Annotated in this window: 50 protein-coding genes (1 of these 50 only partly in view); 18 read left to right on the forward strand and 32 right to left on the reverse strand. The window is 72.0% G+C overall.

What is annotated here, in order from left to right; genetic code table 11:
• Positions 1-113: 113 nt before the first annotated feature.
• The 3 genes from ACIQZO_RS24590 to ACIQZO_RS24600 form a co-directional block, all read right to left on the reverse strand.
• Positions 114-758 carry a hypothetical protein gene (locus tag ACIQZO_RS24590; RefSeq protein WP_403629656.1) on the reverse strand — a complete coding sequence of 215 codons (645 nt, stop codon included), beginning with the start codon at positions 756-758 and terminating at the stop codon, positions 114-116.
• A 59-nt stretch (positions 759-817) separates the two neighbouring features.
• Positions 818-1,528 carry a ribonuclease HII gene (locus ACIQZO_RS24595; RefSeq protein WP_403629659.1) on the reverse strand — a complete coding sequence of 237 codons (711 nt, stop codon included), beginning with the start codon at positions 1,526-1,528 and terminating at the stop codon, positions 818-820.
• 115 nt (positions 1,529-1,643) lie between these two features.
• Positions 1,644-2,246 (reverse strand): TetR/AcrR family transcriptional regulator, encoded by a 603-nt coding sequence (locus tag ACIQZO_RS24600; protein ID WP_403629662.1) that lies wholly within the window; start codon positions 2,244-2,246, stop codon positions 1,644-1,646.
• Between the two features lie 140 nt (positions 2,247-2,386).
• Between ACIQZO_RS24600 and ACIQZO_RS24605 the strand changes: the two genes are divergently transcribed.
• Positions 2,387-3,940, forward strand: a complete 1,554-nt coding sequence (locus ACIQZO_RS24605; protein WP_403629663.1) for an MFS transporter — start codon at positions 2,387-2,389, stop codon at positions 3,938-3,940.
• A 76-nt stretch (positions 3,941-4,016) separates the two neighbouring features.
• Here ACIQZO_RS24605 and ACIQZO_RS24610 read toward each other — a convergent pair whose 3' ends face one another.
• The 5 genes from ACIQZO_RS24610 to ACIQZO_RS24630 all read right to left on the reverse strand — a co-directional run bounded on the left by ACIQZO_RS24610 (position 4,017) and on the right by ACIQZO_RS24630 (position 9,034).
• The gene (locus ACIQZO_RS24610) at positions 4,017-5,687 is read right to left on the reverse strand and encodes a DUF4153 domain-containing protein (RefSeq protein ID WP_403629666.1); all 1,671 of its coding nucleotides are present in this window, start codon (positions 5,685-5,687) and stop codon (positions 4,017-4,019) included.
• A 199-nt stretch (positions 5,688-5,886) separates the two neighbouring features.
• Entirely contained in the window at positions 5,887-6,804 is a 918-nt protein-coding gene (locus ACIQZO_RS24615; RefSeq protein ID WP_403629669.1) for an ADP-ribosylglycohydrolase family protein, read from the reverse strand.
• Between the two features lie 11 nt (positions 6,805-6,815).
• Positions 6,816-7,475 (reverse strand): histidine phosphatase family protein, encoded by a 660-nt coding sequence (locus ACIQZO_RS24620; RefSeq protein ID WP_403629671.1) that lies wholly within the window; start codon positions 7,473-7,475, stop codon positions 6,816-6,818.
• Positions 7,476-7,547: 72 nt separating this feature from the next.
• Positions 7,548-8,153 carry a YdbC family protein gene (locus tag ACIQZO_RS24625; protein WP_030008846.1) on the reverse strand — a complete coding sequence of 202 codons (606 nt, stop codon included), beginning with the start codon at positions 8,151-8,153 and terminating at the stop codon, positions 7,548-7,550.
• Positions 8,154-8,185: 32 nt separating this feature from the next.
• Entirely contained in the window at positions 8,186-9,034 is an 849-nt protein-coding gene (locus ACIQZO_RS24630; RefSeq protein WP_403629674.1) for an arylamine N-acetyltransferase, read from the reverse strand.
• Between the two features lie 96 nt (positions 9,035-9,130).
• Between ACIQZO_RS24630 and ACIQZO_RS24635 the strand changes: the two genes are divergently transcribed.
• On the forward strand, positions 9,131-10,090 hold the full coding sequence (locus tag ACIQZO_RS24635) for a DUF1152 domain-containing protein (RefSeq protein ID WP_403629676.1): 960 nt from the start codon (positions 9,131-9,133) through the stop codon (positions 10,088-10,090).
• 200 nt (positions 10,091-10,290) lie between these two features.
• Here the strand turns inward: ACIQZO_RS24635 and ACIQZO_RS24640 are convergent, their stop codons facing one another.
• The gene (locus tag ACIQZO_RS24640) at positions 10,291-13,179 is read right to left on the reverse strand and encodes a vitamin B12-dependent ribonucleotide reductase (protein WP_403629679.1); all 2,889 of its coding nucleotides are present in this window, start codon (positions 13,177-13,179) and stop codon (positions 10,291-10,293) included.
• 144 nt (positions 13,180-13,323) lie between these two features.
• Complete coding sequence (gene nrdR, locus ACIQZO_RS24645; protein WP_403629682.1) at positions 13,324-13,836, reverse strand: transcriptional regulator NrdR; 513 nt, start codon at positions 13,834-13,836, stop codon at positions 13,324-13,326.
• 468 nt (positions 13,837-14,304) lie between these two features.
• Between nrdR and lexA the strand changes: the two genes are divergently transcribed.
• Entirely contained in the window at positions 14,305-15,099 is a 795-nt protein-coding gene (gene lexA / locus ACIQZO_RS24650) for a transcriptional repressor LexA (RefSeq protein ID WP_403629684.1), read from the forward strand.
• A gap of 111 nt (positions 15,100-15,210) precedes the next feature.
• On the opposite strand, the gene ACIQZO_RS24655 is transcribed toward lexA, so the two are convergent.
• The 5 genes from ACIQZO_RS24655 to ACIQZO_RS24675 all read right to left on the reverse strand — a co-directional run bounded on the left by ACIQZO_RS24655 (position 15,211) and on the right by ACIQZO_RS24675 (position 23,752).
• The gene (locus ACIQZO_RS24655; protein ID WP_403629687.1) at positions 15,211-17,181 is read right to left on the reverse strand and encodes an ATP-dependent DNA helicase; all 1,971 of its coding nucleotides are present in this window, start codon (positions 17,179-17,181) and stop codon (positions 15,211-15,213) included.
• A 52-nt stretch (positions 17,182-17,233) separates the two neighbouring features.
• Positions 17,234-19,192 (reverse strand): IucA/IucC family protein, encoded by a 1,959-nt coding sequence (locus tag ACIQZO_RS24660; RefSeq protein ID WP_403629690.1) that lies wholly within the window; start codon positions 19,190-19,192, stop codon positions 17,234-17,236.
• Positions 19,193-19,291: 99 nt separating this feature from the next.
• Positions 19,292-20,017, reverse strand: a complete 726-nt coding sequence (locus ACIQZO_RS24665; RefSeq protein WP_403629692.1) for a GNAT family N-acetyltransferase — start codon at positions 20,015-20,017, stop codon at positions 19,292-19,294.
• Positions 20,018-20,049: 32 nt separating this feature from the next.
• On the reverse strand, positions 20,050-22,032 hold the full coding sequence (locus tag ACIQZO_RS24670) for an IucA/IucC family protein (RefSeq protein WP_403629834.1): 1,983 nt from the start codon (positions 22,030-22,032) through the stop codon (positions 20,050-20,052).
• Between the two features lie 313 nt (positions 22,033-22,345).
• Complete coding sequence (locus tag ACIQZO_RS24675) at positions 22,346-23,752, reverse strand: diaminobutyrate--2-oxoglutarate transaminase family protein (protein WP_403629695.1); 1,407 nt, start codon at positions 23,750-23,752, stop codon at positions 22,346-22,348.
• Between the two features lie 238 nt (positions 23,753-23,990).
• Between ACIQZO_RS24675 and ACIQZO_RS24680 the strand changes: the two genes are divergently transcribed.
• Positions 23,991-25,160, forward strand: a complete 1,170-nt coding sequence (locus ACIQZO_RS24680) for a trypsin-like serine peptidase (RefSeq protein WP_403629698.1) — start codon at positions 23,991-23,993, stop codon at positions 25,158-25,160.
• Between the two features lie 125 nt (positions 25,161-25,285).
• On the opposite strand, the gene hflX is transcribed toward ACIQZO_RS24680, so the two are convergent.
• From hflX to miaA, 6 genes are all read right to left on the reverse strand, one after another.
• Positions 25,286-26,791, reverse strand: a complete 1,506-nt coding sequence (gene hflX, locus ACIQZO_RS24685) for a GTPase HflX (RefSeq protein ID WP_403629701.1) — start codon at positions 26,789-26,791, stop codon at positions 25,286-25,288.
• Positions 26,792-26,919: 128 nt separating this feature from the next.
• Entirely contained in the window at positions 26,920-28,413 is a 1,494-nt protein-coding gene (locus ACIQZO_RS24690; RefSeq protein WP_403629837.1) for a M1 family metallopeptidase, read from the reverse strand.
• Between the two features lie 121 nt (positions 28,414-28,534).
• On the reverse strand, positions 28,535-30,643 hold the full coding sequence (locus ACIQZO_RS24695; protein ID WP_403629704.1) for a RelA/SpoT family protein: 2,109 nt from the start codon (positions 30,641-30,643) through the stop codon (positions 28,535-28,537).
• A 140-nt stretch (positions 30,644-30,783) separates the two neighbouring features.
• Positions 30,784-31,659 carry a diaminopimelate epimerase gene (dapF, locus tag ACIQZO_RS24700; protein WP_403629706.1) on the reverse strand — a complete coding sequence of 292 codons (876 nt, stop codon included), beginning with the start codon at positions 31,657-31,659 and terminating at the stop codon, positions 30,784-30,786.
• A gap of 53 nt (positions 31,660-31,712) precedes the next feature.
• Positions 31,713-32,231, reverse strand: a complete 519-nt coding sequence (locus ACIQZO_RS24705) for a hypothetical protein (RefSeq protein WP_403629709.1) — start codon at positions 32,229-32,231, stop codon at positions 31,713-31,715.
• A 127-nt stretch (positions 32,232-32,358) separates the two neighbouring features.
• Positions 32,359-33,297, reverse strand: coding sequence for a tRNA (adenosine(37)-N6)-dimethylallyltransferase MiaA (gene miaA, locus ACIQZO_RS24710; protein WP_403629711.1), 939 nt, complete (start codon positions 33,295-33,297; stop codon positions 32,359-32,361).
• A gap of 217 nt (positions 33,298-33,514) precedes the next feature.
• Here miaA and ACIQZO_RS24715 point away from each other — a divergent pair, with 217 nt between their 5' ends.
• A complete protein-coding gene (locus ACIQZO_RS24715) occupies positions 33,515-33,682 on the forward strand; it encodes a gliding motility protein (protein ID WP_403629714.1) in 168 nt (55 codons plus the stop codon).
• A gap of 23 nt (positions 33,683-33,705) precedes the next feature.
• A complete protein-coding gene (locus ACIQZO_RS24720) occupies positions 33,706-33,951 on the forward strand; it encodes an antitoxin (RefSeq protein WP_403629717.1) in 246 nt (81 codons plus the stop codon).
• A gap of 148 nt (positions 33,952-34,099) precedes the next feature.
• Here ACIQZO_RS24720 and ACIQZO_RS24725 read toward each other — a convergent pair whose 3' ends face one another.
• Genes ACIQZO_RS24725 through ACIQZO_RS24735 form a run of 3 tightly spaced genes read right to left on the reverse strand, consistent with a single transcriptional unit; the run spans position 34,100 to position 37,016 of the window.
• Positions 34,100-34,822 carry a hypothetical protein gene (locus ACIQZO_RS24725; RefSeq protein WP_403629720.1) on the reverse strand — a complete coding sequence of 241 codons (723 nt, stop codon included), beginning with the start codon at positions 34,820-34,822 and terminating at the stop codon, positions 34,100-34,102.
• A 35-nt stretch (positions 34,823-34,857) separates the two neighbouring features.
• Positions 34,858-36,381: a tRNA (N6-isopentenyl adenosine(37)-C2)-methylthiotransferase MiaB gene (gene miaB / locus ACIQZO_RS24730; protein WP_403629722.1), complete on the reverse strand. Its 1,524-nt coding sequence runs from the start codon at positions 36,379-36,381 to the stop codon at positions 34,858-34,860.
• Positions 36,378-37,016, reverse strand: a complete 639-nt coding sequence (locus ACIQZO_RS24735; protein WP_403629725.1) for a maleylpyruvate isomerase family mycothiol-dependent enzyme — start codon at positions 37,014-37,016, stop codon at positions 36,378-36,380. Before ACIQZO_RS24735 ends, miaB begins: the two co-directional genes overlap by 4 nt.
• Positions 37,017-37,156: 140 nt before the next feature.
• Here ACIQZO_RS24735 and ACIQZO_RS24740 point away from each other — a divergent pair, with 140 nt between their 5' ends.
• Together ACIQZO_RS24740 and ACIQZO_RS24745 are read left to right on the forward strand one after the other, a co-directional pair.
• Positions 37,157-38,143 carry a LysR family transcriptional regulator gene (locus ACIQZO_RS24740; RefSeq protein WP_403629728.1) on the forward strand — a complete coding sequence of 329 codons (987 nt, stop codon included), beginning with the start codon at positions 37,157-37,159 and terminating at the stop codon, positions 38,141-38,143.
• 32 nt (positions 38,144-38,175) lie between these two features.
• Positions 38,176-39,171 carry a TAXI family TRAP transporter solute-binding subunit gene (locus ACIQZO_RS24745; RefSeq protein ID WP_403629731.1) on the forward strand — a complete coding sequence of 332 codons (996 nt, stop codon included), beginning with the start codon at positions 38,176-38,178 and terminating at the stop codon, positions 39,169-39,171.
• A gap of 67 nt (positions 39,172-39,238) precedes the next feature.
• On the opposite strand, the gene ACIQZO_RS24750 is transcribed toward ACIQZO_RS24745, so the two are convergent.
• Both ACIQZO_RS24750 and ACIQZO_RS24755 read right to left on the reverse strand, forming a co-directional pair.
• Positions 39,239-40,327 carry an ROK family protein gene (locus ACIQZO_RS24750; protein WP_403629840.1) on the reverse strand — a complete coding sequence of 363 codons (1,089 nt, stop codon included), beginning with the start codon at positions 40,325-40,327 and terminating at the stop codon, positions 39,239-39,241.
• Positions 40,328-40,354: 27 nt separating this feature from the next.
• On the reverse strand, positions 40,355-41,440 hold the full coding sequence (locus ACIQZO_RS24755) for a LacI family DNA-binding transcriptional regulator (protein ID WP_403629734.1): 1,086 nt from the start codon (positions 41,438-41,440) through the stop codon (positions 40,355-40,357).
• A gap of 395 nt (positions 41,441-41,835) precedes the next feature.
• On the opposite strand from ACIQZO_RS24755, the gene ACIQZO_RS24760 reads away from it, so the two are divergent.
• Positions 41,836-43,143 (forward strand): glycosyl hydrolase, encoded by a 1,308-nt coding sequence (locus ACIQZO_RS24760; protein ID WP_403629737.1) that lies wholly within the window; start codon positions 41,836-41,838, stop codon positions 43,141-43,143.
• Between the two features lie 31 nt (positions 43,144-43,174).
• Positions 43,175-45,346, forward strand: coding sequence for an endo-beta-N-acetylglucosaminidase (locus ACIQZO_RS24765; RefSeq protein ID WP_403629740.1), 2,172 nt, complete (start codon positions 43,175-43,177; stop codon positions 45,344-45,346).
• Positions 45,347-45,356: 10 nt separating this feature from the next.
• On the opposite strand, the gene ACIQZO_RS24770 is transcribed toward ACIQZO_RS24765, so the two are convergent.
• Together ACIQZO_RS24770 and ACIQZO_RS24775 are read right to left on the reverse strand one after the other, a co-directional pair.
• Positions 45,357-46,769: an ATP-binding protein gene (locus ACIQZO_RS24770; protein ID WP_403629743.1), complete on the reverse strand. Its 1,413-nt coding sequence runs from the start codon at positions 46,767-46,769 to the stop codon at positions 45,357-45,359.
• A gap of 12 nt (positions 46,770-46,781) precedes the next feature.
• Positions 46,782-47,504: a response regulator transcription factor gene (locus ACIQZO_RS24775; protein ID WP_403629746.1), complete on the reverse strand. Its 723-nt coding sequence runs from the start codon at positions 47,502-47,504 to the stop codon at positions 46,782-46,784.
• Positions 47,505-47,792: 288 nt separating this feature from the next.
• Here ACIQZO_RS24775 and ACIQZO_RS24780 point away from each other — a divergent pair, with 288 nt between their 5' ends.
• From ACIQZO_RS24780 to ACIQZO_RS24815, 8 genes are all read left to right on the forward strand, one after another.
• On the forward strand, positions 47,793-48,578 hold the full coding sequence (locus ACIQZO_RS24780; protein ID WP_323185359.1) for an amino acid ABC transporter ATP-binding protein: 786 nt from the start codon (positions 47,793-47,795) through the stop codon (positions 48,576-48,578).
• A 118-nt stretch (positions 48,579-48,696) separates the two neighbouring features.
• The gene (locus tag ACIQZO_RS24785; protein ID WP_403629749.1) at positions 48,697-49,548 is read left to right on the forward strand and encodes a glutamate ABC transporter substrate-binding protein; all 852 of its coding nucleotides are present in this window, start codon (positions 48,697-48,699) and stop codon (positions 49,546-49,548) included.
• An 83-nt stretch (positions 49,549-49,631) separates the two neighbouring features.
• On the forward strand, positions 49,632-50,306 hold the full coding sequence (locus tag ACIQZO_RS24790) for an amino acid ABC transporter permease (protein ID WP_403629752.1): 675 nt from the start codon (positions 49,632-49,634) through the stop codon (positions 50,304-50,306).
• On the forward strand, positions 50,303-51,193 hold the full coding sequence (locus ACIQZO_RS24795; RefSeq protein WP_403629754.1) for an amino acid ABC transporter permease: 891 nt from the start codon (positions 50,303-50,305) through the stop codon (positions 51,191-51,193). The genes ACIQZO_RS24790 and ACIQZO_RS24795 overlap by 4 nt, the downstream gene beginning before the upstream one ends.
• Positions 51,194-51,384: 191 nt before the next feature.
• Positions 51,385-53,007 (forward strand): FAD-dependent monooxygenase, encoded by a 1,623-nt coding sequence (locus tag ACIQZO_RS24800; protein WP_403629756.1) that lies wholly within the window; start codon positions 51,385-51,387, stop codon positions 53,005-53,007.
• Positions 53,008-53,039: 32 nt separating this feature from the next.
• Positions 53,040-53,126 (forward strand): putative leader peptide, encoded by an 87-nt coding sequence (locus ACIQZO_RS24805; protein ID WP_311318651.1) that lies wholly within the window; start codon positions 53,040-53,042, stop codon positions 53,124-53,126.
• A gap of 79 nt (positions 53,127-53,205) precedes the next feature.
• A complete protein-coding gene (locus ACIQZO_RS24810) occupies positions 53,206-53,751 on the forward strand; it encodes a cysteine dioxygenase (RefSeq protein WP_403629759.1) in 546 nt (181 codons plus the stop codon).
• Positions 53,748-54,155, forward strand: coding sequence for a rhodanese-like domain-containing protein (locus tag ACIQZO_RS24815; RefSeq protein WP_403629761.1), 408 nt, complete (start codon positions 53,748-53,750; stop codon positions 54,153-54,155). Before ACIQZO_RS24810 ends, ACIQZO_RS24815 begins: the two co-directional genes overlap by 4 nt.
• 60 nt (positions 54,156-54,215) lie before the next feature.
• Here ACIQZO_RS24815 and recX read toward each other — a convergent pair whose 3' ends face one another.
• The 4 genes from recX to ACIQZO_RS24835 form a co-directional block, all read right to left on the reverse strand.
• Positions 54,216-54,782: a recombination regulator RecX gene (gene recX, locus ACIQZO_RS24820; protein WP_403629764.1), complete on the reverse strand. Its 567-nt coding sequence runs from the start codon at positions 54,780-54,782 to the stop codon at positions 54,216-54,218.
• Positions 54,783-54,785: 3 nt separating this feature from the next.
• Complete coding sequence (gene recA / locus ACIQZO_RS24825) at positions 54,786-55,898, reverse strand: recombinase RecA (RefSeq protein ID WP_403629767.1); 1,113 nt, start codon at positions 55,896-55,898, stop codon at positions 54,786-54,788.
• 166 nt (positions 55,899-56,064) lie between these two features.
• Entirely contained in the window at positions 56,065-56,493 is a 429-nt protein-coding gene (locus ACIQZO_RS24830) for a hypothetical protein (RefSeq protein WP_403629770.1), read from the reverse strand.
• Between the two features lie 93 nt (positions 56,494-56,586).
• Positions 56,587-56,864, reverse strand: the 3' end of a protein-coding gene (locus ACIQZO_RS24835) for a class I SAM-dependent methyltransferase (protein WP_403629773.1). The gene runs 343 nt beyond the window's last position; 278 of the gene's 621 nt are visible here — the last part of the coding sequence; its start codon lies off the right edge, out of view; its stop codon occupies positions 56,587-56,589.

A 56,864-nucleotide genomic window follows, 5' to 3' on the forward strand; every position in this document is an offset into this window, starting at 1 on the left:
TTTCGGGCGTACGGCGGATCAGGCCTCAGGCTCCGTACCGGAGCCCGGTGCGGGCTTCAGCGGGGCCGGCCGAGGGCCCGCCCCGCCCCTCGCCCGTGCCGGGGTACAGGGCGTCAGACGCCCGCACCCAGCACGGAGTTGATCTGCTGCGGGTCGCCGCACACGATCAGCAGCGCACCCGCCCGGGTGAGCGCGACCGGCAGGGTGCCCGCGATGCTGTCGACCGATCCGCCGTTGGCCGCGAAGACCACGACGGGACGGCCGGCGGCGCGCTGGACCTGCGCCGCGTCCGCGTAGAAGACGTCGTCCCCGGCGTCGTGCAGGGCCCAGTACGCGGCCTCGCCGAAGGACAGCTCGTGCGCGGCCCACGGGTGCGGGTCGCCACTGGTGAGCAGCAGGATCTCACCGGGCGCGCGCCCGGTGTCGAGCAGCAGGTCGACGGCCTCTTCGGCCGCGTCCAGCGCGCCCTCGGCGGAGGCCGGGATCAGCTGGATCTGCGGCACCGCCGCGGAGACGGACGGTGCGGTGGGAGCAACGGAAGGGGCTGCGGGAACGGGTCCGGGGGTGGCCTGCGGCGCACGCTGCGCGGGCGGTGCGGGCCGGGCGGGACCGGGGCGGCCGGGCCGCGGGACGGCGGCGGGACGCGGACCAGGTACGGGGCGGGGGGTCTGCGCGGTGCGGCTCGCGGCCGGCGTGACGCGGGGACCCTGGGCACTCTCGTGAATCTGAGGCTCCTCGATGGCGGGGGTGAGAGGCATGAGTTGATGTCTATCAAACACCGGTACGAAACGTACCGGCCGGTGGCACGTGCGTGCGATCAGAAATCGAAGCCGAGTTGGCCTCCGTTTTCCAGCTCCATCGACTCCTCGCTGCGGCGCACCTTCTTGAGGTGGCGCCACCGGGGCAGCGCGTCGAGGTACGACCAGGAGAGCCGGTGGTAGGGGGTCGGCCCCAGCTCCTCCAGAGCCGCCCGGTGCACGGGCGAGGGGTATCCGGCGTTGGCACCGAAGGCGAAGTCCTCGATCCCACCGCCCTGTCCCCCGAGTTCGGCCATCATGCGGTCGCGGCGGACCTTGGCGATGACCGAGGCCGCGGCGACGGCGATGCAGGACCGATCGCCCTTGATCACCGTACGAACCCGCCAGGGCGGGCCGAGATAGTCGTGCTTGCCGTCGAGTATCACCGCGTCGGGTCGCACCGGCAGGGCGACCAGCGCCCGCTCCGCCGCGAGCCGGAGGGCGGCCGTCATCCCCAGCTCGTCGATCTCCTCGGGCGAGGAGTGCCCGAGTGCGTAGGCGGTGACCCAGCCCTCCAGGACATCGAGCAGGGCGTCGCGGCGCTTGGGGGTGAGCAGTTTGGAGTCGGTGAGCCCGGCGGGCGGCCGGCGCAGGCCGGTGATCGCCGCACACACGGTGACGGGTCCGGCCCAGGCCCCTCGTCCGACTTCGTCGACCCCGGCGATGACCTTGGCGCCGGTGGTTGCACGGAGGGAGCGTTCTACGGTGTGAGTGGGTGCTTCGTACGGCATGGCGCCAGCAAGGTTACGCCGCCCCGAGCCCACTGCACACCCCCGCCCGGGTCGAACCGGCCCGAGATCGGAGGTGAACCGGGCTCCGCGCGCCCCACGCCACCCCCGCCGCGTCTCACACCCTGAGCAGCGGCACCATCACCTCGTCGATCAACGCCGCGATGTCCGCATCCTTCCATTCGCTTCCGCACACCTTGGCGCGGTACATCAGCATGGCCGGAATGACATCCACGACAAACGGACCAGTCGCGTCCGGCCGCACGTCACCCCGGTTGATTCCGCGCCCGACAAGCTCCCTGATCAGATGCTGGGCCGGCTCGTGCAGACCGGACCAGATGACTCCTTGGAACCGGCCCGCATGCATGTGATCGCATTCGTGAAGCACTGACCGAAGAGCTTGCCCGGCCCGCGAGTGCATGACGTCCCGCATGCGCACACACAGCACATAGAGGTCCTCGCGCATCGATCCGCAGTCGGGAATGTCACCGATCCGCGGCAGCCCGGTCCGCAGCGCATCGGCCACCAGGTCCGCCTTCGACGGCCAGCGGCGGTAGAGCGCCGCCTTGCCGGTGTGCGCGCCGGCGGCGACACCTTCCATGGTGAGCGCGTTCCAGCCGATCGTGCTCAGCTGCTCCAACGTGGCGTCGAGAATCGCCCGTTCGAGCTCCGGACCCCGCCTGCGCCCCGGCGATGCCGCTGACCAGCGCGAACCCACCATCTTCCCACCTCCGACCGGCTTGCCCGTTCGACGCACGCATTTTCCGCCTTAGTGAACGCTTGCGTTCACTAAGGCGGGACTCCTACCGTGGACCCGCAGTGAACGGATGCGTTCACTATTTCACTTTGGGGGGATCCTCAGTGACAAGCTCTCAACTCGCCACACCCCGGATACCGGGCGCGGCACGCCGGGAGGGGCGCCCCGGAGTGGCGCTCGCCGTCATCGCCGCATGCCAACTCATGGTCGTCCTCGACGCGACGATCGTGAACATCGCGCTCCCGCACATCCAGAGCGCCCTCGACTTCACCACCACCGAACTGTCGTGGGTGCTCAGCGCCTACACCCTCACCTTCGGCGGCCTGCTCCTGCTGGGCGGGCGGGCGGGCGACATCCTGGGCCGGCGCAGGGTGTTCCTGACCGGCATCCTGCTCTTCACCCTGGCGTCCCTCCTCGGCGGCTTCGCCCAGGAGCCCTGGCACCTGCTCGCGGCCCGCGCCCTGCAGGGGGTCGGCGGCGCGATCGCCTCGCCCACCTCGCTCGCCCTGATCACGACAACCTTCCCCGAAGGCCCTGAACGGAACCGGGCGTTCGGGGTGTTCGCCGCCGTCTCCGCGGGCGGCGGCGCGATCGGTCTGCTGACCGGCGGCATGCTGACCGAGTGGCTCGACTGGCGCTGGGTCCTCTTCGTCAACGTGCCGATCGGCGTGCTGATCGCGGTGCTCACCCCGCCCTTCATCAGCGAGTCCGAGCGCCACCCCGGCCGCTTCGACATCGCCGGAGCCCTCACGTCCACCGGCGGTATGGCCTCGCTCGTCTACGGATTCATCCGCGCCTCGGAGGAGGGCTGGCGCGACGGACTCACCCTCGGCTCGTTCGCGGCGGCCCTGCTCCTGCTCGCCCTGTTCGTCGTCATCGAGTCGCGTGCACGCGAGCCGATCATCCCGCTGCGCATGTTCGCCGACCGCAACCGCACCGGCACGTACGTGATCATGCTCGGCCTCGCCGCCGCGATGTTCGGCATGTTCTTCTTCATCGTCCAGTTCGTGCAGAACGTGCTGGGCTTCTCCCCGATCCAGTCCGGACTCGGCTTCCTGCCGGTGACGGTCGCCATCGTCACCGCCGCCGGCCTCTCGCAGCGCTTCCTGCCGCGCTTCGGCCCCAAGCCCTTCATGGTCCTCGGCTCCGCGCTCACCGGAACCGGGCTGGCCTGGCTGACCTTCATCCGGACCGACAGCTCCTACCTCTCCGGAGTGCTCGGGCCGATGCTGCTGTTCGGCTTCGGTATGGGCCTCAACTTCGTGACCCTCACCCTCACCGCCGTCTCCGGGGTGGAGCCGAAGGAGGCGGGCGCCGCCTCCGGGCTGCTCAACGCCAGCCAGCAGGTCGGCGGCTCGCTCGGCCTGTCCATCCTGGTCACCGTCTTCGGCACGGCCAGCCGCGACGAGGCCACCCAGCAGGTCCCGGCCTTCATGGCGCAGGCGGATCCCGAGCAGATCGCCGCCTTCAAGGAGACCGGATTCCTCCCCGACCCCTGGGGGGACCTGGTGCTCGCCCACGGCATCTCCACGGCGTTCTACGCCGCCGTCGCCATGGCGGGCCTGGCCCTGGCCACCGCCCTGCTGGTGATCCGGGTGCGCAAGAGCGACCTGGAGGCCCTGGCCGGCGCCGCCGCGAAGGCCGGTCCTGCCGCCTGAACCCGGCTCGTCGTACGGGGCCGGGCGCGGGGAACACTCCCCGCGCCCGGCCCCGTACGCGCTTCCCGCGCGGCCGCTAGTACTCGACGCGGGACCCGAAGGCGCCCATCCGCGAGCAGACCTCGTACGACGCGGTCACCGGACGCTCGCTCAGGATCTGCCGGGCCCGGTGCTCGCCCAGGCTCATCGCGTACCAGGGAACGTCTCCCGCCCGGGACAGCTCGTCGTTGATCCCGCGCAGGGCGCAGGACCGCTGGGGCTCGGGCAGCCGGTCCAGGGCGGGGACCGCGTCCGCCGACAAGGACTGGAAGTAGGCCAGGTCGATCTTCGCGTCCGCCTCGAAGCGGGCCACGTTGCGCTCCGCGACCATCCCGTCCGGGGACAGCAGACCGAAGGCGAGGACGGCCGCGCCGACACTGCCCGCGACCGCGCGCGCCAGCCAGCGCCCGCCGAACAGCCCGGCCGCCATGATCAGCACGATGACCAGCCCGAGCCACAGCTCCATCGCGGCGACGGACACCCGCAGCCTGGTCAGCCCGTACGCGTCCACGTAGAGGTCCATCCGGCGCAGCGCGGCCGCGACGACGGCCAGGGTCAGCGCGCACAGCAGTCCGAGGACGACCCGGACCAGGCGACGGTCGCCCGCTCCGGAGCGCGGGGCCCAGCGCAGGGCCAGCGCGATCACGGCCAGGGTGAGCAGGGTGGCCCACAGGAGCTGCCAGAAGCCCTGGCGGGCGTACTCGGCGTAGGTGAGGCCGGTGCTCCGCAGGACCTTGTCGTAGCCGCCGAACAGGACCGCCAGCTGGACGGCGTTGAAGCCGGCGAACAGCAGGTTCATGACGATGAGCGGAAGGGCCCATTCGACGCGGGAGCGCGGCTTGCCCGGGGCCACCTTGATCCGGTCCCAGCGCAGCGGGGCGGCGGCGGTGCGGGCGGCGGCGAGGGCGAGGACCGCGCCGAGCACGAAGAGCATGAAGCGGACGGGCCCGTCCTCGAACGAGGCGTCGGGCATCAGGTCGCCCAGCAGATCGGCGAAGGCCGCGTCGGCGGAGGCGAACAGCGCGCCGAACAGGAGCAGCAGTACGGCGGCCACACCGGTCGCCTTGGCGACGGGCAGCCAGCGCTCCTTGCTGACACCGCTGCGCGAGCGCAGCCCGGTCAGCAGCCAGCCGCCCCCTGAGACGGCGGCGTCGAGGAAGCCGAGCGGGCCGAGCAGGACGCCGGGCCAGGTGCGGCTGCCGTGGAGGGCCAGCGCGCCCAGCAGGACGGCTGAAAGGATCGCCAGAGTGGCGGGCCAGGCGGAGTCGCGCAGGGCGGGTATCGCGAGGAGGGCGAGGCAGCCTGTCGCCCAGGCCAGGGTCCAGGGGCGGGCGGTACGGCCGGCCGTGCGGGCGGCGAGGTACGCGGCGGCGACGGCGGGTACCACCGCGACCAGCAGGCCGGGGCCCATACCGTCGCCGAGCAGCATCGCGGCGGCCAGGCCGGATACGAGGACCGCGACAAGGACCGCGGTCCGGATGGGGGCGGCCTCTGCCGGGCGCACCAGCGTCGCCCAGGAGGGCGCGGCGGCGCGCGGCGGCACCTGCCGGGGGTTGGCGGGCGCCCCCGGTGGCCACCCGGCCGCACCGGTGTGTCTGCCGTCGGCCGGGATCGGCTTCGCGGGCGGATCGCCGACCGTGGCCCCTGCCCCTGGGTCCGCCACTTCCTCGGACCTGGCTCCGTCGGCTCCGCCGGTGATCTCTGACATGCAATTCCCTCCCCTGTCGGCCGCCCCGCAGTTCAGGGTGGGGCGGCGATGCGGACAGGGTAGGCCGATCCCTCGCGGTTTTGAACAGGATCAAAAGACCGCTGTGGCAGGACCGTGACAATCGGAACGCGACTTTTCACCTCGCGTCACCGCACCTCGGACACCGCCAACTCCCCGGAATCCAACGGCCGCGCGGGCATCAGCCCGCCGCGACCTCCGGCAGCCAGGCCGGCAGGGCCTCCGTACGCGCCAGCCACGCGGCCGGCAGCACGTCGTCCCCGCGCGCGCCCAGCACCCCGCCGACGATCGCGCAGGTCGTGTCGACGTCCCCGCCCACCTGCGCGGTGGTCCAGAACGCCCCTTCGTAGTCGTCCAGCGCCCGCGCCGCCGACCACAGGGCGAACGGCACGGTGTCGTGCGCGCTCGTGCGCCGCCCGCAGCCCAGAACCGCCGCGACCGTGGTGGCGTCGCCGTAGTCCAGCATGTCGCGCGCGCGCCGCAGCCCGGCGCCCACGGCGCTGCGCGGCACCAGTGCGATCACCCCGTCCAGCAGGTCGGAGGCCTTCGGCGGGCCGTCCGTACGCGCGGCCAGCGCGGCGGCCGCGGCGACCGCCATCGCCCCGCACACGGCCTCGCGGTGCTGGTGGGTGGTGTAGGCGGAGATCTCCGCCTGGTGCGTGGCCTGCTCCGGGTCGTCGGCGTACCAGGCGCCCAGCGGCGCGATGCGCATGGCGGCGCCGTTGCCCCACGAGCCCTGCCCGTTGAAGAGTTCGGCGGCCAGCGTGCGCCAGTCCTGGCCCTCCCGCACCAGACGCAGCATCCGGTTCACCGCGGGTCCGTAGCCGCGGTCGAAGTCGTGGTGGTGGGCGAAGGAGAGGGCGAGCGCGTCCTGGTCAATGCGCCCGTGCCCGGCGAGCACGGCCACCACCGAGCAGGCCATCTCGGTGTCGTCGGTCCACTGCCACGCAGCGGGGCCGGCGGGCAGCTCGCGCCGCTTGAGCAGCGGGTAGTTGACGGGGACGAAGTACTGGGAGCCCAGGGCGTCACCCAGCGCCAGCCCTCGCAGGCTGGCCATGGCGCGCGCGTAGCGCCGTTCGGGAGTGGAATCAGGCGTCATCGCGGGCAACTCTAGCCGTCCAGGTCATAAGGCTCGGGTGTGGTCCACCGCTCAAACGGGCGGTCCATCCGGTACCGGCCGTCCGGGCCGAGCAGGAGGACGCGGTACTCGCCGTTGCCCGGATTGGACAGGGCTTCGAATTCGGACACGGACCAGTGGAACCAGCGCATGCAGAACAGCCGCATCGTCAGCCCGTGGGTCACGAGCAGCACGTTCTCGGGATGGTCCGGGGCCTCGAAGCTGCGGTAGAGACTCTCCAGGAAGGACCCGACCCTGTCGTACACGTCGGCGCCCGACTCGCCCTGGGCGAAGCGGTAGAAGAAGTGCCCGTACGCGTCCCGGTACGCCTTCTGCAGCCGTACGTCGGCCCGGTCCTGCCAGTTACCCCAGTCCTGCTCGCGCAGGCGCGGCTCCTCGCGCATCCGCACCCGCGTGGGGTCCAGGCGCAGCTCCCGGAAGGTCTGAAGGGTCCGGCGGTACGGGGAGACGTACGCGCTGATCGTCTCGTCGCCGAAGAGCTCGCGCAGCCGATCGCCGGCCTCCGACGCCTGCTCGCGCCCGTTGCGGGTCAGCCGCAGGGCGTGGTCGGGCTCCCTCTCGTACACCGTGTCGTCGGCGTTCCCTTCCGATTCCCCGTGCCGGACAAGGACGATGCGCCGTGGTCGAACCATCCCACGACCCTATTCGGCCATCGGACAGCCCGCCGACCGGGCTCGCCGATCGGAGTGGCGGTCGTCGTACGGTCATACCGTCCAGGAGGGTTCGAGGTCGACGACGTCACCGGTGAGGGCCTCGACATCGGCCTGGATCTGGGCGCGCAGCGAGAGCCGCTCGACCCGCTCCTGCCGGTACTTGCCGTGCTCGGCGGCGGCGTGCCACATCGACAGCACCAGGAACTCCCGGCCCGGGGCCTCCCCGAAGAGGCCGCGCACCATCCCGGGCGAGCCCGCCATGGCCGGGTTCCACACCTTCTCCTGCATCAGGGCGAAGTGGTCGACCCGGCCCTCCCGGACCCGCGTGTGAGCGACCCGTACGACATCGGCGTCGGTGAAGCGCGGCTCGAAGCCGGTCTTCACGTCGAAGCGGTGATCGAAGAGGGTCACCCGCAGGTCGGTGTAGGTGCCGTTCTGGGAGGCGGCCAGCCGGTCGTGCGAGCGCGCCATGAAGGAGTCGTAGAAGGACCGGCTCTCCCAGAACGCGAAGACATGCGCGACCCCCTGCCGGCCCCGGCTCCAGCCGCCGCCCTGCCCCCGGAATCCCGGCTCGCCCGGCAGCCCCGCCCATTTTCGCTGCCCGCGCTCGAACCCGCGTCGGTCCGTCACCGTGCAGCGAATCCACTTGACCAGCACTGCGCCATCGTACGGGCCGGGCGGGGCCCCGGTCAGTCCTCGGCGCGATGGATCCGCACCAGTTCCGCCGCGTCCCGATCGGGCAGCCGAAGGCCGAACTCCCGGTCGAGCACGGCGAGCAGTTCGTCCGCACCGACGATCTCCCGATCGGCCCTCCCGTCGGGGTGCAGCCGGGTCAGTTCCCGTCCGACGAGCGCCCTGCGGACGCGGTCGGACGGGTGGTGGACGACGAGCCGCCCGATGAAGGAGGAGGCGGGATGGCTGGAGCTGTAGTGGTTGAGCACGATGTAGTCGACGGGGTGGTAGTGCTGCGGGGAGAAGGCGTAAAGGTCGCGCCAGACGCCCGCGCGCAGCAGGCACAGCACGAGGACGCCGCCGTCCTCCTCGCGGACGCGGTAGGTCCACTCCCCCTGCCGCACCTCGGCCCCCGGCCGCCCCAGCGGGAGCGGCTCGCGAGGGCCGAGGTAGCCGAATCCGGCGTCGCACAGCCACGGTTCACCCTCGACGGTGACGACGAGGACGGCGTGCGTCACGGCCGGCAGGCAATGCCCGCGGGAGCGGTTGCGGGCACCGCGCCCGGAGACCTCGAAGCCGATCCGCTCCAGGGCAGCGGCCAGCAGCGAATTCTGCTCGTAGCAGTAGCCGCCGCGGCGGTCGTGCACGAGTTTGGCCTCGATCGACTTGAGGTCCAGCGCGACGGGGCGGCCGAGCAGGACGTCCAGGCTCTCGAAGACGATGGCGGCGGTGTGGGCCCGGTGCACTGCGTACAACGTGGCGAGTTCCGGCCGGAGTTCCCCGGACTCCCCGGCGATCCCCGAATCCCCCGGACATCCGATCCGTGCCAGATAGGCGTCCAGGTCCAGCTCGTCACCGCTCCACATGGCCGACCATCTCCCCGTGCTCCCCGTGTGGTCCGCCCAAGTACGGCCCGGAAATCCCGAAGCGCGCCGGTACGGCCACCCCGCACAATGATCGCCATGACCGCCCTGCACACCAACCCGCTTTTCGACCGCCTCGCCGACGCCGAAAGCATCCTGATCGCCGGCGCGGGCGGCGGCTTCGACATCTACGCAGGCCTCCCCGTGGCCCTCTCCCTCATGCACCAGGGCAAGCGCGTCCACCTGGCGAACCTCTCCTTCAGCTCGCTCGCCGGACTGCCCACCGAGGAGTGGGCGGCCCCGGACCTCGCCGCCGTCACCCCGAACTCCGCGCCCCACCTGTCCTACTTCCCCGAGCGGACCCTCGCCCGGTGGCTGGAGGTGCACGGCTACCCGGCCACCGTGTACGCCTTCCCCCAGACCGGCGTGCAGCCGCTGCGCGCCGCCTACCGCGAGCTGGTCGACCTCCACGGCATCGACGCGATCGTGTTGGTCGACGGCGGCACGGACATCCTGATGCGGGGTGACGAATCGGGCCTCGGCACCCCCGAGGAGGACCTGACCAGCGTCGCGGCACTGGCCGCACTGGACGACGTACGGGAGCGCCTGGTCGTGTCGGTGGGCTTCGGCGTGGACGCCTACCACGGGGTCAGTCACGCACTGGTGCTGGAGAACATCGCGGCGCTGGAGCGCGCGGGCGCGTACCTCGGCGCGTTCTCCATACCGCGCGCCACCAGGGAGGGCGCGCTCTTCCTGGACGCGGTCGCCCATGCCCAGGAGCAGACCCCGGACCGGCCCAGCATTGTGAACGGCTCCATCGCCGCGGCCGTCCGCGGTTCCTTCGGCGACGTGCAGTTCACCACCCGCACGCGTGGCAGCGAGCTCTTCGTGAACCCGCTGATGTCGCTGTGCTTCGCCTTCGACCTGCCGGGGCTGGCCGCGCGCTGCCTCTACCTGGACCGCATCGAGGACACCCGGCTGATGCGCCAGGTCCATTCCCGGATCGCCGAATTCCGCGAGGAGCTCGTCACCCGCCCACCCCGCCGCATCCCCCACTGAGCCGCGCCGACCGGGGGCCGGCATCACGTGACAGTGAGGGGCCGTCCGGCGCCGAGAGCTGCTCGGGAGCTCCGCCCGAACCCTCCGTGCACGGGACGACGAAGGGGACCGACCCGAGGTCGGTCCCCTTCGATGAGCTGCTGGTCAGCTACGCGTGCGGGCTACACCGGTGCTGGCGCCCCATGCGAGCCCGTCCGGTGTCAACTGCAGCCGCTGGTGGAGCCGCAGCCCTCGCAGATGTAGCAGGAGCCGGCGCGCTGCATCTTCGTACCGCAGGAGAAGCAGAGCGGGGCGTCGGCGGAGACGCCGAGCTGCATCTCGACCAGTTCGGCGTTGCTGTGCGCCGTCTTGGGCGACGGGACGGACACGGCCGCGATCGGCTTGGGGGCCGACGGCACCGCGGCCAGCGGGGCCGTCTGCGCCAGGGACTCGATGTCCAGCTCGTCCTGGAGGGGCTCGTAGGAACCGGTGTCCAGGTGGCGCTGGCGCTCCTCGGCGGAGTGGATGCCGAGGGCCGAGCGGGTCTCGAAGGGCAGGAAGTCGAGCGCCACGCGGCGGAAGATGTAGTCGACGATCGACTGCGCCATCCGCACGTCCGGGTCGTCCGTCATACCGGCCGGCTCGAAGCGCATGTTCGTGAACTTCGAGACGTAGGTCTCGAGCGGGACGCCGTACTGCAGGCCGACCGAGACGGCGATCGAGAAGGCGTCCATCATGCCCGCGAGGGTCGAGCCCTGCTTGGACATCTTCAGGAAGACCTCACCGAGACCGTCGTCCGGGTAGGAGTTCGCGGTCATGTAGCCCTCGGCGCCACCGACCGTGAAGGAGGTGGTGATGCCCGGGCGGCCCTTGGGGAGGCGCTTGCGGACGGGACGGTACTCGATGACCTTCTCGACGACGGCGCGGATGGTCTCCTCCGCCTTCGCGGTGACTACCTCCTTCTCCTCCTCCTTCTTCTTGGCGGAGAGGGGCTGGCCGACCTTGCAGTTGTCGCGGTAGATGGCGAGCGCCTTGACGCCCAGCTTCCACGCCTCGAAGTAGATCTCCTCGATCTCCTCGACGGTCGCCGTCTCCGGCATGTTGACCGTCTTCGAGATCGCGCCGGAGATCCAGGGCTGGATCGCGGCCATCATGCGGACGTGGCCCATCGCGGAGATGGAACGCTCGCCCATGGCGCAGTCGAACACCGAGTAGTGCTCGGTCTTCAGGTGCGGGGCGTCGACGACCACACCGTGCTCGGCGATGTGGGAGACGATCTCCCCGATCTGCTCCTCCTGGTAACCCAGGCGGCGCAGGGCCTGCGGGACCGTGCCGTTGACGATCTGCATCGAGCCGCCGCCGACGAGCTTCTTGAACTTGACCAGGGCCAGGTCCGGCTCGACGCCCGTGGTGTCGCAGGACATCGCGAGACCGATGGTGCCGGTCGGCGCGAGGACGGATGCCTGGGCGTTGCGGAAGCCGTTCTTCTCGCCGAGGCGCAGGACGTCCTGCCAGGCCTCGGTGGCCGCGGCCCAGATGCTGTTGTCCAGGTCCTCGGTGCGCGGCGCGACGGCGTTGGCGTCGGCGTGCTGCTTCATGACGCGCTTGTGCGAGTCGGCGTTGCGGGCGTAGCCGTCGTACGGGCCGACGATCGCGGCCAGCTCGGCGGAGCGCTTGTACGCGGTGCCGGTCATCAGCGAGGTGATCGACGCGGCGAGGGTGCGGCCGCCGTCCGAGTCGTACGCGTGGCCGGTCGCCATCAGCAGGGCGCCGAGGTTGGCGTAGCCGATGCCCAGCTGGCGGAAGGCGCGGGTGTTGTCGCCGATCTTCTGCGTCGGGAAGTCCGCGAAGCAGATGGAGATGTCCATCGCGGTGATGACGAGCTCGGCGACCTTGGCGAAACGCTCGGCGTCGAAGGACTGGTTGCCCTTGCCGTCGTCGTTCAGGAACTTCATCAGGTTGAGCGAGGCGAGGTTGCAGGACGTGTTGTCCAGGTGCATGTACTCGCTGCACGGGTTCGACGCGGTGATCCGGCCGGACTCGGGGCAGGTGTGCCAGTTGTTGATCACACCGTCGTACTGGATGCCCGGGTCGGCGCAGGCCCACGCGGCCTCGGCGAGCTTGCGGAAGAGCGCCTTTGCGTCGACCTTCTCGATGACCTCGCCGGTCATACGGGCCCGCAGACCGAACTCGGTGCCGTTCTCGACGGCCGTCATGAACTCGTCGTTCACGCGGACGGAGTTGTTGGCGTTCTGGTACTGGACGGACGTGATGTCGTCGCCGCCCAGGTCCATGTCGAAGCCCGCGTCGCGCAGGGCGCGGATCTTCTCCTCTTCCTTCACCTTGGTCTCGATGAAGGCCTCGACGTCCGGGTGGTCCACGTCCAGGACGACCATCTTGGCCGCGCGGCGGGTGGCGCCGCCCGACTTGATCGTTCCCGCGGACGCGTCGGCGCCGCGCATGAAGGAGACCGGACCGGAGGCGTTGCCGCCGGAGGAGAGGAGCTCCTTGGAGGAGCGGATGCGGGAGAGGTTCAGGCCGGCGCCGGAGCCGCCCTTGAAGATCATGCCCTCTTCCTTGTACCAGTCGAGGATCGACTCCATGGAGTCGTCGACGGCCAGGATGAAGCAGGCGGAGACCTGCTGCGGCTGGGGCGTACCGACGTTGAACCACACCGGGGAGTTGAAGCTGAAGATCTGGTGCAGGAGGGCGTAGGTCAGCTCGTGCTCGAAGATCTCCGCGTCGGCGGGCGACGAGAAGTAGTCGAAGTCCTCGCCGGCCTTCGTGTACGTCTTCACGATCCGGTCGATCAGCTGCTTCAGACCGGTCTCGCGCTGCGCGGTGCCGACCGCGCCGCGGAAGTACTTGCTGGTGACGATGTTGACCGCGTTCACCGACCAGAAGTCGGGGAACTCGACGCCACGCTGCTCGAAGTTGATCGAGCCGTCGCGCCAGTTGGTCATGACGACGTCACGGCGTTCCCAGCTCACCTCGTCGTAGGGGTGTACGCCCGGGGTGGTGTGGATGCGCTCGATACGCAGGCCGCCCTTGGCAGCCTTGGTCCCCTTGGCGCGGGAACCACGTGCCGAGCCGCTCGCCGTCTCTGTCATGCCGCTTCCTCCCATATGCGGGCAAAAACGCCCTAAAGTGCCATCGATATTCCGCGGCACTGTGCTGTGTCTTGTATCTACGTCTCTTCGCCCGGCCGACCGGCCGCGTCACGGCGCGTGAGCGCCGCGGCACGGATGGTCCGGTCAGTCGGCGGCGGAGGCGGGCACGGGGACCTGGGCGGTCCCACTGGGCTCGCACTCCTCGGGATGAGACCGCGACCCGCGGAGTTCCGCGATGGCGGTCTCGAAGTCTTCAAGGGTGTCGAAAGCTTTGTAAACGGAAGCGAACCGCAGGTACGCGACCAGGTCGAGCTCCTGCAACGGGCCGAGGATGGCCAGACCCACGTCGTGGGTGGTCAGCTCGGCACTCCCGGTGGCGCGCACCGCTTCCTCGACCCGCTGGCCGAGCTTGGCGAGGGCGTCCTCGGTGACCGGCCGCCCCTGGCACGCCTTGCGCACGCCGGAGATGACCTTGGTACGACTGAAGGGTTCGGTCACCCCGCTGCGCTTGATCACCATCAGCGAGGCCGTCTCCACCGTCGTGAAGCGACGGGAGCAGTCGGGGCACTGACGGCGCCGGCGGATCGACGTGCCGTCGTCGGTGGTGCGGCTGTCGACGACGCGGCTGTCGGGGTGCCTGCAGAAGGGGCAGTGCATGGTTCCCTCACCCTCCCTCTTGGCACGACTGAATCACCCCACGGAGCCCCTGAACGACGGAGACCAACTCCGCCGGGGGCTCGTGAAGCACCACCAGCATATGCGATCCCAGGAGCCTCAGGAGACCCGAGGACCACAACTTCTGGGCGGCAGCGCTCATCCAACCACTAGATCTTGGGTTGTGGCGGATTTTCACGACTCCGCGTGTCGCGGCGTCCGATGAGCGGACGCGAGGCCTCCCGGTGCCACACTGGGCACAGACCCGCAAGGTGGCCGTCCGACCGGGAAGGGTACCGTAAGCGGCGGACGCAGAGCCGAACCCGCGTTCGGCGAACCGATCGTCCATACACCCCTTGATATGTCCACACGGGGCGATCTGCGATTTTTCACTCGAACGTGTGTTTGGCGCAACCTTTCGAAAGCAACTACCGTTGTCCAGCTAGGGAGAACATTTCGAGAGGGGCCGACGTGACCACCACCGCAGACAGTGCCGCCATCACTGCCCAGAACCGCTCCCAGAGCCGACTCGAGCCGGTGCATGCCATGAACGACGCAAACCTGAACCCGGATGCGGAGCCCGTAGTACGCCCGGCACGCTCGCTGCCAGGTCGACCTCCAGGCATCCGCGCCGACAGCTCCGGACTCACGGACCGGCAGCGGAGGGTCATCGAGGTCATTCGCGACTCCGTGCAGCGGCGGGGTTACCCGCCGTCGATGCGGGAGATCGGTCAGGCCGTCGGCCTGTCCAGCACGTCATCCGTCGCCCACCAGCTGATGGCCCTGGAGCGCAAGGGCTTCCTGCGCCGCGACCCGCACCGCCCCCGTGCCTACGAGGTGCGTGGCTCGGACCAGCCCAGCTCGCTGCCCACGGACACTGCCGGAAAGCCCGCCGCCTCCTACGTTCCCCTGGTCGGCCGGATCGCCGCCGGCGGCCCGATCCTCGCCGAGGAGTCGGTCGAGGACGTGTTCCCGCTCCCCCGCCAGCTCGTCGGCGACGGCGAGCTCTTCGTCCTCAAGGTCGTGGGCGACTCGATGATCGAGGCCGCCATCTGTGACGGCGACTGGGTCACGGTCCGTCGCCAGCCGGTCGCGGAGAACGGCGACATCGTCGCCGCCATGCTCGACGGCGAGGCCACGGTCAAGCGCTTCAAGCGAGAGGACGGCCACGTCTGGCTCCTCCCGCACAACGCCGCCTACCAGCCGATCCCCGGCGACGAGGCGACCATCCTCGGCAAGGTCGTCGCGGTACTGCGTCGGATCTGACCCCGCCGCCCCATACAGCCCCCGGGATCCACTGCGCCGGTCCTGGGGGTTGTTCCATGCCCCGGAAGCAGTGGGCCGGGCAGGCGCCGCGGCCCCTCGTACTACTTTCCGCTACGTCCCGTCAGCCTTGGCCGTCGCGTCGATCGCCGCCAGCGAGCGGCGGACCTGGTTGCGGTCCGTGGTGTACCAGAAGTCCGGCAGCGTGGCCCGCAGGAAACTTCCGTATCGGGCAGTGGCCAGCCGGGGATCCAGGACCGCGACGACACCCCGGTCGTCCGAGGCTCGTACGAGACGACCCGCGCCCTGGGCCATCAGCAGGGCGGCATGCGTGGCCGCCACAGCCATGAAGCCGTTGCCGCCGTGCTCCTCGACCGACTTCTGCCGGGCGCTCATCAGCGGGTCGTCGGGGCGCGGGAAGGGGATGCGGTCCATGACCACGAGCTGGCAGCTGGGGCCCGGCACATCCACGCCCTGCCAGAGCGACAGGGTTCCGAACAGGCAGGTCTTCGGGTCGGCCGCGAAGGACTTGATCAGCTCGCCGAGGGTTTCCTCGCCCTGGAGCAGGATCGGGTTGTCGAGCCGGCCGCGCAGCTCCTCGGCGGCGGCCTTGGCGCCGCGCATGGAGGAGAAGAGACCGAGCGTGCGACCGCCGGCCGCCTCGATCAGCTCCGCGAGCTCGTCCATCATGTCGCCGCGGGTCCCCTCGCGGCCCGGCGTGGCCAAGTGCTTGGCGACGTAGAGGATGCCCTGCTTGGGGTAGTCGAAGGGAGAGCCGACGTCGAGGCCCCGCCAGACGGGCACGTCGTCCCCCTCGACGCCCTCGGGGGACAGCCCCAGGGAGGCCGCGACCCCGTTGAAGTCGCCGCCCAGCTTGAGGGTGGCGGAGGTCAGGACCACGGAGCGGTCCTCGAACAGCTTCTCGCGCAGCAGGCCGGACACAGAGAGCGGGGCGACCCGGAGGGTGGCGCCGAAGCGGTCGTGCCGCTCGTACCAGACGACGTCGTACTCGGAGCCGTTGGCGATCCGCTCCGCCACCCCGTGGATGCTCTCGACAGCGGCGAGCGCCTGCTTGCGCACCGCATCCTCGTCCTGGACGGATTTGTCCCGGGTCGATCCGATCGCCGAGATGACATTGCGTGCGGCGTCCCGCAGGGACATCAGCGCGTAGCCGAGGTCCTCGGGGATCTGCTCCAGCCGGCCCGGGAGCGCCAGCTCCATGACCCGCTCGAAGGTTTCGGAGGCGGTCTGCAGGGAATCCGCGGTCTTCTCGTCGACCAGCTTGGCGGCACGCTTCACGGCCCGGTTGACCTGCCCCGGGGTGAGCTCGCCGGTGGCGACCCCGGTCACCCGGGAGACCAGCTCGTGGGCCTCGTCCACGATCAGCACCTCGTGCTGCGGCAGCACCGGGGCGCCCTCGATGGCGTCGATGGCGAGCAGCGCGTGGTTGGTGACAACCACGTCCGCGAGTTTGGCCCGCTCACGGGCGGCTTCCGCGAAGCATTCGGCGCCGTACGCGCACTTCGTTGCGCCCAGGCACTCGCGGGAGGAGACGGAGATCTGGGACCAGGCCTTGTCCGAGACGCCCGGGGTCAGGTCGTCGCGGTCGCCGGTCTCGGTCTCGTCCGCCCAGTCGCGCATGCGCAGCAGGTCCTGGCCGAGCTTGCTGGTGGGGGCGGCCGCCTCGAACTGGTCGAAGAGGCCGTCCTCCTCGTCCTGCGGAGCGCCCTCGCGCAGACGGTGCAGGCACAGGTAGTTGGACCGGCCCTTGAGCATGGCGAACTGCGGGCGGCGGCGCAGCTGCGGATGCAGTGCGTCCACCGTCCGGGGCAGATCGCGCTCGACGAGCTGCCGCTGGAGGGCGAGCGTCGCCGTGGCGACCACAACGCGCTCGCCGTGGGCGAGGGCCGGCACCAGGTAGCCGAGGGACTTGCCGGTGCCGGTACCGGCCTGGATGAGCCGGTGGGAGTTGTCGTCGATCGCTTCGGCGACGGCTTCGGCCATGGCCACCTGGCCGGGGCGCTCCGTGCCGCCGACGGCGGAGACGGCGGCGTGCAGCAGGTCGGGGAGGGAGGGCTTCGTCATAGCACTGCCAACCCTACGGGGCCGCGCTGACAGTGAACGCACCGGCGAGGAATCATGGCCGGTACAAGGGGTTGGGGACGGTGCCGTACTGCACGGCGTGCGGCCGGTCGGGGCGGTCACGGTAGCCGTCCTCGTAGAGCCGGTTCCGGTTCAGGCAGAGCCGGCCGATGCGCTCCCCGAGCAGGTCGAAGAGCTCGTAGCGGTCCTTGAGCTCAGGGAAGCGGGCTTGGTGGCGCAGGATCTCCGCCCGTACGAGGGACCAGAAATCGCTCTCCGGAACGCCGAGGCGGTCCTCGCACAGGGCCGAGAGGTAGCGGAAGACACCGACGAAGAGCCCGGAGTGGATGAACTGGGGCAGGTAGTCCGCGGGCTCGGTGAGCAGGACCGCTCGGACCTCGTCGGGCAGGGACGCCAGCTCGGGCAGGGGCTCGTCGCTGATGTTGACGTCGTCCACGAAGTCCTTGACCGCGAGCCGGACCGGCACGTCGTGCTCGTCGAAGATCACGACGGTGTTCTCGCCGTGCGGGGAGAAGACGGTGCCGTAGCGGTAGAGGAAGTGCAGGAGCGGGGGCAGGAGGGCGGCGAAGAGGCGTTGCAGCCACACGGTGGGGGCCAGCCCGGACCGGGCGACGAGCTCGGCGGTGAAGGAGCGGCCGCGCGGGTCGGTGTGGAGGAGGGAGGCGAGGGTCCGGGCACGCTCGCCGGGTGCCAGCAGGCCGGAGAGGGGCTCGCGCCAGATCGCGCCGAGCAGCTCCTTGTACTGGTACGGGACCTCGGGCAGCGCGTCGTAGACGGGGTGGCGGACGGTGACGGAGGCGACCTCGCCGAGCAGGACGACCCGGCACTCGTCACGCAGAAAGGGGTCTCCGTCGCGCAGGGAGTGGATCCAGGCCGTGACGGCGGGGGCGGCGAGCGCGAGGTCACTGGGCAGTCCGCGCCAGACCATGGTGTTGAAGACGGAGAGCGGGAGTTTGACGCTGTGCCGGTCGGGGCGGCTGAGGTTGAGGAACGTACGGACCGACTGCTGCGGCAGCCGTACGTCGGGGTCGGCGGGAAGCGGCACCAGGGCGCCGGAGGCGAGCGCCGGGGCGAAGAGGGGGAGGACGACCTCGTCCCACTGCCAGGGATGGACCGGGAGGTAGAGGTAGTGGAGCGGGTCGAGGCCTCGGTCACGCAGGGTCCGGTCGAAGGCGGCGCGGGTGACGGGGTCGAGCTCGGCGGTGTAGAGGAGGGCGGGGTCCTGCAGACCGGCGGTGCCCCGGTAGGTGGCGAGCGAGGTGTGGGCGGCGAGCCAGGGCAGCCGCTGGCGGGTGCGGGCCTCGGGGGCCCAGGCGGCGGTGTCGGCGGCGGAGAGTCCGATGCGGCCCTTGTTGGGGACGAGCCAGGGGTGGCCGGTCTGATGGCCCTCGAGGGCGGCGTAGTCCAGGTCGGCCAGGACGTCGGCGGTGAGCGCGGTGTGGTCGAGCCGGGCGTCGGCGGCGAGCGTGGCGCTGAGCTCGCGGACCAGGTGGCCGAGGGTGGGGCCGTCGAGGCCGAGCAGGGTGCGGGCCCGGATGAGGAAGGCGTACGGGTCCCCGAAGGCGGTCGGGGTCCCGGGGTCGCCCGGCCCGCCCGGCGCTCCGGGCGCTCCCGGCCCGACCGGCTCGCTGGGCACGCTCGGTGACTGAGGCGCCGGCGGTGAGGTGGCTTCGGGCGGTCCGGGCGCGGGTGGGGTGAGCGTGATGGTGTCCGGGGTGACGTGCCAGCTGCCGTACGAGCGGCGGCGGGCGCGGAAGCCGAGGCTGCTGCCGTCATCGAGGGTCAGGGTCCAGGCGTCGTCGTCGGCGGCGGCCGGCGTGGGCACGGGGCGGATGATCTCCTCGTAGGCGAACTCGCCCAGCATTTTGGCGAGCAGCCGGCGCGCGGCGAAGTCCCAGGTTGCGCGGTTGAGTTCGGGTGGGGTGCAGGGGTGCTGGGGGGACGGGGTCACGGCGGGTTCGGCGGCGTCGGGGGCTGCGGGAAGGTTCGGCACGGGACTCCTCGAAGATCGGGAACTTTGCTTCGTCACGCAGAGTTATCGAAGGGAGAGGTGCGAAGCTGCCGACGGCGGTCGGGGCTTGCGGGGCGGCACTCAGAGGAGATTGCGCAGCACCCGCTCCCGGACCATCAGGGCGGCCCGCTTCTCGGCAAGGTCGATTTCCGCGGAGCAGCGGAAGCCGGAGCTCAGGAAGGCTGATACGGAGGGGGTGTTGCGGATGTCCGGTTCCGCGACGACGCGTGTGCAGCGGGGGCGGTTGCCCAGGACCAGGTCGGCGACGGCGCGCAGCAGAGCCGTGCCCAGTCCGCGGCCGCGGTTCGTGCCGTCACCGATGAGCAGGTGGATACCCGTGTCGTGGGGGCGCGCCGGGTAGTACCCGGAGAGCGTGTCGAGGTCGGCCCGGTAGATCTCCCAGTAACTCATCGGTGTGCCGTCGAGCAGGCCGAGGCAGGGAATGCTGCGGCCGTCGCCGTCGAGCTGCTCCCACAGGTGGTCCGCCGTGACCGCGGCGGGGCCTGCGAGCTCCCAATGGGCGGCCACCTCGGGGTCGTTCATCCAGCCGGTGAGGAGCTCCAGGTCGCGTCCCGGACGTACGGGTTCGAGGCGGAAGGCTCCGGCGGGTGTGGTGACGCTGCCCCAGGTGGCCGGGGAATCGAGCAGGTCGGCTTCGGCGAGCAGGGGCAACAGATCGGCGTTGAGGCGTGGTTCGCGCCTGCCGTGGAGGTGTTCCACGACGCCGGTGGCGGCGCGGGGTGCGTAGACGGTGCGGGCGGTGTGGGTGAATCCGGCGACGGGGGCCGGGGTGTCGGTGGAGCGCATCGGGGGCTCTTCTCCGCGTCGGAGCCGACGCGTCAATCGTGGAGGGGGTTGGTGATGGTGACGTAGACGGACTGGGTGTCGACCGGGCCGACCAGCTCGTCGAGACCGCCCAGGCGGGTGAGCAGGTTCGCCTTGCAGCGCAGGGTGGGCGAGTCGAGCAGCCGCGTGGGGAGCGGGCCGAGGCCCGCGGCCTTGGCGAGGAAGCGTCGGAAGGCGGCGAGCAGGACACGTTCGTCCGCGAGCCGCTGGGATCCGAAGGCGCCGATGAGGCCGAGCACGTTGTTGATGCCGAGGTAGTAGGCGAAGCGTTCGTCGGTGACCGCGTCGGAGACGAAGGTGTCGCTGACGCTTCCGATGCCGGGGAGCCGGTGCTCCAGTTCCGCGCGGCGGGATTCGCGGAAGTAGTAGCCCTGGTTGTCGCGGTAGCGGCCGCCGATCGGCCAGCCGGCCGGGTCGAGGAGGACCAGGGTGTTCTGCTGGTGCGCCTCGAGGGCGATTCCGGCGAGCGAGTCGAAGGCGAGGACCGGCAGGACCACGTGGTCGAGGTAGCGCAGGAACCACTCGGCGGCGACGGCGGACGTGGTGTGTCCGGTCGCGTCGGCGAGCCCGGTGACGAGCTCGGCGAGGCGCGAGCTCATGGTGGTCCGGCCGGGCCAGGGGCGGGGAGCGGTGAGTGCGGCGATGCAGACGGGGTCGTCGCCCGAGCGGAAGGGGTTGTGGCGCAGCAGGGCGTCCAGTCCGGGGACGGGGGTGCCGTCCGGGGCGTCCACGGCGACCCAGGCGGGGTCGCGGACGATGTCGAAGCCGGGGTGGGAAGCCTGCCACTGTTCGGCGAGGCCGGTGCGGAGCAGCCGGTGCACCTCGACTCCGCGGTGGAGTTCCTTGCGGAGGTTCTCGCGGCGGGAGTTGGTGATGCGCAGGCCCAGGGAGAGCTTGAGCATCGCGGGGGCGCCCGGGCGGTGGACGGTGCGTACGGAGGAGGTGGGGTACCAGGGTTCGCCGTGCGGGCCCAGGTCGTGCAGGAGTCCCGCGTCGCGGAGGGCGGCGACGGCAGGGCGCTGGAGCAGCTCGCGGGCCTGCCAGGGGTGCAGGGGAAGCGGGGTGGCGCCGGGGGGCAGGGGGATCCCGGGGGCGAGTCGGCCGAGGAGCTGGGGTGCGGAGACGGGGCGGCCGCTCTCGGTCCACGCCGATTCGCTCGCGAGGGCGGCGGGTTCGACCGCGAACCAGTGCAGGGGGAAGGAGCCGTGGAGTTCGGGTGAGTAGCGGCGGGCTTCGGCCTCGGAGAGTCCTTCGCGGCTCTTGGGGTCCGGCTGGAGGGGGTGGCCGAGGAGGAGTGACTGCTCGGCGGTGAGGAAGCGGTCCCCGCACACGGGGGCCGGGGCGGTGGGGCGTTCTCGCCGGTCGGCGATGAACTCGGCGGTGCGGCGGACCGAGTCGGCGACCCGGCCGACGAGGTCGGCGGCGCCGCGGCCACCGCTCGCGCCCTCGCGGGAGATGAGCGCGGCGACGGTGACGGCGTCGAGGGAGGGCGCGGCGGCGGTCGTGCCTTCGAGCCGGGCCGGGCCGAAGCGGTGCCAGCCGGTGTGGGACCAGTGGCGGACGGGGACGAGCAGCGCGGTGCCCGAGGCGGGGAGGGGGATGCGCAGAGGAGTCCCGGCAGAGCTGTCGGGGCGGCCGAGCCCCGATTCGCGGACCCAGCAGCGGAGCAGGTTCTCCACCGCCGCGGTCTCGGCGGCGACGGCCGGGTCGGGGTGGTTCAGCAGGTCGGGCAGTGTGGTCGGCTCCAGCCGGAGGGGGCTCGTCCACACGGACCGGAGTCGGGGTGTGCCGTCCTTCTGCCGCGGGACGGTGGCAGCCGCCTCGGTGGGGGCCATGGCCGCGGAGGGCTGTTCCGCCGGTGCGTGGGGTCCGCCGACCGGTCCCGGCGGCGGGTACTGCGCGGTGGCGGCCTCGGCGTGAGGCGATGCTCCGGCCGGGGGCGGGGCCGGCGCGTCCTCGGCCGGTGCGGGGCCCATCGACAGGCCGGCCACGGGACGCGGCCCCGAGCCCGGCGCCTCGGTCAGGTCCGGCCGCGGCGTCAGGTCCGGCCGCGGCGTCGGGTCCGGCGCCTCGGTCAGGTCACGCCGGGGCGTCGGGAACGCCGGCGCGGCGGGCGCCCGTACGTCGGCCGAGGGGCTCGGCGCGGTGGACCCGGCGTCCGGGAGCGGCTCCGGCCCGGCCGCTGCCGGCCGGTCGGGAAGCGGCCCCGCGGGCGACCGGTCGGGCTGGGTCTCGGCGATGGGGGTGGTTTGGTGCGGCTCTGTCATCGCGGGTCCTCGGAATTACGGGTCAGTGGGTCCGGCGGGCGGCGGCCGGGATGGCGTCGGCCAAGCGGTCGAGGACCGCTGCCGCCTGCTCGTCGGTCAGGGTCAGCGGGGGCAGCAGGCGAACCACGGTGCCGTGGCGGCCGCCGAGTTCGACGATCAGCCCGCGGTCCAGGCACTCCTGGCGGACGGCGGCGGCGAGGGCCGGTGCGGCGGCCCCGGTGTCGGGGTCGACGAGTTCGACGCCGATCATCAGTCCCCGGCCCCGTACCTCCCCGATGCAGGGATGGCCGCCCGCCAGGCCCCGCAGGGCGGCCAGCATCCGCTCCCCCAGAGCGGCGGCGCGCTCGGCGAGCCGGTTCTCGCGGACGAAGGCGAGCGTGGCGGTACCGGCAGCCATGGCCAGCTGGTTGCCGCGGAAGGTGCCCGCATGCGCCCCGGGGGCCCAGACGTCCAGGTCGGCCCGGTACACGATCACCGCGAGCGGCAGGCTGCCACCGATCGCCTTCGAGAGGACCATCACGTCGGGCACCACCCCGGCGTGGTCGACCCCCCAGAAGGCGCCGGTCCGGCCGACCCCCGTCTGCACCTCGTCGGCGATCAGCGGGATCCCCCGCGCCGCGGTGATCTCCCGCATCCTGCGCAGCCAGCCGTCCGGGGCGGGGATCACCCCGCCCTCGCCCTGCACGGGTTCCACGATCATGCCCGCGGGGGCGGGCACCCCGCCCTTCGGGTCGTCGAGCAGGTTCTGCGTCCAGCGCGCGGAGAGCTCGGCGCCCTCGGGACCGCCGACGCCGAACGGGCAGCGGAGGTCCTGCGGGTACGGCAGCCGGGTCACCCGAACCCCGGGGGCGCCTCCCGACGCGTCCAGGGCTCCTGCGGTCATGCCGTGGTAGGCCCCGGTGAAGGCGAGGAGCCCGGAACGTCCGGTCGCGGTGCGCACCAGTTTGAGGGCGGCCTCCACGGCGTCCGTACCGGCCGGCCCGCAGAACTGGATGCGCGCGTCGGCGGCGAGCGCGGGCGGCAGGTTGGCGAACAGCTCCGTGGTGAAGGCGTCCTTGACCGGGGTCGCGAGGTCCAGCACGTGGAGCGGGGCACCCGAGTCGAGAACGCCCCGGATGGCTTCGAGCACCACCGGGTGGTTGTGCCCGAGGGCGAGGGTGCCGGCGCCGGAGAGGCAGTCGAGGTACCGCCGCCCGTCGGCGCCTTCGATGGTCAGCCCGCGGGCCCGTACCGGGACGATGGGCAGCGAGCGCGCGTACGTCCGCGCCGCGGACTCCCGCTGCGCCTGCCTGCGCAGGATCCCCTCGGGGACGACCGAGCCGCCCGGCCCGCCCGCGCCCGGGACCCGGCTTGCCAGCGGCGGCACTTGGGGCGGTACCTGAGGCGGGATCTCTGTCGCGGCCGCCGCGGCCGGCTCGGTGACAGCCACGAGTGTCGGTCCTCCCGCACTGATTGCTCTTCCGGATTGCGTCTCGAACATGAACGCTGCTCCCCCATCCCCCGTACGTACTAACGACGGTGACCGCGAGGGATCACGGGTTGACTCAAGATCCTTGTCCCGCAAGGGCGAGCGCCAGGAACCGCGGCCCCGGGCTGTGTCGTCCTGGGCGGCAGCGGCATAGTGGGGGACGCACTCCACGCCTCGAACTCCCAGGGGGACGAAAGACATGCGACCGAACCGACCGGTCACCGCGATCCTGTGCGCGGCCACGCTCGCGCTGACCGCGGCTGCCTGCGGCCCCGGCGACGGGGAGGCCGGCGGCGACGCCAAGCCGACCGTGGCGGTGAGCCTGCCGAGCACGGACGGGATCAAGATCCCGGAGCAGCTCAAGGACAAGCTCAAGGAACACGGCATCGACCTGGAGAAGTGGAAGGGCGGTGAGTGGAAGAACTGGAAGAGGGAGGACTGGCTCCGCGAGGCGGGCGACTACATCAACCCGATCATCGAGGACCTGTGGGACCCGGACCGCATGCGTGACGCCGAGCAGCCGCAGCGCCCGGCCGTCGACCCGGACGCGGGCAAGGACCAGGGCGTCACCGACCCGACCCCGGCGGCGGTGCCGGCCAAGCAGGCCAACCCGCCCTACCACCAGAGCGTTCCCGAGTCCGGCAAGGTGTTCTTCGACGGTCCCGAGGGCTCGATGGTCTGCTCGGCGACCGTGGTCAAGGACCCGGCCCACCCCGGCAAGTCCAACATGGTCTGGACGGCGGGCCACTGCGTGCACGCGGGCAAGGCCGGCGGCTGGTACCGCAACATCGCCTTCGTCCCGTCCTACAACAACGCGGGCAAGACGGCGGCGCAGCTCAAGGGCGCGCCCCGCGACCAGGTGGCCCCGTACGGCGTCTGGTGGAGCGACTGGGCGCAGACCTCCGACCAGTGGATCGCGACCGGCGGTCCGACCGGCGGCGCGGGTGCTCCGTACGACTTCGCCGTGCTGCACGTGACGCCCGAGAAGGGCGGCGGCAAGTCCCTGGAGGAGACGGTCGGTTCGGCGCTCCCGGTGGAGTTCAACGCCCAGCCCGTGCCGAAGGTCGCGGGCATCACGGCGACGGGCTACCCGGCGGCGGCTCCGTTCGACGGGCAGCGCGCCTTCCAGTGCACGGACAAGCCGGGCCGGCTGTCCCTGAACGCGAGCGACCCGGTGATGTACCGCATCGGCTGCACCATGACCGGCGGTTCCTCCGGTGGGGGCTGGGTCGCGGCGGGCGCCGACGGCAAGCCGGCGCTGGTGTCGAACACCTCGATCGGCCCGGCCAAGGCGGGCTGGCTGGCCGGACCCCGGCTGGGCCCGGAGGCGAAGGGCATCTTCGACGCCGTCAGCCGCAAGTTCAAGTAGTCCCCGCTCCTGCGAAGCGTGACCGAACGGCCGAGGCCCCCCTGTGGTGCAGGGGGGCCTCAGCCGTCACATCGTCACATCGTCAAGGCGCTACACCATCAAGGCGTCATGCCCGTCGGAGGCGGTCAGCGCTTCGCGAGCGCGTACGGCGCCAGGTCGGCCGCCAGTTCCTGGTGGACCCGCGCCTTGAGCAGGGTGCCGTCCGGGGTGTGCTCCTCGGAGATGACCTCGCCCTCGGCGTGCGCCTTGGCGACCAGCGAGCCGCGCGTGTACGGCACCATGGCCTCCACCTCGACCTCGGGCCGCGGCAGCTCGGAGTCGATGAGCGCCAGGAGTTCCTCGATGCCCATGCCCGTGCGCGCCGAGACGGCGATGGAGTGCCGCTCGATCCGCAGCAGCCGCTGCAGGACGAGCGGGTCCGCGGCGTCCGCCTTGTTGATCACGACGATCTCGGGCACGTTCACCGCGCCGACCTCGCGGATCACCTCGCGCACCGCCGCCAGCTGCTCCTCCGGCGCCGGGTGCGAACCGTCCACGATGTGCAGGATCAGGTCGGAGTCCCCGACCTCCTCCATCGTGGAGCGGAAGGCCTCGACGAGATGGTGCGGCAGGTGCCGGACGAAGCCGACCGTGTCGGCCAGGGTGTAGACCCGGCCGCTCGGCGTCTCGGCCCGGCGCACGGTCGGGTCGAGGGTGGCGAACAGTGAGTTCTCCACCAGCACGCCCGCACCCGTGAGGCGGTTGAGCAGCGAGGACTTACCCGCATTGGTGTAGCCGGCGATGGCGACCGAGGGCACCTTGTTGCGGCGCCGTTCCTGCCGCTTGATGTCACGGCCGGTCTTCATCTCCGCGATCTCCCGGCGCATCTTCGCCATCTTCTCGCGGATCCGGCGCCGGTCGGTCTCGATCTTGGTCTCACCGGGGCCGCGGGTGGCCATGCCGCCACCGCCGCCGCCACCCATCTGCCGGGACAGCGAGGCACCCCAGCCGCGCAGTCGCGGCAGCATGTACTGCATCTGCGCGAGCGCGACCTGTGCCTTGCCCTCTCGGGACTTGGCGTGCTGGGCGAAGATGTCGAGGATCAGGGCGGTCCGGTCGACCACCTTCACCTTGACGACGTCCTCCAGCGCGATGAGCTGGCCGGGGCTGAGCTCGCCGTCGCAGACGACGGTGTCGGCGCCGCTCTCCATGACGACGTCGCGCAGCTCGCGCGCCTTGCCCGAGCCGATGAAGGTGGCCGGGTCCGGCTTGTCACGGCGCTGGATCACACCGTCGAGTACGAGAGCACCCGCCGTCTCGGCGAGGGCGGCGAGCTCCGCAAGGGAGTTCTCCGCGTCGTTCACCGTGCCGGAGGTCCAGACACCGACGAGCACGACGCGCTCCAGGCGCAGCTGCCGGTACTCGACCTCGGTGACGTCTTCGAGCTCGGTGGAGAGGCCGGCCACACGGCGCAGGGCGGCGCGTTCCGAGCGTTCGAACTGCTCGCCGTCCCGGTCTCCGTCGATCTCGTGGCTCCAGGCGACGTCCTCTTCCATCAGGGCATCGGCCCGAAGGCTCTCGGTGAAGCTCTGCGCGTCCGGCACGTCCTGTGCGTCGCGCGCGTCCTGGGAAGGGGAAGAAGAGGAGGTCATTGGATCCTTACGTCGAATTCGAATAGCAGTGTCACGTTAGCTGTCACGTCCAACGTGTCACACCGCCGGGGGATTCCCCGAGCGACCCTGTCGATGGTGACATGCCCGTTCCTCACCGGTCACACCCTTTATTGGGCGCTGCCGCCCGCCGCCGGCTTGCCGGACGGGGCCTTGACGGGGGCCGAGGCGGCCTTTCCGCTCCACTCCGGGTGCCCCGGCATCGGCGGGGTCGTGGTCCCGTACAGCCAGGGCTCCAGGAAGGCTCCGAGGTCGCGGCCCGCCTCCTGCGAGGCCAGGCGGACGAAGTCGGCCGTCCCGGCGACCCCGTCCCGGTTCTCCGCGACCCAGCGCCGCTCGATCCGGTCGAAGGCCTGCACGCCGACCTCCTGCTGCAGCGCGTAGAGGATCAGCGCGGCCCCGTCGTAGACCGCCGGCCGGAACAGGCCGATCTTCTCGCCCGGCGCCGCGGCCTTCGGGGCGGCCGGCGGGCCGCCCGCCGCCCGCCACTGGTCGGAGCGCTGGTACGCCTCGCGCATGCGCCGCTCCAGGGAGTACTTGCCGAGCCCGTCCGCGTACAGGGCCTCGTACCAGGTGGCGTGTCCCTCGTTGAGCCACAGGTCGGACCAGGTCCGCGGGGAGACGCTGTCGCCGAACCACTGGTGGGCCAGTTCGTGGACCATCACGGACTCGACGTACCAGTCGGGGTAGCCCTCGCCCGCGAACAGGTTGCTCTCGAAGAGCGAGAGGGTCTGCGTCTCCAGCTCGAAGCCGGTCGTCGCCCGCGCGATGAGCACTCCGTAGTTCTCGAAGGGGTAGCGGCCGACCCGCTCCTCCATCCACTCGATGTGGCCCGCGGTCTTCTTCAGCCAGGGGTCCAGCCGCTTGCGGTCCTGGGCGGGCACCACGTCGCGCAGCGGCAGCCCGTGGGGTCCGGTGCTGTGCACGACCTCGGAGCGGCCCACCGAGACCTGGGCGAGCTCGGTGGCCATCGGGTGCCGGGTCCGGTACGTCCAGGTCGTCGTGGGACCGAGCCGCAGGGCGGGGGCCACCGCCTCGCCGTTGGCGACGGCTGTCAGACCGGCCGGGGCGGTGATCCGGAAGGTGAAGATCGCCTTGTCGGCGGGGTGGTCGTTGCAGGGGAAGACGCGGTGCGCGGCATCCGCCTGGTTGGCCATGGCCAGGCCGTCCTCCGTGGGCACCCAGCCGCCGTCCCCGCGGCCGCGGGGGTCGCTGGTGTGCCCGATGGTGATCCGCAGGGGCATGCGAGCGGCCACCGGGCGCGCGGGCGTCAGTACGAGGTCCTCCCCCACGCTCTCGAACCGCGCCGGCTCCCCGTTGACCTCGGCGGTCGCCACCTTGCCGTGGGTGAAGTCCAGGTTGATGCGCTCCAGCGGCTCCAGGGCGCGGGCGTCGATGACGGTGACCGCGTCGAGCGGGCTCAGGTTGTCCTTGTAGGCGAAGGACAGGTCGTACGAGAGCACGTCGTACCCGGGGTTCCCGAGCTCCGGGAAGAGCCGGTCGCCGAGGCCCAGCGGCTTCGGCGGCGGCAGTACGGCGGCGACGAGGGTGAGCGAGGCCGCGGCGAGCAGGGCGGCGCGCAGGCGCGGGGAGGAGAGCTGCATCCACCACCGCTTACCAGCGCCCGCCGTACGGCCGCGTACGACGCGCGACGGGTCCACCCGAACGGGGCCTTCCGGAGCCGTCCCGGCCTACTCCGGGCCGACGTCCCGCGCCCGGAGGCGGCTACGCCCGGCTGACGTCGTACACGCCCGGCACGTCGCGCATCGCCCGCATCAGCGCGGGCAGCCCGGCCGCGTCGGGCAGCTGCAGGGTGTAGCTGTGCCGGACCCGCTGCTCGACCGGGGGTTCCACGGTCGCGGAGACCACCTCGACCCCCTCGCGGGCGATGGCCTCGGTCAGGTCGGCCAGCAGGTGCGGGCGGCCGAACGATTCAGCGAGCAGGGTGACCCGGCAGTCCGCCGTGGCCCGCCAGTGCACGGCGACGGAGGTGCGCCCGACGGCCCGCATCTGCGCCACCGCCGCGCAGTGGATGCGGTGCACGGTGACGGCCCCGCCGCGGACGAGGAAACCGGCGACGGCGTCCGGCGGTACCGGGGTGCAGCACCCGGCCAGTCGCACGGTGGCGTCCGGCAGATCGGCGACGGCGTTGCCCCCGCCGCCGCGGGCCCCGACCACCGAGAGCGGCGCCCGCGCGGCCGAGGTCGTGGCCATGGCCCGGTCGGGATGGGATGCGAGCCAGCTGCTGATGGCGATCCGGGCGGCGGGGGTCCGCGCGTGGTCCAGCCACTCGGCGGCGGGGCCGGAGGAGGCGTCCTGCGCGAGCAGGAGCTGGACGGTGTCCCCGTCGGACAGCGGGGAGGACAGGGAGGTGAGGCGCCCGTTGACCCGGGCGCCGATACAGCCGTGGGCCGCCTCGCCGTGCTGTGCGTAGGCGGCGTCGATGCAGCTGGCCCCGGCCGGCAGGCTGATCGTGCCGGTGGCGCTGCCGTCTTCCCGGAACACGGTGATCTCGCGGTCCTGGGCCAGCTCCGCCCGGAGCACGGTCCAGAAGGTGTCGGGGTCGGGCGCGGACTGCTGCCAGTCGAGCAGCCGGGACAGCCAGCCGGGCCGCGTGGGGTCCACGCGCTCCTCGTCCGGGTCGGTGGCGGAGTCGGGCGTCGCGCCGGCCTCGGGCGCGGCGGTGGCGTACGGATTGCCGAGGGCCACCACGCCGGCCTCGGCGACGCGGTGCATCTGCCGGGTCCGCACGATGACTTCGGCCACGTACCCCTCGGGCGTGGCGACGGCGGTGTGCAGTGATTGGTAGAGGTTGAACTTCGGGGTGGCGATGAAGTCCTTGAACTCCGAGATCACCGGGGTGAAGCAGGTGTGCAGTTCGCCGAGGACGGCGTAGCAGTCGGCGTTCTCGCCGACGCGGACGAGGATGCGGCCGAAGTCGGAGCCGCGCAGCTCGCCGCGGGTGCGGGCGATGCGGTGCACGGAGACGAAGTGCCGCGGCCGTACCTGTACTTCGGCGGCGATACCGGCGTCGCGCAGGACCGTCCGTACGGAGTCGGCGATGGCGGGGAGCGGGTCGCGTTCCCCCGCGTGCGCGGCGATGAGGGCGCGCGTGCTCTCGTACTCCTCGGGGTGCAGGATCGCGAAGACGAGGTCTTCCAGCTCGGTCTTGAGGGCCTGGACGCCGAGCCGTTCGGCCAGCGGGATCAGGACGTCGCGGGTGACCTTGGCGATGCGGGCCTGCTTCTCGGGGCGCATCACGCCCAGGGTGCGCATGTTGTGCAGCCGGTCGGCGAGTTTGATGGACATGACGCGGACGTCGTTGCCGGTGGCGACGAGCATCTTGCGGAAGGTCTCGGGTTCGGCGGCGGCGCCGTAGTCGATCCTCTCCACCTTGGTGACGCCGTCGACGATGAAGCAGACCTCATCGCCGAATTCGGCGCGGACCTGATCGAGGGTCACGTCGGTGTCCTCGACGGTGTCGTGGAGCAGAGAGGCCGTCAAGGTCGTGGTCTCGGCCCCGAGTTCGGCGAGGATCAAGGTGACGGCGAGCGGATGTGTGATGTACGGCTCACCACTTTTTCGCATCTGGCCGCGGTGCGAGGTCTCCGCGAGGAGATACGCGCGGCGCAGAACGGACAAATCAGCGTCCGGATGGTGGGCGCGATGCGCCTCGGCGACGTGGCCGATCGCGTCCGGGAGGCGGTCCCGGGACGTCGGCCCGAGCAGGGCGGCACGCCCGAGGCGGCGCAGATCGAGCCTGGTCCGCCCACGTCTGCGGAGCTCAGGGCGCGCTTCGGGGTGTGCTTCGGGGTTCGTGGCCTCTGCACTCATGGGCACCTCCGGCGGCTTCGACCGGCGGTGGCGGGCATGGGGTGAGCCCTCAGGGCCGGTGCCTGATGTTACCGACCCCACCACGTGGCGCAGTCCACCTCTCGCTCAGCGTGAAACGGATCACCCATTGGAGGGAAGCTTCAGCCGAAAGCCGTTTCGGTGAGCCAGGCTTCGTCGAACTCTCCCGCAGCCACGATCACGGCCGGTCCGGTCATGTCGATCTGCCCGTCGGGGTGTTCGGTGATGATCAGGGTTCCACCGGGGAGGTCGACGGTGTACGCGACCGGTTCGCCGGTGGCGGCCGGGTCGGCGCCGTCGCGGCGGATGGCGGCCACGGCGACGGCGCAGGCGCCGGTGCCGCAGGAGCGGGTCTCGCCGGAGCCGCGCTCGTGGACGCGCATGGCTACGTGCCGGGGGCCGCGGTCGACGACGAACTCGACGTTGACGCCCGTCGGGTAGGCGGACGCCGGGCTGAACGCGGGGGCCGCGTACAGGTTCCCGGCATGGTCGAGGCTCTCGACGAACGCCACCGCGTGCGGGTTCCCCATGTTCACGTTCCGCGCGGGCCAGCTGCGGGAGTCGACGCCGACGGTGACCTCGCCGGCGGGCAGTTCGGCGCGGCCCATGGAGACGGTGACGTCGCCCTTCTTGTCGAGGTGCACGCGCTTGACGCCGCCCCGGGTGGCGACGGCCAGGTCGCCGGGCTCGGCGTGCCCGGCGTGCTGGAGGTAGCGGGCGAAGACGCGGACGCCGTTGCCGCACATTTCGGCGATGGAGCCGTCGCTGTTGCGGTAGTCCATGAACCACTCCGCCTCGTCGGCCAGGTGCGCGGCCTCCGGGTGCGCGGCGGACCGGACGACGTGCAGCACACCGTCCGCGCCGATTCCGGCCCGCCGGTCGCACAGCTTCGCGACGGCGGACGCGGACAGCTCGATGGCGTTGTCCGGGTCCGGGACGATCACGAAGTCGTTCTCGGTGCCGTGGCCCTTGAGGAAGGAGAGGGTGGTGTGCGTCACCCGCCCATGGTACCCAGCCCCTGCTCAGAGGCGTGGAGCCGTCCGAGGGGCGGTCAGCGGAGCCGGGCGACCCGGTACACGGCGAGTGCTACGACGGCCAGGACGACGACCGCGTACAGCGCGGCCATCCGCCAGTCGGGGCGGCGGCCGCTCCCCCGGGCCGGGAGTCCGGGCCACGTGTAGCCGACCCGGCGGGCGGCCATCATGGCCCAACCTCCGGCGCAGCAGCTGATCAGGAAGCCGAGCATGGCGACCACGGCTCCGCCGTCACCGAACTCGAAGGCGAGCGGGAAGGCGAACATCAGCGAGCCGGTGGCGGCGAGCATCGCGATCGGGGTGATCTGCCACACGCGCAGGCGGCGCTGGGGACGCAGTTCGACCTCGAACTCGGGTCCGGCGGCGGAATCCGCCTCGGCGGAGTCCGGGGTGTCCGGTCCGTCGGGGGTCAGACGCGCCGGATCGGCGGGCAGCCCGAGCCCGGCGGGCCCGTCCGTCCCGTCCAGAACCATCGGGTCCGCTTCCCTCCGGGTGTCGTCCCGCCCGGTGTCACGAGGGCCGGCCTCCATCGCCACGCGCCCTCCCCACTTCGGACTCAGTACGCCGCCGTTCATCGCAGGTGATCGCACCCGCTGGAGTTTGATGATGGCACGCCCCCGGCCCCCCTACGGGCGCGTGAGGCGTCCCGATGCCATCACGTGATCAGGCTGTGACCGCTCGTTCGACCAACGACTGCGCGAGTCCGGGGAGTTCCCCCCGGTCGGCGACGGCCCCGCTGAGCCAGTGCACGCGCGGGTCGCGGCGGAACCAGGAGTCCTGGCGGCGGGCGAAGCGCTTGGTCGCCCGGACGGTCTCGGCCCGGGCCTCGTCCTCGGTGCACTCGCCGGCGAGGGCGGCCAGCACCTGCTGGTAGCCGAGCGCCCTGGAAGCGGTGATTCCGTCGCGCAGCCCACGGGCTTCCAGCGCGCGGACCTCGTCCACCAGCCCGGCCTCCCACATCCGGTCCACGCGCAGCGCGATCCGCTCGTCGAGCTCCGGCCGGGCCACGTCGACGCCGATCTGCACGGTGTCGTAGACGGACTCGTGCCCGGGGAGGTTGGCGGTGAAGGGGCGGCCGGTGATCTCGATGACCTCCAGCGCGCGGACGATGCGGCGGCCGTTGCTGGGCAGGATGGCCTGCGCGGCGGCCGGGTCGGCGGCGGCGAGCCGGGCGTGCAGGGCGCCTGGGCCGCGCAGGGTGACCTCTGCCTCCAGCCGGGCGCGGACCTCGGGGTCGGTGCCGGGGAACTCCATGACGTCCAGGGCGCCGCGGACGTACAGGCCCGATCCGCCGACGAGCACCGGGGTGCGGCCCTCGGCGAGCAGTTTGTCGATCTCCAGGCGGGCCAGCCGCTGGTAGTCGGCGACGTTGGCCGTGTCGGTGACGTCCCAGATGTCGAGGAGGTGGTGCGGGACACCGCCGCGTTCCTCGGTCGTCAGTTTGGCGGTACCGATGTCCATCCCCCGGTACAGCTGCATGGAGTCGGCGTTGACGACTTCGCCGTCGAATTGGCGGGCCAGGGCGACGCCCAGGTCGGACTTTCCTGCCGCGGTGGGACCGACGACGGCGATGACCCGCTGGGCGGGGGCTGCTTTCCTCACTGCCCCAGTCTCGCAAACCCCACAGCATGTACCCGATCGAGTTACGTGACGGGGTGTGGTCGGGGTCGTTGCCCTGGCGAGGTTCCGGCCAGGCATGCGCCCTGCGTACGCCTGGCGCAGGCCGGTCCGGTCAGCGCGGAACTTCACTCACACGAGTAACGTTACGGGAGTAGACATGGGCGTTTTTGATCGGTTTTTTCGTCGTAAGGACGAGGTCGTGACCGAGGAGGTCGCGGCGGAGGATCTGACGGCGGAATCCGGCGCGGCCGAGGAGGCCGAGCCTGTTGCCGAGGAGGGTCCGGCGGCGGAAGCCGTGGAGATCCCGAAGCAGCAGTCGGCCGAGGTGGCCGCGGACAGCGAGACCGGCGAGGGCGCCCGCACGTAGTGACCGCCAACGGAAGGTGACCCATGGGCCTGCTGGACAATCTGAAGGCCAAGCTCGGTCCGGCGAAGGACAAGGTCGGCGATCTCGCCCAGCAGCACGAGGGCAAGATCGGCGAGAGTCTGGACAAGGTGGCCAAGGCCGTGGACTCCAAGACCAAGGGCAAGTACAGCGGCCAGATCACGAGCGGGACCGGCAAGGCGAAGGACGCCCTGGGGAAGATCGCGCACAAGGACGCTCCCGGCGGGCAGACGCCGCCGGCCGCTTCCTGACGCGGTCCGCGAAAGGGGCGCGGGACCGGCGGATGCCGGTCCCGCGCCCCTTTGCCTCTCCCGGTGTCCTGCGGGCCGGTCCCGGGGGTGCCGCGCAGCGCTTCGGGGCGCTACGGGTACCCCTAACGGCCTTGTGGCCCGTACCCGGCTACGACCAGGCGGCGACGAAGTAGCCCACGCCGTACGGGGCGTCCTCGTACAGCAGCCGCCCGGCCAGCCCGGCGCCCTTCGCGGCGCCGGCCAGCACCTGCCACGGAGCCCGTCCGGCGGCCTGGAGCTCGGCCGCGAGTCCGGTGTCGAGCGCGGCCAGCGCGGCCACGTCGGCGGCGCCCAGCGCGCGGGCGGCGGCCGCGTCGAAGCCGGCGGCGCGCTCGTCGAGGTAACCGGGGGCCTTGAGGGTGCGGCAGGCACTGCCGTCCCCGAGGACCAGCATGGCCACACGTTCGGCGGAACCGCCGAGATCCGCGCCGAGCAGACCGCAGCCGCTCGGGGCGAGGTCCGCGGCGACGGCCACTCCGGCGACGGGGGCGGCCGCCCAGCGCGCCCGGCCGAGCAGCCAGCCGGCCACCGCGAGGGCGGGCGGGAGGGTGCCCCCCGTGGCGTGGCCGCTCGGCGGTTCGCCCAGGTCGGGGCCCAGGGTGACGGCCAGGTCCACACCGAATCCGGCGAAGCTGCCGCGGGTGCCCTGGTCGTACGCGCCGCCCTCTGCGGCGGCGCCGACCACGACCAGCAGGTCGGGCCGGGACGCGGCGAGCACCGCCAGCGCGTCGGAGCAGGCGGTGCGGGCGGCGCCGAGTTCGGCGGCGGCCCCTGCGGCGACCTCCGGCACGAGCAGGGGCGGGGCGGGACAGACGGCAGCGGCTACGAGCATGATCCGCAGCCTAGCCCGACCGCCCGGGCCGAGCCTCAGGAGGAGGCGGGCACCGAGCAGCCGGCGGCGGCGGTCGGCAGGGGCGCCGGAACCCCCAGCGTCGGGATGCCGAGCATGACGCCCGCCGGCTGGGCCGGGGCCGCGTTGCGCTTCTCCCAGGCGTCGCCGGCGCGGGTGCGGCGCACGGTCAGCGTCGGGCCCTCGGCCAGCAGGTGGTGCGGGGCCGCGTAGGTGATGTCCACGGTGACCACGTCACCGGGGCGGACCTCCGCGTCCGGCTTCGTGAAGTGCACCAGGCGGTTGTCGGCCGCGCGGCCGGAGAGGCGGTGGGTGGCGCCGTCCTTGCGCCCCTCGCCCTCGGCGACCATGACCTCGAGGGTGCGGCCGACCTGCTTCTTGTTCTCGTCCCAGGAGATCTCCTCCTGGAGGGCGACCAGGCGCATGTACCGCTCCTGCACGACCTCCTTGGGGATCTGCCCCTCCATCTCGGCCGCCGGGGTCCCGGGGCGCTTGGAGTACTGGAAGGTGAACGCGTTCGCGAAACGGGCCTCGCGCACCGCGTGCATCGTCTGCTGGAAGTCCTCCTCCGTCTCACCGGGGAAGCCCACGATGATGTCGGTGGAGATCGCGGCGTGCGGGATGGCGGCGCGGACCTTCTCGATGATGCCGAGGAAGCGCTCCTGGCGGTACGAGCGGCGCATCGCCTTGAGGATCGGGTCCGAGCCGGACTGCATCGGCATGTGCAGCTGCGGCATGACGTTCGGGGTCTCGGCCATGGCCGCGATCACGTCGTCCGTGAAGTCGCGCGGGTGCGGGGAGGTGAAGCGGACCCGCTCCAGACCATCGATCTGTCCGCAGGCGCGCAGCAGCTTGCTGAAGGCCTCGCGGTCGCCCAGGTCCGAGCCGTACGCGTTCACGTTCTGGCCGAGCAGGGTGATCTCCGAGACACCCTCGGCGACCAGGGCCTCCACCTCGGCGAGGATGTCGCCGGGCCGGCGGTCCTCCTCCTTGCCGCGCAGCGCCGGGACGATGCAGAAGGTGCAGGTGTTGTTGCAGCCGACGGAGATCGAGACCCAGGCGGCGTACGCGGACTCGCGGCGGGTCGGGAGCGTGGAGGGGAAGGCCTCCAGCGACTCGGCGATCTCGACCTGCGCCTCTTCCTGGATGCGGGCGCGCTCCAGCAGCACGGGGAGCTTGCCGATGTTGTGCGTACCGAAGACGACGTCGACCCAGGGGGCCCTCTTGACGATCGTGTCGCGGTCCTTCTGCGCGAGGCAGCCGCCGACGGCGATCTGCATGCCGGGGCGCTTCGTCTTCATCGGGGCCAGCCGACCGAGGTTGCCGTACAGCTTGTTGTCGGCGTTCTCGCGGACCGCGCAGGTGTTGAAGACCACGACGTCGGCGTCGCCGTCGGCGCCCTCGGGCGCCCGGACGTAGCCGGCGTCCTCCAGCAGACCGGAGAGCCGCTCCGAGTCGTGCACGTTCATCTGGCACCCGTAGGTGCGCACCTCGTAGCTTCGCTTCACGTCCACTGCCTGGCTCCGGTCGCTGCTGGTCATGCAATAAGGGTAGGCGGTACCCGGTGGCCCTCCGGTCCCCCGTTCAGCCGACCCGGGGGAAGACGGCGGCCGAAGAGGAGGAGCAGCAGGTCCTGGGCTTCCCCGTACACGGGGGTTCCCTCGCCGTAGGACCAGTCCAGGTCGTCCGCGCACAGCCGGATACCGGTCAGGTCCGCGCCGAAGAACCGCAGGGACCGCGGGGTGACCGCGTCGAGGAGGAGCCGCAGCCGGTCCTCGGGGACGCGGCGCGGGTGTCCGAGCGCGACGGTGATGTCGAGGCCGTGCACGACGTCGTGGGCGAGGGCTCCGGTGGGGCCGGAGGCGGGCGGTTTCCACGGGTGGCCGGCGTTCTCGCGCAGCAGCCCGGCGAGCTCGCGCGTCCCGAGGGCGGCGGCGTCGCGGCGGGCGGTGCGGTCGGTCATCCGGTGCAGGCTGCCGCGGGCCCGCAGCAGCTCGGCGGCGAAGCCGGGGAGTGAGGTGCGCAAGCCGAGGGACATGTGGGCGGCGACCTCGCGGACGCGCCAGCCGCCGCAGAGCGACGGGGCGTCCCACTCGGCCGGGGTGAGGGCGTCCAGTACGTCGGCCAGCTCGCGGCGCTCGGCGGCGACGGCCGCGGCGATCGTACGGCGGCTCACGGCGGGGACGGACGCGGATCGGGGCGTGGGCGTGGATCGGGGCGTGGGTCCGGGTGCTGATCGGCTCATGGCTTCAGGGTCCGGGCCGCGCCCGCCATCAGTCCAAGAGCGGGTGCTTCTGCGATCTAGAATCCCTGCTTATGGAACTGGCTCAGCTGCGCTATTTCGTGGCCGTGGTGGAGGAGGGCGGCTTCACCCGGGCCGGTGCGCGGCTGCACGTGTCACAGCCCGGGGTGAGCGCGCAGATCGGGCAGCTGGAGCGGGAGCTGGGACAGCGGCTCCTGGACCGGTCCGGGCGGCGGGTCGCCCCGACCGAGGCGGGCCGGGCGGTGCTCTCGTACGCGCGAGCCGCACTGGCGGCGGTGGACGGCGTACGGCGCACGGCCGAGGAGTTCACCGGCCTGCTGCGCGGGCGGGTGGCCATCGGGCTGGTACCGGGGGCGGCCGGGACGGTGGTGGACGGGCTCGACGTGGTGGAGGTGCTCGGGGACTTCCACGACGAGCACCCCGGGGTGGAGATCGCGCTGTCCGAGGACACCTCGGAGCGGATGCTGGCCGCGCTGCTGCGCGGGGAGCTGGACCTGGCGGTGGTGGGCCTCGGCGGGGAGCCGCCGCCGGGCGTCTGCGTCCAGGTGGTCCTCGACGAGCCCCTGGTCGCGGCGGTCCGGGCGGACGACCCCCTGGTGGCGGCCGCCGTGGACGGCGCGGTCGCGCTGTCGGCCCTGCGCGGGCGGGCCCTGATCAGCCTGCCGCGCGGGACCGGGCTGCGCACGGTGCTGGAGCGGGCCTGCGCGCAGGCCGGATTCGCCCCGCGGGTGGACTTCGAGGCGGCGGCGCCCGCGGTCCTGGTACGGCTGGCCGCGCGGGGGCTGGGGGTGGCGGTGGTGCCTTCTGGGGCGGAGTCGGCGGCGGGCGCCGGCAGCGCGGGCAAGGACACCGGCAGCCGTACCCGCGCGACCACCGGTACCGGTACCGGCACCGCCGGACTGTGCGCGCTGCGGATCACCGAGCCGGTGCTGAACGGGCGGATCGCGCTGACCTGGCGCACCGACGGACCGCCCGGACCCGCCGCCCGCGAGCTACTGGGACGGCTCCGCTCCGGGGCCCCCGGAAGGGGCGCGCCGTGACAGGACGGCGGACGGGTGGCAGGATCGCGGCCATGCCTCTCGTACCGCCCCGGATCAGCAGGCGCCATGCCCTGCGGGTCCTGGTGGCCGTACTCGCCGTCCTCGGCGTCCTCACATGGTGGCTCAAACCTTTCGGGCAGCCGGAGCTGCGGGGCGAGCTGACCTTCAGTACGGGTGCGCGGACCGGGGTCTACCACCGGTACGGACAGCTGCTGGAGCAGGCGCTGAAGCGGGACATGCCGGGGGTCGACGTACGGCTGGAGACCAGCGAGGGCTCGCAGGAGAACCTGAAGCGGCTGGCCACCGGCGAGGCGGACTTCACCGTGGCGACGGCGGACGCGGTCGCCAAGTACAGGCTGGACGGGAAGCCCGGCGCGGCCCGGCTGCAAGGGGTCGCTCGGCTCTACGACGACTACGTGCAGCTGGTGGTCCCGGCCGGCTCCCCCGTGCAGTCGGCCCGTGACCTGCGCGGCAAGCGGGTCGCGATAGGCCAGCCCGGGTCGGGGGTGCAGCTGGTCACGGAGCGCCTGCTGAGGGCGGCCGGCATCGACCCGGTGCTGGACATCACTCCGGTGTCCATCGGCATCGACACCATGCCGGGCGAGCTGGAGGCCGGCCGGATCGACGCGTTCTTCTGGTCCGGAGGTCTGCCGACGAACGCCGTGCGCGAGCTGTCGGAACGCTTCGACATCCGGCTCGTGCAACTCGGCGACCTGATGGAGAAGCTCCAGGAGAGCGGCAGCCCGGCGCGCTACTACCGCACGGCGGTCATGCCGCAGGACGCGTACTCGCGGGCGCGCAACACCAGCTCGGTGGCGACCGTGGCCGTGCCGAACCTGCTGGTGACCACGGCGGGGACCGATCCCCAGCTCACCGAGCAGCTGACCCGGACGGTGATCCTCAGCCGCGATCTGGTCGGGCGCCAGGTGCACGCGGCGCAGCTCGTGGACCTGCGGACGGCGATCTACACCGACCCCCTGGAGCTGCACGAGGGCGCGCGCCGGTACTACCGGTCCGTGAAGCCCTGAGGCCGCCGAGGGGTACGGGAGGCGCTGAGGGCTCGGCGTGTCCCGGACGGGCGGAGCGCCCCGGGGTTCACGAGGACGACGACGGGAGCAGCATCGTCGCCGCCGCGGCCGCGCCGATCAGCCCCGCGTGGGTGCCCAGCATCGCCGGGACCACCTGGATGTCCTGGACGAACGAGAGCGTGGCGTAGGCCGCGAGGTGGCTGCGGATCGGGGCGAAGAGGGTGTCTCCGGCGGCGGCCACTCCACCGCCGATGACCGCGATGTCCGTTTCCACGAGGGTCGCGGTGGCCGCGATGGCGGCGGCCAGGGCGCGCCCCGCCCGGTCGAAAGCGGCCAGGGCGATCGGGTCGCCCGCGACGGCGGCAGCGGCCACGCCGGCAGCCGTGGCATCGCCGGCGCCGACCGCGCCTCCCGCGGTGCCCGACGGGGTGCCCGCCGCGGTGCCCGACGGGGTGCCCGCCGCGGTGCCCGACGGGGTGCCCGCCGCGGTGTCCGACGGGGTCCAGCCCTGGTCCAGTGCCCAGCGGGCGATCGCCGTACCGGAGGCGATCGACTCGACGCAGCCGCGGCTGCCGCACACGCACGGTTCACCGTCGAAGGCCACGCTGATGTGACCGATGTGGCCCGCGTTGCCCGTGGGGCCGGGGTGGAGCTGGTTGTTCAGGATCAGGCCACCGCCGACGCCGGTGGAGACCACCATGCACAGCGCGTTCGCATGGCCGCGGGCCGCGCCCAGCCAGTGCTCGGCGGCGGTCATCGCCACCCCGTCACCGGCCAGGACGGTCGGCAGATCGGCCCCGCGCGCCGCGAGCTCCGCCACGACCCGCTCCTGGACCGGGAACTCCCGCCACGCGCCGATGTTGACCGGGCTCACCGTGCCCCGGGAGGCGTCCACCGGTCCTGCGCTGCCGATCCCGCAGCGGACCGACGAGGCCCACAGCGGCGACGCGGACAGGTCGGCGACGACCTCGGCGACCGCCGCCATCACCCCGTCCGCGTCCACACCGCGCGGGGTCGGTCGGCGGGTGGTGGCCGTCATCGTGCCGTCGGGGTGCACCAGCGCACCGGCGATCTTCGTACCGCCGATGTCGATCGCCACCGTCGGGCCGGATGACGCTGCGCCGGCTCGCGGTGCGGGGAACGGGGCGGTGGGAATGATCACGGTGGCGGCTCCAGGAAGGTTTCAGGATTCAGTATGCGCCGGTGGCGGCGCCGTGCTCTCGCGAGGCTCCAGTCGCGGCTGCTCGCTGATCCGCACCCCGGGCGGGCTGCCGGCGAGAACGGCCAGGAGTTCCTCGGCGGCCAGCCGGCCGAAACCCGCGGTGTCCCGGACCAGCGCGGTGAGCCGGGGGTGGGTGACCCGGCAGAGCGCGGAGTCGTCCCAGGCCACGATCGACAGCCGGCCCGGGACGGGGATGCCCAGCTCGGCGGCGACCGCGCTCCCGGCGACGGCCATCACGTCGTTGTCGTAGACGAGCGCGGTGGGCGGCTGCGGCTCGGCGAGGACCCGGCGGGTGGCCGCCGCGCCCTCGGCATCGGAGTAGTCGGTGACCACCGAGCGCACCCGGTCCGGGCCGAGCCCGCGCCGGGCGGCCTCGCTGCGCAGGGAGTCCATCCGGCGGACCGTGTGGGCGAGGCCGGGGAGCCCGGCGATGTGCGTGATGCGCCGGTGGCCCAGCTCGTGGAGATGGGCGAGCACCTGGGCCATGGCGCCCGCGTCGTCGGCCCGGACCGAGGAGAGAACCGAGGAGCGGGTGGTGGACGGGGTGGTGGAGGGAGGGCCCCCGCTCCCTCCCGCCGGCGCGGCCTCGCCGATGGTGACCGCGGGCAGGGCCAGTTTCTCCAGGAGCGCCGGTCGCGGGTCACTGGTGCGCGGGTCGACCACGAGGACGCCGTCGACCCGCCGCTCGGCCCACCAGCGCCGGTAGACCGCGCATTCGGCGTCGATGTCCTCGACGACCTGGAAGAGCAGGGCGGTCCGGGCGGCCGAGAGGACTTCCTGGATGCCGGAGACGAGCTGGAGGAAGAAGGATTCGACGCCGAGCGTGTGCGCGGGCCGGGCCAGGACCAGGCCGACGGCGCCGGACCGTTCGCCGGACAGGGCCCGGGCGGCGCTGTTGGGCTGCCAGCCGAGTTCCTCGGCGACGCGGCGGATCCGGGCCCGGGTGTCCTGCGAGACGCCCGGCCGGTCGTTGAGCGCGAAGGACACGGCGCTCTCCGACACCCCGGCCTGCCGGGCGATGTCCTTGATCGTGGGTCTGCGGGCCATGGCCTGTCTCATTCGTCCTTCGGGTGCGTCACGCGTGGCGGAATTCGGCGGGCGATGGCCGGACCGTACGCGATCCTGCCCCGACAGGCGGACTTGATGAGCATCCCGTGGTCCCCGGGAGGGGTCCGGAGCGGCGGCCGCGGCTCGGACTCCGCCTCGGCCACCCCGTCCGCGGTGACCGAAATACCACTGTTCATTTCCTCGAACTTTCCTGCCGACGGCCGCAACTAAAGCGCATTAGTTACTTCAGGTTCCGCTGAACACAACCCTTGTGTCAACTGGACTGAAGCGCATAAGTGCACGCCTTCGAGGCCCTGTTGACTTTCCCTATCGACACCGGCAGGTTGTGGCGCGTCCGGAGAATTCCCCCGAACTCCAGAACCCCAGGACGCCCTGTGCCCGATGACGCGCTCCGCTTCGGCGCCAACTACACACCGGCCCGTGGCTGGTTCCACCACTGGCTGGACTTCGACCTCGACGAGGTCGGGGCCGACCTCGATTCGATCGCCGCGCTCGGGCTGGACCACATCCGCGTCTTCCCGCTGTGGCCGGTCTTCCAGCCGAACCGGACGCTGATCCGGCCGCGCGCCGTCGAGCAGCTCGTCGCGCTCGCCGACGCGGCCGCCGAGCGCGGGCTCGACGTCAACGTGGACGGTCTGCAGGGGCACTTGTCCAGCTTCGACTTCCTGCCCGCCTGGACCCGCACCTGGCACCGGCGGAACATCTTCACCGACCCGGACGTGGTCGCCGGGCAGGAGGAGTACCTGCGCACGCTGGCCGCCGCCCTCGCCGACCGGCCGAACTTCCTGGGCATGACCGTGGGCAACGAGATCAACCAGTTCTCCGGCGCCCCGCACCCCGACCCCGACCGGATCACCCCGGACCAGGCGGCCCGCTGGCTGGAGCGGATGCTCGCCGCCTGCGAGAACGGCGCGCCCGGGCGGCTCCATCTGCACGCCGAGTACGACGCCGCCTGGTACCGGGACGGGCACCCCTTCACCGCGGCCCAGGCGGCCCGGCTGGGCGGGGCCACCGCCGTGCACTCCTGGGTGTTCAACGGAACCGCGCAGCGCCACGGCGGGCGCGGGCCCGCGACCGAGCACCATGCCGCGTACCTGATCGAACTCTCCAAGGCGTGGGCCCTCGACCCGCACCGCCCGGTGTGGCTCCAGGAGGTGGGGGCCCCGGCGCCGCTGATCCCTCCCGCGGACGCGGCGCGGTTCACCGAGGCCACGGTCGCGAACGCGTTGGACTGCCCGGACGTGTGGGGCGTGACCTGGTGGTGCTCCCACGACGTGTCCCGGGAGCTCGCGGACTTCCCGGAACTGGAGTACGGACTCGGGCTGCTGACCAACGACCGCCGGACCAAGCCGGCCGGCGCGGCCATCGCCCGGATCACCGAGGAGTGGCGGGGCCGCGCGCAGCGCCCGGCCCCGCGGACGACCGCGCTCGCCGTGGACCTCGGCGACGAGGACGCCGGCCGGGAGAAGCCGGTCAAAGGCCGGACCGGGAGCAGGGGCGCGCGGGAGGCTGCCCCGGGACGCTCGGTGTGCGCCCCGGGGGGCGCGTTCTTCGAAGCCTGGGCGGCGCTCGCGGCCCAGGGGGTGCGCCCCGCGGTGGTGCTGGCGGAGCGCGCCGCGGACGGGGCCCATCTGGCCGCGCGCGGCATCACCGAGGTGGTGCGCGTGCACGACGTGACCTGACCGATCCCGAACCCCTCGTGAGGAGTCCCGCATGCCCGAGAGCGAGAGCGAGACCGGCGTCGATCCGCGTACGCCACCGCCCGCCGCGATACGGCCGACCCGGCGCAGAGCACTGGCCGGCGGGGCGGGGGCCGCCGCGCTGCTGGGACTGGTGGGACGGGCCCGGGCCGCCGCCGCGCCGGTGCCCCCGTCCGCCGCGCCCTTGGCCGCGGGGGCTCCCGCCGCCGCGGGGGCCCCGGCCGACCTGGCCCCGTACGCCTCCTACTGGTTCCCTGACTCCCTCCCGGCGGGGACCCCCGGCCCCGGGATCGTGTGGCGCTCGCTCAGCCGGTGGACCCCCGAGGGCGACCCCGATCTGGCGTACAACACCGCGACCGTGCCCCTGGCGCAGCGGTTCACCCCGGTCCCGGCGAACCGCGACGCCCGCGCCGGCCAGGCCCGGATCTCCTCCCTCGTGTCCTTCGGACCCACGGCCGGGAACCCCTCCCAGGGCTCCCCCACCGCCGACCACTACGCACTCGGCCACTGGGCGTACATCGACGAGCTGGTCTTCTGGGGCGGCTCCGCCGGCGAGGGCATCGTGCTCGCCCCGAACGCCCCCGTGATCGACGCCGCCCACCGCAACGGGGTCCGGGTGCTCGGCAACGTGTTCCTGCCGCCCGTCGCCTACGGCGGCGACCTGCGATGGACCCGCGACCTCGTACAGCGGGACGCCCTCGGCCGCTTCCCGATCGCGGAGCAGCTCGTCCGGGTGGCGCGGGCGTACGGCTTCGACGGCTGGTTCGTGAACGCCGAGACCGACGGCGGGGACAGCGCGCTCGCCAACCGGATGCGGGAGTTCCTGCGCGCCCTGCGGGTGGCCGGCGAGCCCCACGGCCTGCGCATCACCTGGTACGACGCCATGAACACCACCGGCCGGGTGGGCTGGCAGGGCGCCCTGAACGCCCTCAACCAGGAGTTCTTCGAGGACCGGGCCGGGAAGGTCTCGGACACGGTGTTCGTGGACTTCCGCTGGTCCCCGGACAGCCTGGCCGCCTCGGGAGCGCTCGCCGAGCGCCTCGGCCGCTCCCGCCACGACCTGTGGGCCGCCGTGGACACCGAGTCCCGCGGCTGGGACTCCGCCGTCCCCTGGGAGGCGATCGTCCCCCGCGATCGCGACCACGTCGTCAGCTACGGCTTCTACCGGCCCGAGTGGACGCGCAATCACCTCGCCGACCGCTCCCCCGGGGCCTTCCACCGCGCCGACGACCGGTTCTGGACGGGCGAGTCCCTGGACCCGGCCCGGCCCGCGCCCGGGGGCCGCTGGCGGGCCCCCGCCACGGCCGTCGCCGACCGGTCCACCGTCACCGGGCTCCCCTTCGCCTGCACCTTCAACACCGGGCACGGGCTGCGCTGGTACGAGGACGGCCGGGTCGCCTCCGACACGCCGTGGAACCACCTCGGGCTGCAGGACCGGCTGCCGGGCCGCCGCTGGGCGGTGGACACCCCCGGAACGCGCCCGTCGGTCACCCTGGACTTCGAGGACGCCTGGCGCGGCGGGTCCAGCCTGCTGGTCGAGGGCGCCCTGACCGCCCCGGTGGTCGTCGGGCTCCATGCGACGCGGCTGCCGCTGACCCGCGGATCGGTCGTGGAGCTGGTGCACTGCGCCGGGTCGTCGGAGCCGGTCACCGTGGAGATCGGGGTGGCGGTCCGCGAGCCGTCCGCCCCCGGCGAGCCGGTCCCGTACACGTGGCTGCCGGGCAGGAGCGCGGAGAGCGGGCAGGGCTGGCGCACGACACGGGCCGGGCTGGCGTCACTGGCGGGCGGGACCGCGTACGGCCTGGCGATACGGATCACCGCGCTCGGGAGGAAGCCGGTGGCGTGGCGGATCGGCGCCCTGTCGGTACGGGACGAGACCCGTACCCGGCGCCCGGCCCCGCCCACGGATGCGGTCGTGGAGGCCTCGGCCCGGCAGGACGGCCGGGCGTGGCTGCGCCTGTCCTGGCGGGCGGCGGCCGGTCCGAACGGGCGGCCGCGCCACTACGAGGTGTGGCGGGTCCTGCCGGGCGGCGCGAGGCGCTTCCTCGGGGGCACCTGCGGCACCGCCCTGTACCTGCCGGGCGTCCCGCGCGCCGGACGGGAGCGGGCGGCGGCCTTCGAGGTCCGGGCCGTCGACGAGCTCTACGCGGTGTCGGCCCCCGCGAGGGTCGCTCTCGCCTGGTAGCCGGGAAGGGTCAGGTGCCCTGGGGATCGGTGCGCGGGACGGCCACCGTCACCCGCAGGCCGTGCGGCGGGTTCGTCTCGTAGGAGAGGGATCCGCCGCCCGCGGCGAGCAGGGCCCGGGAGATCGACAGTCCGAGCCCGGAGCCCTTGATGTTCTGGTGGCGGCCGCTGCGCCAGAACCGGTCGCCGACGCGCAGCAGCTCCTCCTCGGTGAGGCCGGGGCCGCGGTCGGCGACGACCACGCGGACGGAGCGCCCCTCGGTGGAGACCGATACCTCCACCTCCTCACCCGTGGGGGTGAATTTGAGGGCGTTGTCGATGACGGCGTCGAGCGCGCTGGACAGGGCGATGGGGTCGGCCCAGCCGGTGACGGCGGTGCGGCCCGTCTCGGTGATCCGTACGCCCTTCTCCTCGGCGTAGGGGCGCCACGCGGCGACCCGCTCGGCCGTCAGTGCCCCGATGTCGGTCAGGCTGATCTCTGCGGAGGCGTGCTCGGCCAGGGCCAGGTCCAGCAGGTCGTCCAGGACCTGGGTCAGGCGCTTGCCCTCGGTGCGGACGGAGGCGATCTCCTCATTGCCCTCGGGCAGTTCCAGGGCGAGCAGCTCAATCCGCAGGAGCAGCGCGGCGAGCGGGTTGCGCAGCTGGTGGGAGGCGTCGGCGACGAACGCCCGCTGCTGCTCCAGGACCTCTTCGACGTTGTCGGCCATCTCGTTGAACGAGTGGGCCAGGCGTTGGAGTTCCGGGGGCCCGCCGGCGGCCGCGACGCGCGAGTTCATCCGGCCGGTGGCGATGCCGTGGGCGGCGGCGTCCAGGGTCTGCACGGGCTTGAGCACCCAGCTGGTGAGCCTGAGGGCCGCGCCGAAGGCGACGAGCATGGCGGCGGCGAGCCCGCCCGCGATCAGCAGCCAGCCCTTCAGGATCCGGGCGCGCATCTGATCGGTCGGGGATTCGGTGGCGACGACGGCGACCACGTCACCGTCGAGGACGACCGGGGAGATGACGAGCAGTTTGCCGTGGGTCTGCCAGGGCCACACCTGCGGCGGATCGTGGCTGCGCCGGCCGGCCAGCGCCTCTTCGAAGGCCCGTCGGCCCTCGCCGGATTCCGGGAGCTGCCACCAGCCGGGGGACCGGACCATGGCGTTGTCGTCGCGGTAGAAGATGCCGGCGCGGATCCCGTACAGGGTGTGGTAGCGCGCGAGTTCGAGCTGGAGGGTCTCGTGGCGCTCGTCGGCGCCGGTGGATCCGGAGCCGTCGGCGTCGATGAAGAACTGCGCGAGGGCGGCGAAGCGGGCACTGTCGTCGATCCGGTCGACGACCACCCGCTGCTGCTGCCCGGCGGCCAGGCTCACCGCGAGCGGGAAGCCGAGGGCGAGCAGTGTGCCCGCCATCAGGATGACGAGCAGCGGGAGCAAACGGGCACGCACGGCAGAGGACCCCTAGGGAGCGCCCGGGGCGACGAGCCGGTAGCCCACCCCTCGGACGGTCTCGATGAGGGCGGGCATGCGCAGCTTGGAGCGCAGCGAGGCGACGTGGACCTCCAGGGTGCGCCCGGTGCCCTCCCAGCTCGTGCGCCACACCTCGCTGATGATCTGCTCGCGGCGGAAGACGACACCGGGCCGCTGCGCGAGCAGGGCCAGCAGGTCGAACTCCTTGCGGGTGAGCGGTACGTCGGCGCCGTCCACGCTGACCCGGCGGGTGGGCAGCTCGATGCTGACGGAGCCGAGCCGGACCGTGGCGGGCGTACCGCTCCCGGGAGCGGCGGCCTCCTCGGCGGCGCCGGTGCGCCGTGCGACGGCGTGGATACGGGCGAGCAGCTCACCGGTGTCGTAGGGCTTGACCACATAGTCGTCGGCGCCCATGTTCAGGCCGTGGATGCGGGAGCGTACGTCGGCCCGCGCGGTCACCATGATCACGGGGGTGGCCGTGCGCTTGCGGATCTTGCCGCACACCTCGTAGCCGTCCTGGTCCGGCAGGCCGAGGTCGAGCAGGATCACGCCGTACGGCTGGGGCTGAGCCGCGGCCGGGGCGCCGGCGGGCAGCAGCGCCTGCAGGGCCTCTTCGCCGTTGCGGGCATGGGTGACCTGGAAGCCGTGGCGGGCGAGGATCGCGGACAGGGCGGCCGCGACGTGGTCGTCATCCTCGACGAGCAGCAGTCTCATGTCGTCCCCCTCTCCTCTTCACTCACTCGGGCCTCACCGGGGCGTGGCCATGCGTAGGGCCACCATGCATCCACGCCGATGCGGAGTCCCACGTCAAGGGGGTCCGGCTCCGGCGCGTCTTCCGTTATCCACCCGGTACGCGTCCATGATCGACCACGGCGGGGCCGCGCACGGAGCGTATCCGGAAGAGGCCGGATCGTTATGCTCAATTCTCCCTCAGATGTGATGACGTTGTGCGCGTCACGTCACTACTGTCCTCCCAACCGAGGAGGACGGAGCAAGAGGCCGATGAGCGGAGTATCAGTGACCAAGGACGTGCAGGACGCGGCCGGTGCCGCAGACGACCTGGTCGTACTGAGCAACGTCAACAAGCACTTCGGCGCGCTGCACGTGCTTCAGGACATCGATCTGAGCATTGCCCGCGGTGAGGTAGTCGTGGTGATCGGTCCCTCGGGATCGGGCAAGTCCACGCTGTGCCGGACCATCAACCGCCTGGAGACCATCGACTCGGGCACCATCACGCTCGACGGCAAGGACCTGCCCTCCGAGGGCAAGGAACTGGCCCGGCTGCGCGCCGACGTCGGCATGGTCTTCCAGTCGTTCAACCTCTTCGCGCACAAGACGGTGCTGCAGAACGTCATGCTGGGCCAGCTCAAGGTCCGCAAGACCGACAAGGCCGCGGCCCACGCGAAGGCGCTGTCCCTGCTGGAGCGGGTGGGCGTCGGCTCTCAGGCCGACAAGTACCCGGCACAGCTCTCCGGTGGCCAGCAGCAGCGCGTGGCCATCGCCCGGGCGCTCGCCATGGAGCCGAAGGTGATGCTCTTCGACGAGCCGACCTCGGCCCTGGACCCGGAAATGATCAACGAGGTGCTGGAGGTCATGCAGCAGCTCGCCCGTGAGGGCATGACGATGGTGGTCGTCACGCACGAGATGGGCTTCGCGCGCTCCGCCGCCAACCGGGTCGTCTTCATGGCCGACGGAAAGATCGTCGAAGAGGCGACTCCCGAGCAGTTCTTCAGCAACCCGCGCAGTGATCGGGCGAAGGACTTCCTGTCGAAGATCCTGCACCACTGAAGTTTCCGTCTGGTAGTCATCCGTATGCGGATCACCACCGGATCGGTTCCTGTCTGCCGTGCGTGCGCCGTAAGCGTCGCTCGTCGTTCAACCACGTCTCATCCGAGGGAAGTTCACCATGAAGATCTCCAAGGCCGCTGCGGCCGCGGCCGTCGCCGTCGCCCTGTCCCTGACCGCGACCGCGTGTGGCGGCAGCAAGCAGGACGCCGCCTCTGACGGCGGTGCCTCCGGTGGCACCAAGGACAAGATCGTCGTCGGCATCAAGTACGACCAGCCCGGTCTCGGCCTGAAGACCCCGGACGGCAAGTTCACGGGCTTCGACGTCGATGTCGCGACGTACGTGGCCAAGGAGCTCGGCTACGAGCCGAACCAGATCGAGTTCAAGCAGGCCGTCAGCGCCGAGCGCGAGAACCTGATCGCGAACGGCGACGTGAAGTACGTCGTCGCGACCTACTCGATCAACGACAAGCGCAAGGAGAAGGTCGACTTCGCCGGCCCGTACTTCCTCGCGCACCAGGACCTGCTGGTCCGCTCGGACGACACCTCGATCACCAAGGCCGAGGACCTCAACAAGAAGAAGCTCTGCTCGGTCACCGGCTCCACGTCGGCGCAGAACGTCAAGACCAAGCTGGCCCCCGAGGCCGACCTGCTGGAGCAGGGTGGCTACTCCGAGTGCCTGACCGGCCTGGAGAACAAGGCCGTCGACGCCCTGACCACGGACAACTCGATCCTGGCGGGCTACGCGGCGCAGGAGAAGAACAAGGGCAAGTTCAAGCTGGTCGGGCTGAGCCTGAGCAACGAGAACTACGGCATCGGTCTGAAGAAGGGCGACAAGGAGCTCCAGACCAAGATCAACGCCGCGCTCAAGAAGATGGTCGAGGACGGCAGCTGGCAGAAGGCCGTGGACAAGAACCTCGGTCCGGCCAACTTCAAGAGCGAGCCTGCCCCGCAGGTCACCGAAGGCAGCTGATTCATCGGTGAGGAGCGTCGCCGCCCGCCTGCCGCGGGCGGCGGCGCACCTCACCGGCCATCCTGGGGAGAGCGCAGGGCATCGTGTTCGATTTTCTTGATTCCGGGCAGTACGACGTGCTCGGAGCCTTCTGGGTGACGGTTCAGCTCACCCTCTACTCGGCGGCCGGATCCCTGATCTGGGGCACCGCCCTCGCCGGGATGCGGGTCAGCCCGGTCCCGCTGCTGCGGGGCTTCGGCACCGCTTACGTCAACCTGGTGCGCAACACCCCGCTGACTCTGCTGATCATCGGCTGCTCGCTGGGCCTCAGCCAGACCCTCGGCATCAGTCTGGGCGGCGAAACGTTCAAGGAGACCGGTTTCCGGCTCGCGGTCCTCGGATTGATCGCCTACACCGGCACCTTCGTCTGCGAGGCCCTGCGCTCCGGCATCAACACCGTGCCGGTCGGCCAGGCCGAGGCGGCCCGCGCGCTGGGACTGAGCTTCTTCCAGGTGCTCACCCTGATCGTGCTTCCCCAGGCCTTCCGGGCGGTCATCGCACCGCTCGCCAACGTACTGATCGCGCTCACCAAGAACACCACGGTGGCGGCGACCATCGGCGTGGCCGAAGCGGCCCTGCTGATGAAGGAAATGCTCGAGAACGAGGCGCAGGCGGTCTTCGCGGTCTTCGCCGTCTTCGCCCTCGGTTTCGTCCTGCTGACCCTGCCCACCGGTCTTCTGCTGGGCTGGGTCGCCAAGCGAGTGGCGGTGAAGCGATGACTTCCGTGCTGTACGACGCCCCGGGACCCCGGGCCAAGGCACGCAACTGGATCTACAGCGGGATCTTCGTCGTGCTGTTCGGGCTCGTCATGTGGTGGGCGCTGTCCCTCATGAGCGAGAAGGGGCAGCTCGACGCCGACAAGTGGTCGCCCTTCGTCACCGACAGCCAGGTCTGGACCACGTACCTGATCCCGGGCCTCGTCGAGACCCTCAAGGCCGGCGCGCTGTCCATGGTGATTGCCCTCCCGCTGGGAGCGGTGCTGGGCATCGGCCGGCTGTCCGACCACGCGTGGGTACGGGGTCCGGTCGGCGCATGGGTGGAGTTCTTCCGCGCCATCCCCGTGCTGATGCTGATGCTGTTCGGCTCCGCCCTGTACGCACCGCAGTTCATGGACGTTCCTTCCGAGATCCGGCCCTTCTGGGCCGTGGTCACGGGCCTGGTCCTGTACAACTCGGCCGTCATCGCCGAGATCGTCCGGGCGGGCGTGCTCTCCCTGCCCCGCGGCCAGACCGACGCGGCCAAGGCGATCGGCATGCGCAAGGGTCAGACGATGTTCTACGTCCTGATCCCGCAGGCCGTCACGGCGATGCTGCCGGCCCTGGTCAGCCAGCTCGTGGTGATCCTCAAGGACACCGCGCTCGGCGGCGCCCTGCTGGGCTTCGCGGAGCTGCTCTCCATGAACCGGCAGATCTCGGCCAACTACAGCAACACGATCGCGACCCTGTTCGTGATCGCGCTGATCTACATCATCGTGAACTTCGGCCTCACCACCCTTGCCTCCCAGATGGAACGGCGACTGCGGAAGTCGAAGAAGAGCACCGGCACGGTGCTCGGCGTGGACGAGATCGACGACCCGATCCCCGGCGCCAACACGGCCGCCGGCTGACGGCGCCGCCCCTCCGTTCGGACGGCCCCCGGGTCTGACATACGGTCAGTCATAGTGCGTAGCCTGTGTGGTGCGGCGGATCTCATCCGCCGCACCACACGGCGTTGTGGCGGCCGGTGTCACTTGACGCGGGCACCTACAGTGGGTTGCATACGTTCTGTGATCACATACCGGACATCGGGAGTCGTGCCATGGACCCGGTGATCGTCGTCGGCGCGGGGCCCGTCGGGCTGGCCCTGTCCCTCGCCCTGGCAGGCGCGGGCGTGCCCTCCGTCGTGCTCGACGAAGGGCCCGGCAAGGAGGAGGTCCGCCCGGCCCGTACCGTCGTCCTGCACGCCGATACGGCCGCCATGACCCACCGCCTGGGTTGTACGACGCTGCGCGACGAGGGGGCGTACTTCGCCGCCTGGCGCACCATGCGCCGGCGCCAGGCCGACCGGCGGATCACCTTCGAGGACCACCCGGCCCCGCTGCACGTGCCGCAGCACGCGCTGACGCGCGGACTGCGCGCCGCCGCCGCGGCCCACCCGCTCGTCCACCTGGTCACCGACAGCAGACTGGACTCCGTGGAGCAGGACGAGCGCGGTATCACCGCGCACACCTGTGGCGCCGAAACCACGTGGTGGCGCGGGAGTTACCTGGTCGGCTGCGACGGCGCCCGCTCCACCGTCCGCAAACTGCTCGGCATCCGCTTCCCCGGCCGCACCGCCGTGGAACGGCACGCCGTGGCCGCGTTGCGCACCGAACTGCCCTGGCCCGGCGAGGCCTTGCTGCACCGCAGCCCACCGCAGGAGGTCACCTCCCGGCCGCTGCCCGACGGGGTGTGGCGGCTGGACTGGCTGCTCCCGGCCCGCGGGGAGCTGGTCACCCCCGACGCGCTGGTGACCATGATCCGCGACACCCTCGCGGCGTGGTGCGGCGGCACGACACCCCCCTACGACCTCATCGACACCGGGGTCCACACCCTGCACCACCGCCTCGCCCGGCGCTGGCGCGACGGCCGCGCCTTCCTGGCCGGTGACGCCGCGCACCTGCTGGGCGCGCTCGGCACCCAGGGCGTCGAGGAGGGGCTCCGTGATGCCGAGAATCTGGCGTGGAAGCTCTCGCAGGCCTGGCACCAGGGCGCCTCCGAGGCCCTGCTCGACAGCTACGAGGGCGAACGGCGCACGGCGGTCGCCTCCCGGCTGCGCGCGGCCGACCAGGCGATGCCGGCCCTGCGGGCCGGCGGCGGGCTGCGCACCTACCTTCCCGGCACCGCGCGTTCCGCCGAATCCCTGCTCACCGACGGCCACTTGGGGCGGGGGCCGCTGGGCGCGGAGCCCACGTACGCCCCGCCGGTCGCCGTACGCGAGGTCCCGACGGCCACGGAACCGGGCGGCCCGGTGGCGAACGTCGCGGTGACCGCTCCGGACGGGGCCACCGTGCCCCTGCGTGACCTGCTCGGGCAGGGCCGGCTACTGGTGGTCCTGGTGGCTCCCGGTACCGGGGTGTGGGACCGGCGCCACTGGCTGGGCGCCGGGCTGATGCCCCGCCTGGCTGCGGCCGTGAGCGCGCTGCCGGTCCGTACCGATCTGCTCGTCGCCGACAGCTACCCGGGGGCCCCGGCGCACACGGTGCTGCTCGTACGGCCCGACGGGCATCTTGCGGCGACCTTCGCGGGGGTCCGCCCGGCGGAGTTGTACGAGGCGGCGGACGCGGTCCGGGCCGGTGCGCCCGCGTCCCGGCTGTCCGCGCCCTCGACTCCCTCGACGCCGACCACGACCACGACCACGACCACTGCACAGACGACCACACCGATCGTGGTGATCGATTGACCGTCTCCGGGACTCCGTGGTTCACTCGCGGAATGACCGGCAACGACGTACGCCTGTGGCGGAGGGTCCATATGGACCTGCTCCGCTACGCGGGCTGCGTGTGTCGCCCTTCCTGCTGATTCGCCCTTCCCTCCGCGCGCCCCGTGCCGTCCACCGGCCTGCGCGCACCTCCGCGAACCCAGGAAACGGTCCCCTTTCATGTCTGCACCCGTATCCACACCCGCGTACGCCCCTGAGCACGCGCCCGCCGGGGGCCCCACGGCCGCCGCACTCCTCGACTTCGCCCTCCGCACGGCCGCCGACCCGGCAATCGTGGCCTCGCTGCCGCTCGACCCCGAGGGCCGCACCTGGATCCGGCTGGAGGGGCCGGGCGGCAGCGAGGCATGGCTGATCGGCTGGCCGCCGCGCACCGGCACCGGCTGGCACGACCACGCCGAATCGCGGGGCGCGTTCGCCACCGCGCGGGGGCGGCTGACCGAGAACTCGCTGACCGTGCGCCTGCCTTCGGAGGGCTGGAAGTCCCTGGAGCTGGCCCCGGGCGTCGACCGCCAGCGCACGCTGGGCGCGGGCTCGGGGCGGGCGTTCCGGGAGCACCACGTGCACGAGGTGCTCAACGAATCGCCAACCGAGCACGCGGTCTCCGTGCACGCCTACTACCCGCCGCTCCCGCTGATCCGCCGCTACAGCCGCAGCGGCCAGGTGCTCAGCCTGGAGCACGTCGAGCGCGCGGCGGACTGGCAGTGAGCGCCCCGATCGGCATCGACGAATTGCTGGAGCGGATCCGGGCGGGCTACACCCGCGTGGACGCGCGCGAGGCGTACGCCGCCTCCCGCGCCGGGGCCCTCCTCGTGGACATCCGGTACCAGGCCCTGCGCGAGCGGGACGGGTTGATCCCGGGTGCGCTGGTGGTCGAGCGCAACGAACTGGAGTGGCGCCTGGACCCGTGGGGCAGCCATCGTCTCCCGCAGGCCACGAGCCACGACGTCCAGGTGGTGGTGATCTGCAACGAGGGCTACGCCTCCAGCCTCGCCGCGGCCTCCCTCCACGCCCTGGGCCTCCACCGCGCCACGGACCTGACCGGCGGCTTCCAGTCCTGGAAGTCCTCGGGCCTTCCCCTCACCCCTCCTCCCGGCGCCGCCGGCGCTTGAGGCGCGGGGGGGGTCCGGGGGCCGAGCTTCCGGGGGCTACCCCACCCCGGGCCCGCCGGCTCACTCCCCCGCGTACCCGAGGTCGTCGGCGTCCTCGCCCTCCGCCTCGAGCGCGCGGCGCACCACCCGCAGGGCCATGCCCTCCGGGTATCCCTTGCGGGCGAGCATCCCGGCGAGCCGCCGGATCCGCTTGTCCCGCTCCAGGCCCCGGGTGGAGCGGAGCTTGCGCTCCACGAGTTCCCGGGCGGTCTGCTCCTCCTGATCGGAGTCCAGCAGCTCCAGGGCCTCTTCGACGAGGGTGGCATGCACCCCCTTGGTCCGGAGCTCCTGGGCCAGCGCCCGACGGGCCAGGCCCCGGCCGCGGTGCCGGGACTCCACCCAGGCTCCGGCGAAGGCGGCGTCGTCGATCAGGCCCACCTCCTCGTACCGGGAGAGGACCTGCTGCGACACCTCCTCGGGGATGCCCCGCTTGTGCAGGGCGTCCGCGAGCTGGCGCCGGGTACGCGGGCTCCCGGTGAGCAGGCGCAGACAGATCGCCCGCGCCTGCTCCTCGGGGCTCTGGGGCGGCAGCTCCGAACGGCCTTCACGGCCGCCTCGGCGCTCGCCGCCCCCTTCCTGCGCCCGCACGGGTCAGCTCTTGGCCACGGCGGCCTTGGCCGTCGTCTTGGCCTTCGTTGCCGGGGCGGGCACGGCGGTGGCCGCGGCATCGGCGGTGTCGGTACCGGCCTCGGGGGCGGCGGCGTCCTTGCGGACACCCACGCCCAGCTTCTCCTTGATCTTCCGCTCGATCTCGTCGGACAGTGCGGGGTTGTCGCAGAGGAACTTGCGCGCGTTCTCCTTGCCCTGGCCGAGCTGGTCGCCCTCGTACGTGTACCAAGCGCCGGCCTTGCGCACGAAGCCGTGCTCCACGCCCATGTCGATCAGGCCGCCCTCGCGGCTGATGCCGTGGCCGTAGAGGATGTCGAACTCGGCCTGCTTGAACGGCGGCGCGACCTTGTTCTTGACGACCTTGACGCGGGTGCGGTTACCGACCGCGTCCGTGCCGTCCTTCAGGGTCTCGATGCGCCGGATGTCGAGGCGCACGGAGGCGTAGAACTTCAGCGCGCGACCACCAGTGGTGGTCTCCGGCGAGCCGAACATCACACCGATCTTCTCGCGGAGCTGGTTGATGAAGATCGCGGTGGTCTTGGACTGGTTGAGCGCACCGGTGATCTTCCGGAGCGCCTGGCTCATCAGTCGGGCCTGGAGACCCACGTGCGAGTCGCCCATCTCGCCCTCGATCTCCGCGCGCGGCACGAGCGCCGCCACGGAGTCGATGACGATCAGGTCGAGGGCACCGGAGCGGACGAGCATGTCCACGATCTCCAGCGCCTGCTCGCCGGTGTCCGGCTGCGACAGGATGAGGTTGTCGGTGTCGACGCCGAGGGCCTTGGCGTACTCGGGGTCGAGCGCGTGCTCGGCGTCCACGAAGGCGACGGTGCCGCCGGCCTTCTGTGCGTTGGCCACGGCGTGCAGGGTCAGGGTCGTCTTACCGGAAGACTCCGGGCCGTACACCTCGATCACACGGCCGCGGGGCAGCCCGCCGACGCCGAGGGCGATGTCCAGCGCGGTCGACCCGGTGGGGATGACCTCGATGGGGTCGTTCGGCTTGTCGCCGAGGCGCATGACCGCACCCTTGCCGAATTGCCGTTCAATCTGCGCGAGAGCGGCGTCGAGAGCCTTCTCGCGGTCGGTGCCTGCCATGGGTTCCACCCGGTTTGCTTGAGTCGATCGCTTCACTCCACTGACGCTAATGCCTGCCACTGACAATGCGCCTCCACGAGCCCTTCGGCTGTGGATAACCCATCAGAATGGATGTTCGATTTCCCTGTCAAGCGCACCACGCCCACACGCGGGTCGGGCCCCGGCTTCACCCGGCGGGGACGAGGAGCGGCAGCAGGAGCCGGGAGGTGGAGTGGACGGTGCTCATGGAGGTGGCGCCGACGGAGACGTGGTGCATCCGCAGCGGGCTCGGCACGCCCGGGGTCGAACCGTCCGGGCCACCCGGGCCGCCCGGGCCGCCGATGGTGAGCCGGAGGCGGTGTCCGACGGGGATGTGCCGGGCGTTGGGGCACAGGAGGATTGGGTCGCCTTCGATCGTGCGCATGCTCACCTCGTTCACCCGGCCGGCGTCCTCGGTCAGCTTCTTCAGCTGCGTCTCGCCCCCCGAGCCGTACCAGTCCTCGAGCTGCTCGGCCGGAGTCCCGGAGCAGCCGCCGAGCAGCACGGCGACGGCCGTGGCGGCCGTGGCGGAGGCGGTGACTCGGGTCAGTAACGCGACGCGCTCATGAAATCGCATGGAACCTGGAACCCACCTGGATCGGTTCGACCGATGCTGCCAGGGGCCCTCCGGGCCCACGCCCCACGTGATGCCTTCGTGACGGGCCGTCCGTCAGCGGGAGACCGCCGTCCCGAGGGAGTCCGCGCACAGGAACTTCGGCCCCGCCTCGTAGAAGACGTCGAGCGAGGTGATCGTGAACCCGGCCGCCGTCAGCAGGTCCGGGGCCGATCTGGTGAGGTGGCAGCCGCCCAGGAGCCGCATGTTCAGCGGTTCGAGCCTTCGCTGCCAGCGACGTACGCGCCAGTCCCCCTCCGGAGCGAGCCCGTGCTCGAGGAAGTGCAGGGTCCCGCCCGGCTTGAGTACGCGCCGCAGCTCGCGCAGGGCGGCCA

The organism is Streptomyces sp. NPDC097617 (genome assembly GCF_044761485.1).
Taxonomy (GTDB): Bacteria; Actinomycetota; Actinomycetes; order Streptomycetales; family Streptomycetaceae; genus Streptomyces.

Coding starts and splice junctions, on each gene's coding strand:
- ACIQZO_RS24795 (WP_403629754.1), top strand. CDS start 50,303: ATGACTTCCGTGCTGTACGACGCCCCGGGACCCCGGGCCAAGGCACGC.
- ACIQZO_RS24720 (WP_403629717.1), top strand. CDS start 33,706: ATGGGCCTGCTGGACAATCTGAAGGCCAAGCTCGGTCCGGCGAAGGAC.
- ACIQZO_RS24590 (WP_403629656.1), bottom strand. CDS start 758: ATGCCTCTCACCCCCGCCATCGAGGAGCCTCAGATTCACGAGAGTGCC.
- miaB (WP_403629722.1), bottom strand. CDS start 36,381: ATGACCAGCAGCGACCGGAGCCAGGCAGTGGACGTGAAGCGAAGCTAC.
- ACIQZO_RS24765 (WP_403629740.1), top strand. CDS start 43,175: ATGCCCGAGAGCGAGAGCGAGACCGGCGTCGATCCGCGTACGCCACCG.
- ACIQZO_RS24655 (WP_403629687.1), bottom strand. CDS start 17,181: ATGACGAAGCCCTCCCTCCCCGACCTGCTGCACGCCGCCGTCTCCGCC.
- ACIQZO_RS24620 (WP_403629671.1), bottom strand. CDS start 7,475: ATGGTTCGACCACGGCGCATCGTCCTTGTCCGGCACGGGGAATCGGAA.
- ACIQZO_RS24665 (WP_403629692.1), bottom strand. CDS start 20,017: ATGCGCTCCACCGACACCCCGGCCCCCGTCGCCGGATTCACCCACACC.
- ACIQZO_RS24630 (WP_403629674.1), bottom strand. CDS start 9,034: ATGTGGAGCGGTGACGAGCTGGACCTGGACGCCTATCTGGCACGGATC.
- ACIQZO_RS24635 (WP_403629676.1), top strand. CDS start 9,131: ATGACCGCCCTGCACACCAACCCGCTTTTCGACCGCCTCGCCGACGCC.
- ACIQZO_RS24775 (WP_403629746.1), bottom strand. CDS start 47,504: ATGAGACTGCTGCTCGTCGAGGATGACGACCACGTCGCGGCCGCCCTG.
- ACIQZO_RS24810 (WP_403629759.1), top strand. CDS start 53,206: ATGTCTGCACCCGTATCCACACCCGCGTACGCCCCTGAGCACGCGCCC.
- recA (WP_403629767.1), bottom strand. CDS start 55,898: ATGGCAGGCACCGACCGCGAGAAGGCTCTCGACGCCGCTCTCGCGCAG.
- ACIQZO_RS24615 (WP_403629669.1), bottom strand. CDS start 6,804: ATGACGCCTGATTCCACTCCCGAACGGCGCTACGCGCGCGCCATGGCC.
- ACIQZO_RS24800 (WP_403629756.1), top strand. CDS start 51,385: ATGGACCCGGTGATCGTCGTCGGCGCGGGGCCCGTCGGGCTGGCCCTG.
- ACIQZO_RS24610 (WP_403629666.1), bottom strand. CDS start 5,687: ATGTCAGAGATCACCGGCGGAGCCGACGGAGCCAGGTCCGAGGAAGTG.
- ACIQZO_RS24680 (WP_403629698.1), top strand. CDS start 23,991: ATGCGACCGAACCGACCGGTCACCGCGATCCTGTGCGCGGCCACGCTC.
- ACIQZO_RS24695 (WP_403629704.1), bottom strand. CDS start 30,643: ATGAGTGCAGAGGCCACGAACCCCGAAGCACACCCCGAAGCGCGCCCT.
- ACIQZO_RS24600 (WP_403629662.1), bottom strand. CDS start 2,246: ATGGTGGGTTCGCGCTGGTCAGCGGCATCGCCGGGGCGCAGGCGGGGT.
- ACIQZO_RS24780 (WP_323185359.1), top strand. CDS start 47,793: ATGAGCGGAGTATCAGTGACCAAGGACGTGCAGGACGCGGCCGGTGCC.
- ACIQZO_RS24755 (WP_403629734.1), bottom strand. CDS start 41,440: ATGGCCCGCAGACCCACGATCAAGGACATCGCCCGGCAGGCCGGGGTG.
- ACIQZO_RS24690 (WP_403629837.1), bottom strand. CDS start 28,413: ATGCAGCTCTCCTCCCCGCGCCTGCGCGCCGCCCTGCTCGCCGCGGCC.
- ACIQZO_RS24640 (WP_403629679.1), bottom strand. CDS start 13,179: ATGACAGAGACGGCGAGCGGCTCGGCACGTGGTTCCCGCGCCAAGGGG.
- ACIQZO_RS24830 (WP_403629770.1), bottom strand. CDS start 56,493: ATGCGATTTCATGAGCGCGTCGCGTTACTGACCCGAGTCACCGCCTCC.
- nrdR (WP_403629682.1), bottom strand. CDS start 13,836: ATGCACTGCCCCTTCTGCAGGCACCCCGACAGCCGCGTCGTCGACAGC.
- ACIQZO_RS24740 (WP_403629728.1), top strand. CDS start 37,157: ATGGAACTGGCTCAGCTGCGCTATTTCGTGGCCGTGGTGGAGGAGGGC.
- ACIQZO_RS24725 (WP_403629720.1), bottom strand. CDS start 34,822: ATGCTCGTAGCCGCTGCCGTCTGTCCCGCCCCGCCCCTGCTCGTGCCG.
- ACIQZO_RS24745 (WP_403629731.1), top strand. CDS start 38,176: ATGCCTCTCGTACCGCCCCGGATCAGCAGGCGCCATGCCCTGCGGGTC.
- ACIQZO_RS24785 (WP_403629749.1), top strand. CDS start 48,697: ATGAAGATCTCCAAGGCCGCTGCGGCCGCGGCCGTCGCCGTCGCCCTG.
- ACIQZO_RS24805 (WP_311318651.1), top strand. CDS start 53,040: ATGACCGGCAACGACGTACGCCTGTGGCGGAGGGTCCATATGGACCTG.
- hflX (WP_403629701.1), bottom strand. CDS start 26,791: ATGACCTCCTCTTCTTCCCCTTCCCAGGACGCGCGCGACGCACAGGAC.
- ACIQZO_RS24595 (WP_403629659.1), bottom strand. CDS start 1,528: ATGCCGTACGAAGCACCCACTCACACCGTAGAACGCTCCCTCCGTGCA.
- ACIQZO_RS24670 (WP_403629834.1), bottom strand. CDS start 22,032: ATGGGCCCCGCACCGGCCGAGGACGCGCCGGCCCCGCCCCCGGCCGGA.